We start from the raw sequence: 44,474 nt of genomic DNA, 5'->3' as shown, positions 1-44,474 counted from the left end.
CCGACCTTCAAGAGAGCAGTAAAAAAGCTTAAGGCTAATCAGAAAGAAGATCTCGACGGGGCCGTCAGAGATCTGATGGCCGACCCCGATTTGGGGGAGCAAAAAAAGGGGAGCCTCTCGTTCCTACGTGTATATAAATTCAAGATGAATAAGCAACTGACGTTACTGGGGTATAGCTTTGATGATGGTGCCCTCGTTTTAGAGCTGATGGCCTTGGGTTCACATGAAAACTTTTACCGCGATATCAAGCAGCGCTAGTAACACCGCACGGCGAACCGAAACGCGGTGAAGAGCGCCCCATCCCTCGTCATTCCCGCGAAGGCGGGAATCTATTTTGACTTTGAATTTACCAACACACATGGAACCTTATGTCTGAGATCACCTGTTTCAAAGCCTACGACATCCGTGGCCAGCTGGGTACGCAGTTGGATGAAGACATCGCTTACCGCATCGCTCGGGCGTTTGCCCAGTGGCTCAAACCGGACCGGATTGTGTTGGGTGGGGATGTGCGCGATACATCCGAAGCGCTGAAGGCGGCTCTGGCCAATGGTTTGCGTGACGAGGGTGTGAATGTGCTGGACTTGGGGCTGGTGGGCACTGAGGAAGTGTATTTTGCGACCTTTCACCTGGGTGTGGAGGGCGGTATTGAGGTGACGGCTTCGCATAATCCGATTGATTATAATGGCTTGAAGCTGGTGCGGGAGGGCTCGCGGCCGATTTCTGCGGATAGTGGACTGGTGGAGATTCGGGCACTGGCTGAGGCTCATGTGTATGAGCTGGTTGATGGGCGTGATCCATCTGTGCCAGCCGATCAGCGCGGCACCTATGAGCGGGTGAGTACCCGTGAGGCCTATATTCAGCATGTGCTGGGGTACATCGAGCCCGCTAATTTCACGCCGTTGAAGCTGTTGGTCAACGCGGGCAACGGCACGGCTGGTCCGGCGATTGATGCGTTGGAGGCGGCCTTCAAGCAGTTGAAGCTGCCGGTCGAGCTGATCAAGATTTGCCACGAGCCGAACGGCAGCTTTCCCAATGGCATTCCCAATCCGATTCTGGTCGAAAACCGCAGCCTGACCAGCAATGCGGTGCTGGAGCACAAGGCGGATATGGGGATTGCCTGGGATGGGGATTTTGATCGGTGTTTTCTGTTCGATGAGCGGGGGCGCTTTATTGAGGGTTATTACATTGTCGGTTTGCTCGCCGAGGCATTCCTGCAGAAAGAGCCCGGCGCGCGCATCGTGCATGACCCGCGGCTGGTGTGGAATACCGTGGAGCAAGTGGAAGAGAACGGTGGCGTGGCGGTACAAACTAAGGCCGGCCACGCGTTTATCAAGGATCGCATGCGTCAGGAAGATGCGGCCTATGGCGGCGAGATGAGTGCGCACCATTACTTTCGCAACTTCGCTTATTGCGACAGCGGCATGATCCCCTGGTTGCTGGTAGCCGAGCTGCTGTGCGTGAAGGGCAAGCCGATGTCTGAACTGGTGGATGAGCGTATAGCGCGCTTCCCGTCGTCTGGTGAGATCAATCTGACGGTGAGTGATGCGCCGGCGGTATTGGATGCGATTGAAGGCCGTTACGCGCCGGATGCCCTTGAGGTGGATCACACGGATGGGGTGAGTATCTGCTTTGCCGATTGGCGGTTTAATCTGCGGGCGTCGAATACCGAACCGGTTATTCGCTTGAATGTGGAGAGCCGGGGGGATCAGGCGTTGATGGAGCGCGAGACGGCGCGATTGGTTGAGGTGATTGGGGGATTGTGAGGTAACGAGTGTGAGCATTATGTTTTCAGGTGCGAGCTTCGCTATACTTCTCTTATCCCCAGACATAAAAGGTCGACTGTGTATAACACCATTCTCGTTACCGGTGGCGCCGGTTATATTGGCACCCATACTTGCATCAAGCTGCTTGATGCGGGCTACCAGATTGTGGTGCTGGATAATTTCAGCAACTCCTCGCCGGAAGCGTTGCGGCGGGCAGAGACTATTTCTGGGCAGGCGGTGGTGTGCGTTGAGGGTGATATCAACGATGCGTCTTTGCTGGATCGGGTGTTTGCCAGCCATACCATCGATGCGGTGATTCACTTTGCCGGGCTCAAGGCGGTGGGTGAGTCGGTGGCGCAGCCCATGCGGTACTACCGCAACAATGTCAGCGGTACGGTCGTGTTGTGCGAGGCGATGCAGCGCGCGGGGGTGAAGAATATTGTGTTCAGCTCCTCGGCGACGGTGTATGGCGATCCGGCGAGCCTGCCTATACGCGAAGATTTCCCCACCAGTGCGACTAATCCTTACGGCCGCTCCAAGTTGATGATCGAAGAAATGCTTGGCGATCTGCACGTGGCTGATCCAGATTGGAATATCGCCTTGCTACGTTACTTCAACCCGGTAGGTGCGCATCCCAGTGGCCTGATTGGTGAGGACCCCTCCGATATTCCTAACAACCTGATGCCTTATATTGCCCAGGTGGCAGTGGGACGGCGTGAGCAGTTGAGCGTTTTCGGTGGTGATTATTCGACGCCGGACGGTACGGGTGTGCGGGATTACATCCACGTGCAGGATCTGGCCGACGGCCACCTGCAGGCTCTGCGCTGGCTGGAGCCCAAGCCGGGGATCAAGGCCTTTAACCTGGGTACGGGGATCGGTTATTCGGTACTGGATATGCTCAAGGCGTTTGAGAAGGCCTGCGGCAAGTCGCTGGGTTACCAGATTGTAGATCGACGGCCGGGCGACGTGGCGAGCTGCTACGCTGATCCTGCACTGGCTGCGGACGAACTGGGTTGGTCCGCACGCCTTGATCTCGAGGCCATGTGCGCCGATGCCTGGCGTTGGCAGTCAAATAATCCAAATGGATATCAAGACGAATAGAATTATCTGTCCGTCGCATTGTCCTAATCTGCAGCAGTCAAGTTAGTGCTATTGCCAGCATCGCTTGGCTGTAGTTGAATTTTAATGGCATTGGTTTATTAGGAGAGCTATTTGTTCAAGGAAAGATTGATCGGCTTGAGTTACGGTCAGAAGAGAACAGTTCAGATAATCGCCGATGTGGTATTGCTGTCAGTGGCGATGTGGGCAGCCCTTTTCCTGCGGTTGAGCGGAGATGGTTGGGTAGTGCCGACGGGCGGTCAGATCTGGTTGTTCCTGATGGCGCCGGTGATTGCCATTCCGGTGTACATCAAGATGGGTATGTACCGGGCGGTGATGCGGCACTTTGGCAACGATGCCTTGCTCTGCATTCTCAAGGCAGTGACTGTCGGTTTTCTTGGCTTTACTCTGATATTACTGATCGCGCGCGATGCGGGGCTCGAGGCTGAGTTTCCACGGTCTGTGTTTTTCTCTTGCTGGTCGATGAATCTGCTGCTTGTTGGCGGTTTGCGGCTGTTGGCGCGTCAGTATTTTATGGGCGATTGGTGGATTAGCGGGATACCCAAGGCTGAGGCCGAAGAGCATCTGGGCGGTAAGCCGGTAGCGATTTATGGTGCAGGCGCGGCGGGCAATCAGTTGCTGGCTTCGTTGCGGGTAGGGCGCTTGTATCGGCCGATGGCTTTCGTGGATGATGATCCTACCCTGGTGGGTCGCAGCATTGCCGGCGTGCGCGTGTACTCCTCCGGTGAAGTCGGCAAGATGCTAGGCAATACGGGGGTGAAGGAGTTGTTCATGGCGATCCCGTCTGCTACTCGGGCGCGCCGTCAGGAAGTGCTCGCCAGTCTGCAGCGTTTTCCTCTGCACGTGCGAACCATCCCCGGGATGATGGACCTGGCCAGCGGCAAGGTGAAGGTCGACGATCTGCAGGAAGTGGATATTGCCGACCTGCTGGGTCGCGATTCGGTGCCGCCGGATCAGTCGCTATTTCAAGCCTGTATTCGTGACAAATCCGTGATGGTAACCGGTGCGGGTGGATCGATTGGAAGCGAGCTATGCCGTCAGATAGTTCTTTCCAATCCTAAAACTCTTGTTCTGTTCGAGCACAGCGAGTTTGCCCTATACGAGATTCATTCTGAGCTGATTGGCTACATTCGCTCACGCAAACTAGACGTTGTACTCATTCCGATACTCGGTTCAATTCGCAATTACCCGCGTCTGCAGGATGTCATGAGTGCCTGGAGTATTAATACGGTGTATCACGCTGCGGCCTATAAGCACGTGCCGATGGTTGAACACAATGTGGCTGAAGGCATCATGAATAATGTGTTTGGCACACTCAATACAGCCCAGGCTGCGATCAAGTGCCGGGTCGAGAACTTTGTGCTGGTCTCTACCGACAAGGCCGTACGCCCGACCAACGTGATGGGCTCGACTAAGCGCATGGCTGAACTGGTGCTGCAGGGGCTAAGTGCCGAGCAGGCGCCTCGCTTGTGGGGCGAGGACAGCCATGTCAGCCAGCTCAATCGCACGCGCTTTACCATGGTGCGTTTTGGAAATGTGTTGGGTTCGTCGGGTTCGGTGATTCCGCTGTTTCGCGAGCAGATTCGCCGCGGCGGTCCGATTACCGTCACGCATCCGGACATCACCCGCTATTTCATGACTATCCCTGAAGCTGCGCAGTTGGTGATACAGGCCGGCTCGATGGGGCGGGGTGGCGATGTGTTTGTCCTCGACATGGGCGAGCCGGTCACCATTGTCGATCTGGCGCGCAAGATGATTATGCTCTCGGGTCTGACGGTACGCGATGAAGTGACCATCAACGGCGACATAGGCATTACCTTCTCCGGCTTGCGACCCGGAGAGAAGCTCTACGAAGAGCTCCTGCTCGGCGACAACGCTGAGACCACCAGCCACGAAAAGATCCATCGCGCCAACGAAGACCTGGTGCCCTGGAACGAGCTGCTGCCCGTACTGGACGTCCTGCGCCAGGCCATCCGGGACGATGATTACGATACGGTCCGCAGGATTTTGCTGGAGGTTGTACAGGGTTATAAACCTGCGAATGGGATTGTTGATCTGCTGTATGAGCAGAATGAGTTGGCAAACAAGTAAATTGCTGTAGGAAGTCGAAAACCGGAGCCATGTGCTCCGGTTTTTTTATGGGCGTTTTTTGAGGTGGGGGCTCCCGCTACACAATATGCTGCAACCCACCGCACTCAACCATCGGGTCATCGCAGTTAACGACAATATTCGACCGGGCGATCACATAGCTTCTGCCCGTTATCGTATTCTCGACCATCTGATGCTCGCCAGAAGTATGCCTCCCAGAAGTATGCTTCCCAGTCATTTCACCAATGAATCCGGTATCGCGTAGAGACACGGTTTCCAGCTTGTCGCCGATGCCAATTTTGCCCTCATAATGCATTAACGCCAGGCGCGCAGAGGTGCCAGTGCCCGTAGGACTGCGGCAGATGACGCCGGGGTGTACGTAGGTAGTCGAACGTGATCGGTAGAAGCCCTCGGCTATCTGCTCAACCGGCCCCATAAAGTGCAAAAATGGTAAGGGACCCACATCTCCGAGGGTGTGGTGCGAGAATCCGCGTTCAGCCTGCAGTGCTTCGACGATAGCGAAGGCGCAGTCGTTCAGGGCCCGTTCCTCTTCGCGGGTCAAAGCAAACCCAAGTTCGGTGGCATCGACCAGCGCGTAAAATCCGCCGCTGTAGGCCACGCTGTAGTTCACCCGGCCGATCGACGGGACATCGATGCTGGCGTTATGGGTATGAATATAGCTGGGTAAGCCTTCGCAGGTGACAGCCTCGACAACGCCATCGGTAATCTGGGCGGTGATATTCACCAGCCCGGCCGGGGATTCGAGGATGAAGCGCTGCACCCCTTCCTGTTTGGGGATCAGGCCGCTTTCCAGCAGGGCGGTGGCGGTGCAGAGGGTGTTGGAGCCGGAGTAGATCGGGTAGCCCATGACCTCCATGATGATATAGCCCATCAGCGCGTCGGGATGGCTGGCTGGTACGATCAGGTCGACGGACATTTCCGGGATGCCATAGGGCTCAGTCAATAGCAGTGTGCGCAATCCATCGGCTTCATCCCGCAGGTAATGCATTTGCTCGCGCACATTGGCGCCGGGCAGGGCGCGGATGCCGCCGATGACAATCCGGCTGACATCGCCACCGGCGTGGGTATCGATCAGCTGGATGCTGAGTTCGCGTTTCATGTGAGTTCCTGCAGGGCATAGGGGGCGCCATGCTGCTGCCACTGGCTGTCCGGAACGATAACAATCTTGCCCAGGTAGTGGCTGTCGCGATTGATGAAGTACTCTTCAGCGCGATGCAGTTCCGAGAGTTTGAACGCGGCATGCAGCACGGGTTTGAGTTGGCCGCTGCGGATCCAAGCAATCAATTGATCCGCTTCTTTTCGGGTACCGTGGGAGACGCCAAAGATCTGCACCTGGTAGAGGTAAATGCGCGTCCACATGATCTCGCTGACATTGCCACCACTGGCACCGGCGATGCTGAGCCGGGGGTAAGTGGTGCGGCGCTTCATGTCGAAGATCATGCTGTCGATGAACTGATCGGTCATCCCGCCGCCAATCAAATCCATCACCGCATCGAAGGGCGCGCCGCCGGTCAGAGCGCGCACCTGGTCGGCGAAGCCATCCATGTCGTCGCGGTAGAGCACGGCTTCGGCGCCAAGCTCGAGCAGTGCCTTGGCTTTTTCCTGCCGACTGAGGGCGTAGGGAATTGCGCCGATAATCCGGCATAACTGAATCAGCGCCGTCCCCACGCCGCCGCTGGCACCGGTTACCAATACCCGCTCGCCAGCCTGAATGCGGGCAGTGGTGAGCATGTGCAGAGCGGTCTGGTAGGAGCACATGCCCATCGCCGCGAGCTCGGCATCGCCCAGGTCGGGATTGTCGATGTGATGAAACTGCTCGGACGGCAGCGCAACATACTCCGCGTAACCGCCGTCAGCGCCATGACCGTAATAGTCCGGCGTGAGGTTGATGTCGCGGCGGGTGTCTGCGTAGAGATTGAAATCGAGCAAGCCACGCTCACCGATACGGGCGGTATCCACGCCCGCCCCCACGGCGACGACATGGCCGGCAATGTCCGCACCCTGAATACGCGGGAAGGTCAGTGTGGCCTCGCCGCCAATCGCAAAGGAAGTGGTATCGGCCTTCCCCTTCGTAGGATACAGCCCCTCGCGTGCCTTGCGATCGGTGTTGTTCTTCGCCGTTGCAGTGATGCGCACCAGTACTTCGCCGTGAGCGGGCGACGGGGTAGGCACATCTTGCCGGTAAACCAACTTGTTGACGCCGCCATGGCCGGTCAACAACACCGCTGCCATGGTACTGGGGACACTGGCGGGTGTGTTGCCGGAGCTACTTTTCACAGATTCCTGCGCCATCGTAGGGCTCCTGACATTGGCTGAACGTATAGAGACCTTAACAAAGATCGAGCTTGGGATCAGGGCGGATCGTCATCCGCGCAAATGCGGGGATCCATTGCGGGCTTCAGAGAGCGGGGTTGAGCCTTTTTTTTGCGGGTGTGGGGCGAGCGCGGCAATCTGGTGCATGAAACCGCCCAATGCTCCGATGCTGTGCAGGGTATCACCGGACTGTATGGTCAATATACATGCTGAACAGCATGTAAAACAGCGACCTATGCAAGGTTGCATCCATATGGCATGCCGCTTGCTAGTACTTAATTAGTCAATTTACCGAGCTGGAGCACGTTGTATGCAACTGGATCTGTACAAGACATTGTGGGGCCATGAGGGCACGGTTGAGCAGGGCGCGCTGTTGGCAGTCGACGCTGGCTTTACCGGGATAGAGGCCCCGGCCCCGGCTGATGAGGCCGATCGGGAGCAGATGGCGGCAGTATTCGCCGACCATGGTCTGAGTTACATAGCCGAGATATGCACGACAGGCAGTTATGTGCCTGATCGTCATGCCACGCCCGATGAGCACCTGGCCTCGCTTGAGACAAAGATCAAACGCAGCCTGATGTTGAATCCGCGCTTTTGCAATGTGATGGGCGGCTGTGATGCGTGGCCTCTGGACGTGCAAGTCGACTTTTTCCGACGCGCGCAGGACATGGCTGACCGTTATGGCGTGCTGTGCAGCTTCGAGACGCATCGCAGTCGCTCCTTCTTCAACCCCTGGATTACGCGCGATGTTCTGCGCGCGTTGCCCGATCTGCTCATTACCTGTGATTTCAGCCACTGGGTGGTGGTCTGTGAGCGGCAGATGGACAGCGAGTGGGAAACCATTCTGGAGGTGGCGGAAAAAGCCCATCACGTGCACAGCCGAGTTGGCTACGACCAGGGCCCACAGGTGCCTCACCCTGCTGCGCCAGAATATGCGGAGGCCTTGGCCTCGCACGAGCGTAGCTGGCAAGCGATCTGGGCCAGCCAGATGCGTCGTGGTTATACCGCCAGCAGCATGACCCCGGAATTTGGCCCCGATGGCTATCTGCACACACAACCGTTCACCGGCATGCCCGTTGCTGATCTTTGGCAGATGAATCGCTGGGTTGGGTTGCGCGAGCGTGATCAGTTTGGGCTCTGGCAGGCCGCGCAACAAGAGCGGGTTACTGGTTAACAGCACCTGAGGGTGTGCAGGTCATTACAAGAGGCATGAGCAATGCAGATTTACAAAAACATCTGGCGCGACGAGGGCATGTTGCCCAATACCCTGGCGATCGGATACGTACTGCTAACTTACTTTGGCGGCTGGGCGCTGTTATGTGTGGGCGCCTGGTGGAGTCTGGCGCTGGGCGTGCTCGCCGTGGCCCATGGTATGACGATAGCGGCGTACCTGTTGCACGACTGTGGGCACAACGCGTTGTGCAAGAAGGTTGAACATAACACCCGGATTGGACGCTGGATGAATGTGATCACCGGCTCCCATTACGGCACCTACGAAGACATGCGCTACAAGCATATGCGCCATCACGTTGATAACTGCGAGCCGGTCGCCTTCGATTATCGCGCGTGGTTGGTTGAACGGCCGGTGCTGCACAAGGTCGTTCGCGGTCTGGAGTGGTGTTATATCCCTGCGGTGGAGCTGATCATGCACGGCATGTTGATCGCTGCGCCTTTTGTTTATGAAAGCAAAAAGGCCCAGCGTGGGCGGGTGATACGGGTGACCTTGCTGCGGTTCAGTGTCTTTGCGCTACTCATCTGGTTTGCGCCTTTGGCGGCGCTCGGTTATGCCGTGGCCTACTGCCTATTTCTGACGTTTCTGCGTTTTATGGATTCTTTTCAGCACAATTACGAGATTTTCTACACGCTGGACACCACCGATGCCAAGCCTCCGTACAAGGGTAACCGTGAGTACGAAGAGCACAATACCTACAGCAATCTGATCTCGGCGCGTTGGCCCTGGCTGAACCTGCTGGCGCTGAACTTCTCCTACCACAATGCCCACCACACCAAGCCCACCACGGCCTGGTATCGATTGCCAGCGTTTCATCACAGCCTGTATGGCGATAGCTGCCCGCAGCAGCTGAGCATGTGGGGGCAGGTGAAGAGCTTTCATCAACACCGGGTGGGTCGGGTGCTGGCTGAGGAGTACGGCACGGCGGATGTGCGCGAAACGGTACGAGACGGTAAGGCCGTGGGAGTTAATGCGTTGTCATTCCTCACTGCATTTTGATGCTTTTTTTACCTGCTGAGCAGGCTTTGGGTGGAGAGCATTGATGTCGGGATTCAGGGCAGCAGTCTGGGATAGTTTTGATTTCAAGCAGCCAGTGGCTCCGGGTATCAAACTGATGTTGGGCGTGACAGCGTGGTTGGCTTTTGTGCTGGCGTGGCACTTCGCCGCAACGGGAGAGGGTACGTCAAGCCCGCTTTTTCCAGGGCCGCTGCAGGTACTTGAGTCGCTGCGCGAGTTGTTTTTTGAGCGCGAATTCAGCGCTGACGTACTGGCAAGTCTCAAACGCATTGGTATCAGTTTTGCGCTGGCGGTGGCACTTGCTGTCCCGCTGGGTGTGCTGATGGGCGCGTTCCCGCTGGTGGCGGCGTTCTTCAATCCGTTGGTCTCGGCCTTTCGCTACCTGCCTGCGCCGGCCTTTATCCCGCTGCTGTTGATGTGGCTGGGTACAGGTGACGAGCAGAAGATCGCGCTGCTGGTCTTGGGGGTGGTGTGGTTCTTGATCACCCTGGTCAGTGACGTGGTGCGGCAGGTGCCGACGGATTTTATCGAGACATCCAAGACTCTGGGCGGCTCACGACGGGTGATTCTCTGGACGGTAGTAGTACCGGCGGCACTGCCGGGCATTGTTGATACCTGTCGGCAGATGCTGGCGGTGAGCTGGACCTATCTGGTGATTGCCGAGATCGTCGCGGCTACAGATGGCATCGGCGCCATGATGATGCGCGCCAGACGTTTTGTGTACGTGGACGACATCATGGCCGGAATTGTGGTGATCGGCGCGCTGGGATTGTTATGTGATTTGGCGTTTCGTGGGGTGCATTGGTTGGCGTTTCCGTATTTGCGGCAGCGGGGGAAATAAGCCCTTTGCGACGAGGCCGTCGCGAACAGATTTAAAGTTTCACTCATCTAGGAGATTCACTATGCGATCGAGCAACTGGAGCAAAACAGCCAAAGGCTGTGTACTGGGTGCAGCGCTGATGTGCGCTGCAGGGGTCGCTCAGGCGGCGGAGCAGGTCAATGTGTCGCTGTTCTCGTGGCCGGGTTATGGCTTCTGGTTTATCGCCAAGGAAAAGAATCTGGTCCCTGAGCTGGATCTCAATATCACTATTATCGAAGACCCCTATGAAAGCTTCGGCCTGATGACGGCCGGTCAACTGGATATCACCTCCAGCACGGTTGAATACGGCCCGATTGCGGTCGACAAGAATGTGCCAGTCAAGCTGGTGACCTATACCAACCCATCCTACGGCACGGACAAGATTATCCTGGCGCCGGGCATTGAGTCTGCCAAGGACCTGATCGGCAAGAAGATCGCGGTGATGGAAGGTGGTTTGACGCAGATTTTCATGGGTATCTGGCTGGAACAAAATGGCGTTGCTATCGATCAGGTCGAGTTCGTTAACGTGATTATGGACGAGGCCGTGGGCGCGATGCTGGGCGGCAGTGTCAGTGCGGTTGAACTCTGGGAACCCTTTGGTAGCCAGTTGCTGAAAAATATGCCCGGTGCTCGGGTAGTGGCGGATTCAAGCGAAGGCGACTGGATCAGCACCGCGTTGCTGGGTGACGGCATGTATATGAGCGAAGCCTTTCTGACCGAGCGTCCGGAAGCGGCCAACCTGGCGATGGAGGCCTATTTTAAAGCGGTCGATTACTGGAAGGCCAATCCGGAAGAGGGTAATCGTATTATTGCCGAAGCGATTCAGTTCAATGTCAGCGATGTGGAGATGGTCATCGGTACTGATGGCGAGATCTACAAGGGCGGCATTATGGTGTTTGACCTGGAAGAAGCTGGGCGCTTTATGGGTGTGGCCGAGGGCGAACTGCCGTTGGGTATGACCAATGGTCAGATTGTTCAGCACTGGAACACCACCAATACCTGGTGGCAGAAGTTCGGTATGGCCGACGCCATGCACGACTGGACTACTGGCGTGGAACTGAGCCCGCTAAAGGCGGCGCTGGAGGCTGAATGAGCGCGCAGGCAGTCAACCTGAGTGCCGACCTGCAGGGTTTGCAGGTCGAGCAGGTGGGTAAGGTGTTTGCTGACAATGGTCGACACGTTGTCGCCGTGGAGGGCGTCAGTTTTGACGTCGAGCCACGGCAAGTGTGCGTTCTGCTTGGTCCTTCAGGCTGTGGCAAGTCAACTGTATTGCGCATGATGGCTGGGCTTGAACGTCCGTCCAGCGGCAGCGTCAGTCTGAATGGCGAAGAGGTGCGTGGGCCGCATAGGGATAGGGGGATGGTGTTTCAGGGCTACACCTCATTCCCCTGGCTCAAGGTCCGCGACAATGTGGCTTATGGTCTGCGAATCAACGGGGATGTGATGGCGATGCAGGAGGGCACGGTCGATTATTTTCTCGAGCGTGTCGGCCTGAGCGCCTTTGCCGATGCCTATCCACACCAATTGTCCGGCGGCATGCGCCAACGGGTCGCCCTGGCCCGTGCTCTGGCCAACAGCCCCAAAGTATTGTTGATGGATGAGCCCTTTGGCGCATTGGATGCGGAGACGCGCTGGCAAATGCAGGAACTGCTGCTCGATGTTATCCGTAAGGAACGCATGACGGTCGTGATGGTCACCCATGATGTGGAAGAAGCCCTGTTGCTGGGCGATCAGATCGTGTTCCTGTCCCGCCATCCGGGGCGAGTGAAGACCCTATTGCACCCACCCTTCAAAGCCAGCAGCGACATTAAAACCCGTGAGGATATGCGCGCGCATCCAGCGTATGCGGGACTGGAAAAGCAGATTCTGGACATGATGCGTGAGGAGGGCGGGCATTAACACTGAAGATAAGGGGGGGAACCCGGTGTCCGTTCTAAAACACCGAGCTCCCGCAAAAGACACTGCAGCTAAACCGCAGATACATCACCACGCTTTCAGATAACGTCATCCCTAGCGCGGTAAAGCATCAGCCACGATTAGCACCAGTGGAATAATCCAAGCGTTTGGGCAGAGGCTCACTTACCGCTTCATGACTGGATGCCGGCGCAGTAAATCCTGCGCTGACGAGCAAAAGCGCGGCGATGGAGTAGCGAATAAGCCGACGCGGTTGGCGAGCGATCCGTTTCAAAACGCGTGGCCGCCTGCGCGGCATGGCCTTGCGAGAAGGGGCGTCGAAGGTGCTGTGAACCTGGTAGTTGGAATCAAGCGTACTGGCCGCTCGCCAGGTGACTGCAGCGCTACGCAGAGTAGAAACTGTAGCCGTCTCGCGCGCCACTGCGAAACCGTTGTGGGTGATGGTAACGTTCATGCTGGATCTACCCCGGAAAAACCAGACCGATATGGCCCTCGACGCACGCACTGTGACTGCAGGGCTGTTAAGGCGCGGTTAAGGGATTAGCGTTGCGCACGGATTATTTATTTTTTGTTTGATGTGGTGGTTAAGGCCTTTGGTGTGCACCCGAACATGGTGGGACAGGACATGGACGATAATCACCAGGAGTCATTCCCCGGTGATGCTGCGCTGAAGGCCTGCTACACCGCAGCAACTTTGATACAGTGGCCAACCTGTTTTCCACATAATCCGGTACGCCATGACCCCTGAAGACCTCGCATTCGACCAGCGCCATCTCTGGCATCCCTATACCTCGACTTTAAGACCCCTGCCTTGTGCGCCGGTCGTGGCCGCTGAAGGCTGTGAGTTGCAGCTTGCCGACGGCACGCGGTTGCTTGACGGTATGTCCTCGTGGTGGAGCGCGATCCACGGCTACAACGTACCCGAGCTGAACGCTGCTATCAGCGGACAGATGGCGAAGATGAGCCATGTCATGTTTGGCGGCATTACCCATCCTTCTGCCGTGGCGCTGGGTCGACGCCTGGTCGATATCACGGCGCCTGAGCTGGAAGCCGTGTTTCTTGCAGACTCTGGCTCGGTGTCGGTGGAAGTTGCGCTAAAGATGGCGCTGCAGTACTGGCAGGGCCGTGGGGTCGAGGGACGAAGCCGCTTTGCAGCGTTCAGCTTTGGCTATCATGGCGACACGTTTGGCGCGATGTCCGTGACCGATCCGGACAATGGCATGCACAGTCTGTTCAAAGGCTTTCTGGCGCAGAACATTTTTCTGGAAGCGCCGCCGATCGACCCGGCCTGCATGCCGCCTGTTGTTCCTGCGGCGGCAGATACCGCTGGGGCAATATCCAGCGAACAGCTCTTGGCCGCCAAGCATGCATGCTGTTGCAATGGAGGTACTGGCGGCTGCCCGGTGGCCGATCCAGAGATCATTGCACGCTGGCGCCACACCCTGACACAGCACGTCGACGAACTGGCAGCGGTGATCATCGAGCCTGTTGTACAGGGCGCTGGCGGCATGCGGATCTACCATCCCTGCTATCTGCGTCAGCTCAGAATGCTCTGCGACGAACTTGATCTGCTGCTTATCTTTGACGAAATTGCTGTTGGGTTTGGCCGCACTGGAAAAATGTTCGCCTATGAGCATGCCGGTATCATTCCTGACATCATGACTGTCGGCAAGGCGCTCACCGGCGGTTACATGACGTTGGCTGCCACGCTGGCGACTGCCGATGTCGCAGCCACCGTCTGTCGCAGCAAAGCGGGCGTTTTCATGCATGGCCCGACCTTCATGGCCAATCCGCTGGCATGCAGCGTTGCTGAAGCATCGATAGCATTACTGCTCGATTCGCCATGGCAGCAACGCCTACAGGATATCGAGTCGCACTTGAGAAGCGCGCTGTGGCCGCTGGCCGAGCTGCCGTCAGTGGCTGCCGTCCGTGTACTGGGCGGGATTGGCGTGGTCGAGATGACAGAGAGTATCGATGTTGCCGAGGCGCAGGCGCTGCTGACAACTCATGGCGTATGGCTCAGACCTTTCGGCAAGCTGCTCTACACCATGCCGCCCTACACTATGTCAGCAGGGCAGCTGGAACAACTGACAAGCGCAATGAAGACCTTCTGCGAGTCGAAAGTCTGATTGCGTCTGGCTTGCAGTCACTGACAACACGGACTGGGCTGGAATAACGGTGATATTGGCTTTATTCCACGGTGACGGACTTGGCCAGGTTTCTGGGTTTGTCCACATCGGTGCCTTTGACCAGTGCTACGTGATAGCTGAGCAGTTGTAGCGGGATGGTGTAGAGAATGGGGGAGATAGTGTCTTCTACCCAGGGCAGGCTAATGATTTCGTGGTTGCTCTGGTCGCTTTCTTCGACGGTTTCGCAGGCGAAGGTGATCAGTTGGCCGCCGCGGGCGCGGACTTCTTCTAAGTTCGACTTGAGTTTTTCCAGCAGGCTGTCGCTGGGTGCGACGCTGACGACGGGCATATCTTCGTCCACCAGGGCCAACGGGCCGTGTTTGAGTTCGCCGGCGGCGTAGGCTTCAGCGTGGATGTAGGATATTTCCTTGAGCTTGAGCGCGCCTTCCATGGCGATTGGGTAGTGCGTGCCGCGGCCTAGAAAGAGCGCGTGGTGCTTGCTGGCGAAGCGTTCTGCCAGGGTGGTAATGCGCGGTTCGAGTGTGAGGGCCTGCTCGATGATGGCAGGCAGTTTCTTCAATGCTTTGACGTTTGCGGCGATTTTCTCGGGACTTTTGCCGCCAACCTGGGCCAGGGCGGTGGTGAGCCACAGGAGGGCTACCAGCTGGGTGGTGAAGGCTTTGGTTGAGGCGACGCCGATTTCGGGGCCGGCGTGGGTCAGCAAGCGCCAGTCGGCTTCGCGCACTAGGGAACTGCCGGCGACATTGCAGATGGCGAGCGTGGCGAGGTAGCCCTGGTCCTTGGCAAACCGCAGCGCAGCCAGGGTGTCGGCGGTTTCGCCGGATTGGGAGATGGTGATGAGCAGTGTATTGGCTGGCACGACGACGGTGCGGTAGCGGTATTCGCTGGCGACTTCGACGGTGCAGGGTAGGCCAGCCTGATCTTCTATCCAGTAGCGTGCTACGAGGCCGGCGTGGTAGCTGGTGCCGCAGGCGACAATATGAATATTCTTGATGTCGGGCAGGCGTGTTTCGGCGTCTGGTCCGAGTATCGCGGTGAGCACGTGATCGTCCGCGAGAGTGCCGGCCAAGGTATCGCTGATGGCCTGGGGCTGCTCGAATATTTCTTTTAGCATGTAATGACGGTATTCGCCTTTGTCCATACTGAAAGCGGCATGTTCATAGCGTTTTACCGGGCGATCGACCGTGCTGTTGTCGCGACCCCAGATCTCGCAGCTATTATTTTTCAGGCGAGCGAGGTCGCCTTCTTCCAGATAGCGGAAACGATCAGTGACCTGCAGTAGCGCCAGGGGGTCAGAAGCGATGTAGTGCTCGTCGCTGCCTTCACCGATCACCAAGGGGCTGCCCATGCGCGCGCAATACAGCGTATCCGGTTCGTCTTCGTGGATCAGGGCCAGCGCGTAGGCGCCGTGCAGTTCGTTCAATGTGGTGCGGAACGCGTTGAGCAGGTCATTGCTTTCGCTGTAGTAATGGGCAATCAGGTGAGCGACGACTTCGGTATCGGTTTCCGAGACGAATTCATAACCCAAGGCGATGAGGCGTTTGCGCAGAGGGCTGTGGTTTTCGATGATGCCGTTATGCACAACGGCCAGGCGACCGGAAATATGCGGGTGGGCATTGCGCTCGGCGGGCTTGCCGTGGGTTGCCCAGCGAGTATGGGCGATGCCTAGATGGCCGGCGGCGGGCGTCGCTGTAAGGGCGTTTTCCAGCTCTATGACTTTGCCTACCGCACGTACGCGCAGGATGCCTTTGGGCTTGTTGTGCTTGTCGTCAGTGAGGACGGCCACGCCGGCGGAATCATAACCGCGATACTCAAGCCGACGCAGACCCTCCATCAGGATTGGAGTGATGTTGCGCTGGGCGATGGCGCCGACGATTCCGCACATGGTGTGTTCCCTTGATTTGAATGCAAAGCGGGGAGTTTATCACCGCCTCACACTTATGGAAGCACCATTACCGCCGGCTGAAACGCTCCACGAGAGCTGTTTGAAGCTCCGCGGTATGAGTCAGCTCATTGCTGAGGCTGGCACTGCGCTGGGCCTCGATCGCATTAACATCCGACAGGCTGGCGATATTGGTGACGTTGCGGTTGAGCTCTTCTGCTACGGCGCTCTGCTCCTCCGCTGCGCTGGCAATTTGATCGGTCATTTCATTGATGCGTTCAATGGCTTCCCTAATACCGTCAAGCGCTTCGTCGGCCTCAATCACCTGAGCGACACCGTGATCCGCCTGCTCGTGGCCGGCGCGCATGGCATCGACGGCGCGTTTGGCTGCGGTTTGCAGGTTGCCGATGAGGCCGTGGATCTGTTCGGTGGACTGGGCGGTGCGGCTCGCCAGGGCGCGTACTTCGTCTGCAACCACGGCGAAACCGCGGCCTTGCTCGCCAGCACGGGCGGCTTCGATAGCGGCGTTCAGAGCCAGCAGGTTGGTCTGGTCGGCGATGCCTTTGATTACGTCAACGACCTTGCCGATCTCCTGGGTATCGCTGGCCAGTTGTGAGGAGACGGTTGCGGCGGAACTGACCGATTCCGAGAGTATTTCGATCGCATCGCGGGTCTTGGCTGCAACCGATTTGCCGAGCACCGCCAAGCGGTTGGCTTCGCGGGTAGCGTCGGCCGTGCGGTGCGCGTTGGCAGATACTTCCTGCGTTGCAGAGGCCATCTCATTGACTGCAGTGGCGATCATGTCGGTTTCAGAGCGCTGCTTGTTGATACCGTCATGGCTTTTATGGGCGAGCTGGCTGGCTTCACGCGCCTGTAGACTCAGGTTTGTAGCGTTGTCCAGCATTCGGGTCAGGCAGGTTTGCATGCGTGCCTGTTGGCTGTGCAGCGCCATTTCCAACTGGCCAAGTACCCCTTTATGAGCGGTATACATGGTGGCCAGCAGAGGATCGGTAATGCTGTTATCGACTACCTTTATAATGCTTTGCAAGCGCTGCTCGTGCCAGCTGCGCAGGAGGAAACCAACTGGAATAGCGAACCCCGCTGCAGCCAGAACACCCCAGCTGCCAAACATCAATCCGGCACCACCGGATGTGGCCGCGAGTACCACTACAGGGGCTATTTCGCCGATGATCGCACCCCATGCTGTGCCCGTTGCGGTTTTACCGCTGTTCAACCGGCGATAGAGCGTTTCAGCCCGTTGCACTTGGGAGGCTGTAGTCTTGACCCGCACGGACTCATATCCGACTGCTTTGTTGTTTTCCCAGATGGGGGTGATAAAGGCGTTTACCCAGTAATGATCGCCATTTTTGCATCGGTTCTTGACGATTCCCATCCAGCTCCTGCCAGCGCTCAGGTCACCCCACATGTGGCCAAAAACAGCCGCGGGGGTGTCGGGGTGGCGGATAATGTTCTGTGGGCTGCCGATCAGTTCTTTATGTTCAAAACCGCTTATGGCAACAAATGCATCGTTGCAATAGGTGATGTTGCCCTTGAGGTCCGTAGTCGATATCAGTTTCTGGTTGGCGCTGAGTGTGCGTTCACGCTGGGTCACCGGCTGATTGTTGCGCATGTGCTGGGTATTTCCTGATTTTGGAGTTCAAACAACTGACTTCTGAGCCCCGGGCGGATTCATTTTGACTATGCTGTTAATTATCGACTCGCGCCGAATTTTCTTGAGGGGTGTTTGCGTCCTCGCCGCCGGCGCTTTAGGGTAAGAGTATATCAAGATTGCCGTTGGTTACTTGCCAGCGGGCTTAATGGAGGTCATGCAATGTCTGAAGCTAAAAGCCTGGGTAACAGTTTGGGAACCAAGACTACCCTGCAGGTAGGCGATACCACCTATCACTACCATTCGCTCCCCAAGGCCGCAGAACATTTGGGTGATCTGACCCGGCTGCCGGTGTCATTGAAGGTGTTGCTGGAAAACTTGCTGCGCCACGAGGATGGTGTGACCGTGACCGGTGAGGACATTCAGGCAATGGCCGACTGGCTGAAAACCCGCAGCTCGGATCGTGAGATTCAATATCGCCCGGCTCGTGTGCTGATGCAGGACTTTACCGGTGTGCCCGCGGTGGTGGATCTGGCCGCGATGCGGGATGCGGTTGCGCGCGCGGGTGGTGATCCGCAGCGGATTAATCCCCTGTCGCCGGTGGATCTGGTGATTGATCACTCGGTGATGGTGGATCATTTTGCCGATGCGGACGCCTTTGAAGAGAACGTCGAGATCGAAATGCAACGCAACGGGGAGCGTTACGAGTTCCTGCGTTGGGGGCAGAAGGCTTTTGATAACTTCCGTGTTGTGCCGCCGGGTACCGGCATTTGCCACCAGGTAAACCTCGAATACCTTGGCCAGAGTGTCTGGTCGAGCAAGGTAGACGGCGAGCTGTGGGCTTACCCAGACACACTGGTGGGTACCGACTCGCACACCACCATGATCAATGGTCTTGGGGTGCTGGGCTGGGGTGTTGGCGGTATTGAAGCCGAGGCTGCGATGCTGGGTCAGCCGGTATCGATGCTGATTCCAGAGGTGGTTGGCTTCAAGCTGACAGGTAAGATGCCCGAGGGCATGACTGCGACCGATCTGGTGTTGACCGTGACCCAGATGCTGCGGGCCAAGGGCGTGGTCGGCAAGTTTGTCGAGTTTTATGGCGACGGACTGGCGGATCTGCCGTTGGCTGACCGCGCGACCATAGCCAACATGGCGCCTGAATACGGCGCTACCTGTGGCTTCTTCCCGATTGATGACGAAACCATGCGCTATCTGCGCCTGACGGGTCGTCCGGATGACGTCGTTGCCCGCGTCGAAGCCTATGCCAAGGCCCAAGGCATGTGGCGTGAGCCCGGTGCCGAACCGGAATTTACCGACAGTCTCGAACTGGATATGAGCACCGTCGAAGCCAGCCTGGCAGGACCGCGTCGGCCACAGGATCGGGTTGCGCTGGGGGATGTGCATGCCGCATTCGATGAGCTGCTGGATCTGGTGTTGCGTCCCGCTAACGAGGCTGAGTCGCGCCTGGAAACCGAAGGCGGCGGCGGGGTTGCTGTAGGCGGTCCGAGTAATGGTGCGACGGTGGTGATCGATGGTGAGGAGCATGAGATCAGTCATGGTGCTGTAGTGATTGCGGCTATCACTTCCTGTACCAACACCTCCAATCCGAGCGTCATGATGGCGGCCGGTCTACTGGCCAAAAAAGCGGTTGAGCTCGGCATGGTGCGCAAGCCGTGGGTCAAGACATCGCTGGCGCCGGGCTCCAAGGTGGTGACCGATTATCTGCTCCGGGCGGGTCTGACTGATTCGCTCAACACACTGGGGTTCAATCTGGTGGGTTATGGCTGCACAACCTGTATCGGTAACTCGGGCCCGTTGCCGGAGCCAGTTGCACTGGCGGTAACCGAGCATGATCTGGTGGTGTCTGCAGTGCTCTCGGGCAATCGTAACTTTGAAGGGCGGGTGCATCCGCAGGTGAAAGCCAATTGGCTGGCATCGCCGCCGCTGGTGGTGGCCTATGCGCTGGCGGGTAATACGCGCATGAACTTGCTGGAAGACCCACTGGGGCTCGACAAGAATAACAAGCCGGTGTTCCTCAAGGATCTCTGGCCCAGTAACGCCGAGATCGCCGATGCGGTGGGTATGGTCGAGGATTCGATGTACCGCGAACGCTACGCTGATGTGTTCAGCGGTGATGAGCACTGGCAGTCAATCCGGGTGGCCGAAGGCGCAACTTATGATTGGATGAACGATTCGACCTATGTCAAGAATCCCCCGTACTTTGATCACATCGACCAGCCGCTGGAGCCGCTGAAACCTGTGGACCAGGCGCGGGTGCTGGCGGTATTTGGCGACTCGATCACCACTGACCACATCTCGCCTGCGGGTAACATCAAGGGCAGCTCCCCGGCTGGCCGCTACTTGCAGGAGCAGGGTGTCGATCCAAAAGATTTCAATTCCTACGGCTCGCGTCGGGGTAACCACGAAGTCATGATGCGCGGCACCTTTGCCAATATCCGTATTCGTAATCGGATGCTCGGCGGCGAAGAGGGTGGTGAAACCATTCACGTGCCCAGCGGCGAGCGTATGGCGATATACGATGCGGCGATGCGCTATCAGCAGGACAGCACACCATTGGTGGTGTTTGCCGGCAAGGAATACGGCACCGGCTCCAGCCGCGACTGGGCGGCGAAGGGCACTAATCTCCTGGGCGTGAAGGCGGTGATTGCCGAGAGCTTTGAGCGCATTCACCGTTCCAACCTGGTGGGTATGGGTGTGTTGCCGCTGCAGTTCAAGGATGGCCAGAGTGTTGGCTCGCTGGGTCTTGACGGTCAGGAAGTGGTCGATATCAAGGGTGTCACCGATGATCTGAAGCCAGGTCAGACGCTGAAGATGGTCGCTACGAAGGATAACGGCGAAAAGGTTGAATTCGACGTCCTTTGCCGCATCGATACGGGTAATGAGGTTGATTACTTCAAGGCAGGCGGGATCCTGCACTTTGTCCTGCGGGAGTTGATCGCGGAGGGTTAAAGCCGACAATGGGTCCCCGCGGATGCTGTTGTAGAGTGCGGCTCGCGGGTTACATTTTCCATTTGGCGCTGATCGGGTGAATTAGTGTACTGTATGTACGTACAGTATTTTACAAGGTCACCGACATGAGCGCTATTACCATTCTAGGTCCCGTGGGCAGCTCCCTCATTGAGCTGCCCTTTTTTTCCTCCCGTGTTTCTGCCGGCTTCCCCAGCCCGGCGCAGGATCATATGGAGCAGACCCTGTCACTGGATGAACTGTTGGATATCGATGCGCCGCATACCTACCTGGTGCGCGCTGACGGCGACAGTATGATCGGAGCGGGGATTCTGCACGGTGATGTGCTGGTGGTCAGTCGAGCGCTGACCGGCCGGCATGGCGACGTGGTCATCGCGGCAATTAATGGCGAGACTTTCGTCAAACGGTTGTCGATCCGGGGTGAGGAGGTGGTGCTGTGCTCTGAAAATCCAAAGTATTCGCCCCGGTATATTCTTGAAGGGGACGACCTGGTGATATGGGGCGTGGTGACGGACAGCATTCGCAGGCACCGCAGCCATGGTTGACCAGGTGTTTGCGCTGATCGATTGCAATTCCTTTTATGCCTCCTGTGAGCGCGTGTTCCGCCCGGACCTGCAGCGGGTACCTATTGTGGTACTAAGCAACAATGATGGTTGCGTGATTGCCCGGTCGGCAGACGCCAAGCCTTTTGTGAAAATGGGTGAACCTTTTCACCAGATTCGCGGCACTTTGCAGCGTCATGGTGTACTGGCGTTCAGCTCCAATTACGCCCTGTACGGCGACATCAGTGAGCGGGTGATGACTGTCATCGAAGGCCTGGTGCCGGCGCTGGAAGTCTATTCGATTGACGAAGCCTTCACCGACATGACGGGCATCGTCGAACGCGAGAAGCTTGGCCGACAGATACGCGCTCAGGTATTGAAGCTGACGGGCATACCCACAGGCGTTGGCATCGCCAGCAGTAAGACACTTGCCAAACTGGCCAATGCGGCGGCAAAGCGCTGGCAGAATCAGACCGGTGGGGTAGTGGACATTTGTGATCCACAACGTCGCGACAAGTTGCTGAAGGTCATGCCGGTGTCTGAGGTGTGGGGCGTGGGCCGGCGGATGACCGCACATCTGACCTCTATGGGCATCAAGACAGCCTGGGATCTGGCCCAGGCCGATGCCTGGAGCCTGCGTAAGCAGTTCAGCGTGGTGATCGAGAAGACCGCGCGGGAGCTACGAGGTGTCTCGTGTCTTGGCCTGGAGGAGTCACCATCAGCAAAACAGGAGATATGCAGCAGCCGCGCCTTTGGCCAGCGGCTACATGAGGTGGAGCCGATCCGTGAAGCCGTCGCAACTTACACTGCGCGCGCCTGTGAGAAGCTCAGAGCTCAGGGTTCCCTGTGTAAACGTATTCGCGTGGCGATCCGCACCGGCATGTTCAATCCGGAGGAAGTTAAGTTTGCCAAGGGGATCGTTTGCGAACTGCCCTATCCCTCGGATGATACGCGATTGATTGTGCGCGCCGCCCAGCAGGGGCTGGATGCCATCTTCAAGCCGGGTCACGCCTACGCTAAGGCGGAGATCATGCTTCTGGATCTGCGACAGCGGGGCGAGTTCACTGATGACCTGTTCGCCGAGGTGCAGCCTGCCGCAGCGGAAAAGGTGATGAGCGTACTGGATGAAATAAACGGGCGTTGGGGCCGGGGCACCCTGCGCCCCGCACGGGTGCCGCTAACGCCGGGCTGGGGAATGAAGCGGGAGTTGAAGAGTCCAGCCTATACTACCTGCTGGGCAGATTTATGGGACGTGGGTTGCAAATAGGAATGCATGATGGTGAGGCGCTAATGTGTTCCTTAGTAAGCTCGGGAATAACTTTTGTTCCAGTTCAAACAATTAAATTACGGTTCGGGCTTCTGTTTTTTTGTTATTTTTAGTTCAGCTTGACTGATTTTCAGTCGCTGTATGCGGTACAGCAAGGTGCGGCGGGATAAGCCTAACTCGCCGGCGGCGCGGGTCTGGTTACCACTGTTTTTATGCAGACAATCGATGAGCAGGTTGCGTTCGAATCTGTCCATACGTTCGCGCAAGCTCAGTCTGAGGTTTCTGGTGGTGTAGACATCCAGGTTAAAGTGCTCGGCAAGTAGCTCGTCCCCTTCACAGCGCAGAATAGCCCGCTCGACTAGCCCTTTTAACTCACGCACGTTGTCAGGAAACCTATAGTTAGCCAGATACTCGAGTGCAGAATCGGTCCAGCGGCAGGCGGGACGATCTAAGAAGGCGCAAGCCTTGGAAGCAAAATGGCGTGCCAGAATGAGAACGTCATCGCCGCGATCGCGCAGTGGCGAGAGCGTGATAGAAAAGCTGGCCAGACGATAGAACAGGTCCGTGCGAAATAGTCCACGCTCTGCCTGCGCCCTCAGATCGCAATGGGTAGAAGCGACAACGCGTACGTCAACCTTGTGAGTCTTGTTACCACCCAGCGGGCGTATTTCGCCTTCCTGCAGCACACGCAGCAGTCTTGCCTGCATCGACGGCGATATGACGTCTATGTCTTCCAGAAAAAGCGTACCACCGTTTGCTGCATCGAAAATGCCGGTGTGGTCGCTTTCAACGCTTTCGAAAGAGCTTTTGCGATAGCCGAATAGTTCTGATTCGAGCAGGGTGTCCGGCATAGAGGCGCAATTATGGACCACGAAGCGCTTGCTGCGTCGGGTTCCGTTGTTGTGAATGATACGGGCGACCAGCTCCTTACCCGTGCCAGTCTCGCCGGTCAGCAGCACACAGTCGGGTGTATGCAGCACTTCACTGACCATTTGATGCAGCGCGCGCATTGGTGGGCACTCACCGATCAGGCCGTAGTCGCGGGGCCTAGCCTGAGTGGAAAGGTGGGTCGTCGGATCGTCGGTTGAAGGTGCGCGCAAGTTTCCCTGCAAGCGCGGCTGCGCGATATCGTTCATCGGGGCAAGTGTCGGGGGAATATCAGGCAAATTCACGGGTCGCTGTTCCTTCAGCGCAGAAGATGTCACGTCAGGTTCATGTATTTATAAAGTATTTTTAAAATACAGAGCAACGAGTTAACGCAACTTCAAAATATTTAAGTTCATACAGGGTAAAATTTTATAGTTTCGATAAGCACGCTATGAGAGCTATTCTTTGCGTAATAATTCAGCAATTATTTTCACTCGCCCTCATGCTATACGATCATATCCTAATCTCGGAAAATAAGAGTTGCAAGCCGGCACGCTGTGGGCTGGTCGTCTCCGAGAGGGTCTGTATTTTATCCAACACATTGAAATTAAAACATAAATATATGTTTTTATGTTGTGGTTGCGAGGTTTCAAGGAAATACATAAATGTTTTTTTGAGACCCATTTCACAATTAATGAGAAGCAAGTTTGAATTTGTAAAATATTAGAAGTTAAACAGTTCCTATATAGGCTCGTTGGAAAATTAAAAAATACAGTCTGTCTAAGTAAGTAGGGTTGTGAAAAATGAAGCGGCTCGCTGTAAAGGATGTGTGCGCTAAGGGCAGGCAGGAACCTGGCACACTAGAGTACGGGCGGTTGCACTAGAAGAGTTATTTTGCGTGGCAGCCGCACAGGCCCTCGCCTTTTCTGCAGCAACCGGGCAACCCGTTGTCTCAAGGCCATAGGCAAGATTGTTCCAGCCCGCCTGCAGTTCGGGGAACTCAGAAGTGAGTGTGCGAAAGTGCTCTACCGCTTCACCACGTCGCCCTTGGGCCCAGGCAACATTACCCATGCCGAAACGCGCTGCGGCCTGCTCGGGCCAGTGCTGCATTGCGCTTTGGTAGGCCAGGGCGGCGCTGTCTAGTCTGCCGGTCTGCTCGAGATCACTGGCTGCTCGTAGATAGGGCAGGGGCTCTGCAGTGGCGGGTAGTCGATCGGGTGGCAGCATAACGACTGCCCAGCGGTCAGCGCGCTGCCAGGTACGGAGGAATACTTTGAAGGGCTCGCGCTGCGCTTCGTTCAGGCCGCTGTGCACAATCATTTCTTTGGTTGCGAGGTCGTAGCCGATCACGACGGCGTAGTGCCATTGCGGGAGCCAGTTGAATGCGAGATTCTGCATAACGAGCACCGGGTTACCGGCATCCACTTCGGCCATCACACTTTCAAGTTTGCCTGCCACAGGGTAGACCAATAGGTCACGTTCCCGGCCGGCTGATACCAGCTCTACCTGCAGGGTGCCTTTACGCTCGGGTATGTATACGCGGTCTTTGAGGGCTTCGGGTGTGGCGGGTTTACCGCGATGATTAAGGACCATCGCCAGTGCCGCAGGGCCGCATTGGTAGGCGTCCTGCGCATAAAAAGGGACCTGTTCAAGCTGGCGCTTCGCGGATAGATCGGCGAAGGCTTCAGGTGGGGGTATGTCTATGGGTCGCCCTGCACAGGCTGACAGCAATGCTGCCAGCCCGAGCAGTACGATCAGGTGCGTGAATCGGGGCACAGGATCAGCGATTGATGCAGTTGACGAACTTGTAGACGTTGGTAGCGCAGAGCAGGTCGGTAATGATGAAGATCACCAGGAACAGCACGATCACTCCAAGAATACCACCGGCGCCGGCTGGCGCTTCGTCGAGCTGGGCGTTGAAGTAGGCGAGCTCATCAGCGGTCAGACTGTTGATGCGTTGCTCGACCTGATCAGCGGAGACGCCCATAGATGCAATTTTTTCCTGAACAGCCTGGTCAGACAACATGCTCTTGAGCGCGTCGCGATCAACACTTGCCTGTTCCTGATTGATTACATCGCTGGTACCGATCATTGAAGCTTGAGCATGCACACTGGTCACGGTGGTGAGCAGGAACAGGGCTGTCAGCATAATCGAAAGAAAACGTCTGGTCGTTGCGGTAAAAGTCATAGCCTACTCCTCATTATTATCGTGGGGCTTCCGTATGCGGGTTGCCCTAAGGTGCCGAATATTCGTCACCGATCCTAAGCATACTCCCTAAAAAGAGACGCTAGTGCTTGATAGAACACATACAACGACACAAGTTCCTGCGCACGTCACAATGTGTGACGTGCTTCATTGGTTTACCAGCCCAGTTGGTCACGCATCTTATAGTAGAGCGCTCCCATTGCCGTGAATGGCACTCGGAACAACCTGCCGCCGGGGAAAGGATAGTGGGGTAGATCAGCGAAGGCGTCGAAACGTTTGGCCTGGCCACTGATGGCTTCGGCGAGGATCTTGCCGGCCAGGTGGGTATAGGTCACGCCGTGGCCACTGCAGCCCTGCGAGTAGTACACATTACTGCCCAGACGACCGACCTGGGGCAGACGTGACAGCGTCAGCAGGAAGTTGCCGGTCCAGGCGTAGTCGATCTTGACGTCTTTGAGCTGAGGGAAGGCTTTGAGCATGTTCGGGCGCACCAGTGCCTCCACGTTAGCTGGGTCACGGGCGCCGTAGACTACGCCGCCGCCGAAGATCAGTCGGTTGTCTCCGGAGAGTCGGTAGTAGTCGAGCAAGTAGTTACAGTCTTCTACGCAGTAATCCTGCGGCAACAGTGAGCGGGCCATTGACTCGCTCAGGGGCTCGGTAGTGATCACCTGAGTGCCACAGGGCATGGATTTGGCTTCCAATTGTGGAATCAGACCGCCCAGGTAGGCATTGCCGGCTACGACGACGAAGTCTGCGGTCACCTGGCCCTGTTCAGTATGTACTACGGCTTTGACACCTTGTTCGACACGGATGACGCGGGACTGCTCATGAATGATGCCCCCCAGAGATTCGACCGCGTCAGCCTCGCCGAGTACCAGATTCAACGGATGAATATGACCGCCGCTCATGTCGAGCATGCCGCCAACATAGGCCTCTGTGTTGACCACTTCGCGTATGCGTTTGCTGTCCATCAGTTCAAGCTGGTTGTGGCCGTAGCGCTCCCACAGCACTTTCTGGGCTTCGAGGTGGCGCATCTGTTTTTCGGTCACCGCGGCGAACACGCCGCCGTCCTTCAGGTCACACTGGATATTATATTTGGCGACCCGCTCACGAATGATCCGGCCGCCCTCGAAGGCCATCTCGCCTAGCAGTCTGGCCTGTTCAGGCCCTACATTGCGCTCGATAACATCAATGTCGCGGCTGTAACTGTTGACGATCTGGCCACCATTGCGTCCCGAAGCACCAAAGCCGACCCGTGCGGCTTCAAGAATCGTAACCTTGAAACCCTGCTCAAGCAGGAAGAGTGCTGTGGACACACCGGTGTATCCAGCCCCGATGACGCACACATCGGTTTCATGGTTACCCTGCAGGGCGGGGCGATCCGGTGAGGCGTTCGCGGATGCGGCGTAATAGGATGAAGTATGGTCCGTCTGAGCCATGGGATACCCTTGTGCTAGGTGTGTTGCATATTTTTTACATCAATAGGCGGATGCTAGCGTTTGGCGGGGGTTTATACCAGTAGGCGGTCAAAAAAAGTGACGAATATCAGGTTTTGTTGACGGGCTCACCGGGGATGGGTTTAACCATCAGGACAAAGACCATGGAGCAGGCAAGCATGATGCCGATCAGGTGGAAGGCGTCGTTGTACGCCATGATTTGCGCCTGTTGGTGGACCTGGTTGTTGAGCACCATGAACGCCGTCTGTGGGTCGCCCAGCTGATCGGTCAGCACCTTCAGTCGCTCCTCTACCGCCGGGTTGCCGGGGACTATGGATTCGCGCAGGAAGTCAAAATAGTGTTTGGCCCGGCTGTCGAGGATGGTTGCCAGCGCAGCGATACCGATAGCGCCCCCGAGATTGCGCAGGATGTTGTACAGGCTCGATGCCGACCCGGCCTGGGAGGGCGGGATCATTGCGGTGGCCAGGATCGACATGGGTACCAGCACCATTGGCTGACCAATCGCCCTGAATATCTGAATGCCGATGAATTGCTCTCCAGCAAAATCCAAGCTCAGGGAGCCGCTGGAAAAGCTGGCGAAGGCGAATAGCGAAAATCCCGTGGCGCAAATAAGGCGTGCATCTACATGACGCATCAGGATGGGCACCAAGGGAATGATCAGCAACTGTGGTAAGCCCATCCACATCAGTACCTGGCCAATTTGTAATGCGTTGTAATCCTGAATCTGGGCCAGATAGACCGGCAGCACAAACACTGTGCCGTATAAACCGACACCCAGGCCGATATTGGCCAGGCTACCGAAGAGGAAATTGCGGTCCTTGAACAGGCGCAGGTTGACCAGTGGGTTGGGGCGTGACAGCTGCAAAATGATAAAGGTGACCAGACTCATGAATGCAATGACCGCCAGTGCGAGCATCAGGTTGGATTCAAGCCAGTCTTCGCGATGCCCTTCCTCGAGAAATACCTGCAGACAGCCCAGACCCAGCGCCATGGTCAAGATACCGAGATAGTCACCTTGCTTGAGCAGTTCCCAGCGTGGGGGTGACTTTTCAAGACCGTACAGCAGACCGGAGATCATCAGCAGGCCCGGGACAATGTTGATATAGAAAATATATTCCCAGCCATAATTCTGCGTTAGCCAGCCGCCGATCGTTGGGCCAATTGAGGGTGCAAATGTCGCGGTGACTGCAAACATAGCCATGCCTTTGGGTCGGTCCGGCGGCGGTAGTTTGGTCAATACCAGCATGAAGGCGAAGGGGATCAGTGCGCCGCCAGCCAGGCCCTGCAATACTCGAAAAACGATCATGCTCTCCAGGCTCCAGGCCAGGGAACACAGCAGCGATGCCAGCACGAAACAGGAAGAGACAACGACCGCAAAACGTCGCGCGGACATGACCATGGTGAGCCATGCGGCCAGCGGAATAATGATGATCTCTGCGACCAGGTAAGAAGTTGAAATCCATGAGCCCTCCTCGATTGTCGCCGAGAGGGCGCCCTGAATATCGCGCAGGGAGGAATTGATGATCTGGATATCCAGAATGGCCATGAAGGCGCCCAGTATGGCGCTGAGGATGGCGATCCAATCACGCCTGCCGGGTGGCGGTATAACCTGTTCGGCAACGGCCTCAGTCACGCAGCGACACCTTTACCTCGGCCGACATACCCGGCCGTAAATCGGGGCTGAGCGGATGATCGTTGTCGATCAGGATTTTGACCGGGATCCGCTGAACCACCTTGGTGAAGTTGCCCGTGGCATTGTCCGGCGGTAACAGGCTGAACTGAGCGCCCGAGGCAGGAAACAGGCTGTCGATACGCCCGAGTACTTCCTGACCAGGAAAGGCATCGAAGGTCAGCATTGCCTCCTGGCCAGGGTGAATGCCCTCAATCTGAGTTTCCTTGAAGTTGGCTTGTACCCACAGCTGCTGCTGCGGCACCAGAGCCAACAAATGCGCACCGCGCTGGGCGTTGAGGCCCGTACGCACACTGCGCTGGCCGACACGGCCGGCAATAGGGGCGCGGATCTCTGTGCGTTGCAGATCCAGTTCTGCGCGTCCGATATCCGCTTGCGCTGCGGCAACCACGGCTTCCAGGCGCCCAACGTCGGCATTCAAACTGTCCTTGACCAGTACCTGGGTGCGGGCGTCCGCAGCCGCGCGGCGAACCTGAGCCTTGGCCACGGCCAGTTGCGCGCGAAAGTTACTCAACTGTTCTTCGGAAGCAAAGCCGGACTTCAGCAGCGGTGTGATGCGATCTATATCAAGCTGAATGCGCTTCTGCTCCGCCTGACGGGCTTCGACGTCCGCCTGCGCCGAATCGATCAGGCTGTCCTGCTGGGCTAGCCGGGACTGGGCTTCTAGCTGCTCGGCTTGACGGGTGGCCAGGCTAGCGCGGCTATGGGCGAGGGCGATATCGAAGTCCCGAGGATCGAGGCGCACGAGTAAATCGCCGACGTCGACTAATTGGTTATCGCTGACCAGTACCTCGACCACCTGAGCGTCGAGCTGGCTGCTAACGCGAGCAATCTCGGCATGCACATAGGCGTTATCGGTGCTTTGGTAGTACTGACCGACAAACCACCAATTAGCAAAAAAAACGCCACCAATCAGGCCCGCAACCAGGAAGAAGAGTAACAGACGCGTGCGGACCCGGGCTGACATGTAATTTCCTTGTTTTTATTCTTGGTCAGCACTCTAGCACTGTTGCACCTCACTAGAGAGGGGGTAGAATCTGGACACTTTGTTGCATCAAAGGAACAGTTGAAGATGGGATTAGACGACGCACTGATTTTTACCCGGGTGGTTGAGTGCCATAGCTTTACCAGCGCGGCGCTGACGTTGAATATGCAGAAATCGACAGTCAGTCGGCGTATTGCTCAGCTCGAAGAGCGCCTGGGCGTGCGCTTGCTCAATCGCACCACGCGCAAGCTCCGTTTGACTGAGGTCGGTCAGGCTTATTATGAGCGTTGCCGGCAGATCATGCAGGAGTTCGCCGAAGCCGAGCAGGCAATCATGCAACTGCAGAGCGAGCCTACCGGTTTGTTGCGGGTCAGCTCGCCCATCGAGTTCGGTCAATTGTTTCTGGGTCGTGTAGTGGGCGAGTTTATGCGCAGGTATCCAGCGATTCAGGTCGAGGTCGAGCTCACCACGCGCACCATTGATCCAGTCGAAGAGGGGATCGATGTCGTGATTCACCGTGGGCGTCTGCAGGACTCAAGTCTGGTCGCCCGTCCTATGATGACCAGCCCACGACAGCTTTTCGCCAGCCCTGATTACATCGCCCAGTACGGTATGCCCAAGAGGCCGGAAGAGCTGAGCCAGCATCGCTGTATCAATACGCTGATGGATGGCGGTCGCAAGTGGCATTTTAATGAGCCAAATGTCAGCGTGCAGGTCACGCCGGTACTGGTCGCGAACAATATTACCTTCGCCCGGGAAGTGGCGATTGCCGGAGCGGGCATCATCAACGTGCCTGCCTTTATCGCCGAGCCCTACGTTGAACAGGGCCTGCTTTGTCGGGTGCTGGAACACGTTGTACTGCCTTCGACCGAACTATACGCGCTGTATCCGTCGCGGCGCTTCCAGGCCATGAAGGTCAAGGCCTTCATCGACTTCATGATTGAAAGCCTCGAGAAGTATCTGAGCTCCGAGGTGGAGGCAGGGGCCAAGCCACTGATATTATCTGCAGCCGAGGAGGCTGACCTGCCTGGCTAGTACTTGCTGGCATGGCCCCCGCGAATCAACATGACGAGAGATTTCATGACTGTCCGTACCCGTATTGCGCCTTCCCCTACCGGTGATCCCCATGTGGGCACAGCCTATATTGCATTGTTCAATCAATGCTTTGCCCGCCAGCACGGCGGCCAGTTTATTCTGCGGATCGAAGATACCGATCAGGTGCGCTCCAGCGCCGAGTCGGAGAAACAGATTCTCGATTCGCTTCGTTGGCTCGGGCTGGTATGGGATGAAGGTCCTGATGTTGGCGGGCCGCATGGCCCGTACCGTCAGAGCGAGCGCAGTGCTATTTATTTTGAGCACAGTGAGAAACTGATCAGCGGGGGTCATGCTTTTCGGTGCTTCTGTAGTAGCGAGCGTCTTGATGCGTTGCGTGCCGAGCAAACAGCCAACAAGCAAACCCCCGGTTATGATGGACATTGTCTGCATCTGACGCAGACCGAGGCCAACACACGTGTCGCCAATGGCGAGTCGCATGTGGTGCGGATGAAGGTACCTGATAGCGGTATTTGCAGCGTGCAGGACATGTTGCGCGGTGAAGTCGAGATCCCCTGGGAACAGGTTGATATGCAGGTCCTGATGAAAGCGGATGGCCTGCCGACCTATCACCTGGCCAACGTGGTGGATGATCATTTGATGGGCATCACCCACGTGTTGCGTGGCGAAGAGTGGATCAATTCAGCGCCCAAGCATTTGCTGTTGTATCAGTATTTCGGTTGGAATATGCCGCAGTTGTGCCATATGCCGCTACTGCGTAATCCCGACAAGAGCAAGCTGTCCAAGCGCAAGAATCCGACCAGCATCACTTTTTATGAGCGCATGGGCTATATGCCCCAGGCAGTTCTTAATTACCTGGGCCGCATGGGCTGGTCGATGCCCGATGAGAGCGAAAAGTTTTCGCTCGACGAAATGGTTGCGCACTTTGATATCCAGCGCGTATCCCTGGGCGGCCCGATCTTTGATGTCGAGAAGCTGGCCTGGCTCAATGGTCAATGGATACGGGAGCTGTCAGTAGATGCCTTTGCTTCGGCGGTACAGACCTGGGCGCTGAATCCAGAGTATCTCAGGCCGATGATCCCATTGGTGCAGAGCCGGGTCGAAACCTTCAGCGACCTGGTACCCCTGGCCGGTTTTTTCCTGGCGGGCCAAGTCCATCCCGATCCGGCGCTGTTCGAGCACAAGAAACTCTCTGCGGAGGAAGTACGCCAAGCCTTACAATTGCTGTTGTGGAAGCTCGAAGCGACTCGGCAGTGGGACAAGGTGAGTATTACGGCGAGTATTCAGCAGATTGCCGAGGTATTGCAGCTCAAATTGCGGGATCTGATGCCGCTGTTGTTTCCGGCCATTACCGGCCAGGCTGCCTCGGTTTCGGTGCTTGATGCGATGGCGCACCTGGGGCCTGATCTGACTCGCTTCCGGCTGCGCCAGGCTCTTGAATTGCTCGGTGGTACATCGAAGAAAGAAGCCAAGGCATGGGAGAAGTTGCTGCCCTGAGAAGGGCTTAAGTCGCTGTTTTGCGTAAAATTCTGTTGACAGGCCGGGGCTCGAATCATAATATGCGCCCCGTCCTAGAGATGGGGCTATAGCTCAGCTGGGAGAGCGCCTGCATGGCATGCAGGAGGTCTGCGGTTCGATCCCGCATAGCTCCACCATTTTTTTGGTCAACGTTCTGCGTTGGCCTGTTTTATCACTGCACCGGGGTTACGGCCTCAGTGAGAAGGGTTTGCGTCCCCTTCGTCTAGTGGCCTAGGACACCGCCCTTTCACGGCGGTAACAGGGGTTCGAGTCCCCTAGGGGACGCCATTGTTTGACCGTCACGCCTTGCGTGTCGGGGTCGCAAGACCACGGGGCTATAGCTCAGCTGGGAGAGCGCCTGCATGGCATGCAGGAGGTCTGCGGTTCGATCCCGCATAGCTCCACCATTACCAAGGCCGACATGCGTGTCGGCCTTTTTTTGTCTGCAATTTGTTCAGAGTGTCTATTCCAGGCTCGCCGCCGTGCCTCAATCAGCCTTAAGGCAGTCGACATAGAACACACTTTCACTATCATGCCGCTCGCCGCTTCGCAGCCCGTGAATGTCGCTCTCAAAACCGGGAAAGCGCTGGTCCTGGCGTTGAGCAATCTGCAGGAAGTCGGTGATGGCAGTACTGTCGAATGGAAAACGCTCGCCTGGCATAATCACTGGTATGCCCGGCGGGTACGGCACCAGCATGACGGCACTGATGCGTCCGGCCAGCTGGTTCAGCGGGACCATCTCGACCTGACCGCGGACCATCTGTTGGTAGGCATCGGCTGGTCGCACGACCATTTCCGGCAGCTCGGTATAAATATGCCGCAGGGTGCGCACCATGCGTTGTTCCATGTAGAACCCATGCAGCTGTTCGCACAGCTCGCGCAGGCCAAGCCCGCGATAATGCCCGGTAGCCGCCACGCTGGGCAACGTGGCGGTCAGGGGCGTATTGCCATCATAGTGGCGTTTGAACTCCTGCAGCTCCGATACCAGTGTGCTCCATTTGCCTTTGGTAATGCCCAGCGAAAACAGAATCAGGAATGAGTATAAACCGGTCTTTTCAACTACCAGACCGCGTTCGGCGAGAAACCGCGTAACGACCGCCGCCGGTATGCCGCTTTTAGCCAGGCGTCCATGTTCTTCGACTCCGGGGGTGAGCAGCGTGACCTTGATTGGGTCGAGCAGGGCATAGTCGTGGGCCATATCACCAAAGCCATGCCAGGCTTCCCCGGCATCAAGTGTCCAGTCGTGCGGCAGCAGTGCGTCGGATTCGAGCGCGTCATCGGGCTCCCAGACATCGAACCACCACTCATCTTCGTCCAGGCGCTCAGCGGTCTGCTGCATGGCGCGGCGAAAGGACAGCGCCTCGTCCAGGGTTTCCTGCACCAGAGAGCGTCCCGGTTCATCGGCCATCATGCCGGTCGATACGTCGATCGAAGCGATGATCCCGTAATGCGGCGAAGTAGATGTATGCATCATGAAAGCTTCATTGAAGCGGTCCAGATCGAGCTGCTGATCTACGCTGTTCTCGGCCAGAATGATTGAGGCCTGAGACATGGCTGCCAAGACTTTATGCGGCGACTGAGTGGCGAATACGAGGGGATGTTTGGCGCGCTCGAAGCCGCGCTGGCTGCCCATGCCATGACGACCTGCGTAAAATTCGTGGAAAGCCGCGTAGCCGTACCAGGCTTCGTCGAAGTGCAATACGTCAACCGCATCCTCCAGCTCATCCTTGATCAATTCGGCGTTGTAGCAGAGGCCGTCATAGGTAGAGTTGGTCAGCACGGCCAGACGGATTTTCGCCTCGCGACCCTGCAGTAGGGGGTGTTCTGCCAGGCGCTGACGCAGATTGTCCGGTGCGAAGGAGTCAAGGCTAATCGGCCCGATGATGCCGTAATCATTGCGTGAGCCGGTGAGATAGATCGGAATGGCACCGGTCATGATAATCGCGTGGAGAATCGATTTATGGCAGTTGCGGTCCACCAGCACAACGTCATCACGGCTGACAAAGGCGTGCCAGATAATTTTATTCGACGTTGATGTACCGTTGACCACGTAAAAGCTGTGATCGGCACCAAAGACCCGGGCGGTATTAGCTTCAGCCTCTGCAATGGGCCCGTTGTGATCGAGTAGCGAGCCGAGACTGGGTACCGATACCGAGAGATCCGAACGCAGGGTGTTCTCGCCAAAGAAGTCATGGAAGGCGCGCCCTACTGGGCTCTTGCGAAACGCCACGCCGCCGCCATGACCGGGCGAATGCCAGGAGTAGCTGGCACGGCCGGTGTAGTCTAGTAACGCCTTGAAAAACGGGGGCAGCAGATTGCCCAGATAGGCTTGTGCAGTCCGCGCGATCTGGCCAGCGATGAAGGGCAGGGTGTCTTCGAACAGATAAATGATACCGCGTAGCTGGTGCAGGTCGCGCAGCTCGGTCAACTTGTCGTTATCCAGATTCTGGCGTGTGCTCAGCGCCATGATGGGCAGTTCTGGCGAGCGCGAGTGGGCTGCCTGGAACAGTGCGCGCACTTGATCCAGATCGCCCTCCTGGTCAGCTGTGAACAGGATGCAGGAGAGACCCCTGTGAGCCTCGGCAATTAGCCGTCCCTCATCAACCGAAGCCGTCGCCAGTACTTTGAAGCCCTCGCTCTCCAATGCCTTGAACAGGTCGGCTAGTTGGCTGCCGGCCACATCCTTGAGACCTATATGGGGATTGATGACCAGTATCGGGAAGTGCAGGTGCTTGAACATGAAATCTGACTCCTTGCAAAGTCTCAGCAAAGATTACACCAGGCTGGCCCTGCCTGCTCTGCGGTTCTCCCCGGTGTCATCGGTCACGGGCTTGAGCAATGATATGCTGTGTGCGATTGCAATCGGATAGAGGAAGCATCTAATGCTGCAATGGGATTTGGATAATCCGTATACGCTGGATATCACGGTGCAGCCCGAGGATATCGATGGTCTGGGTCACGCCAACAATACGGTGTATGTCAGTTGGCTGGAGCGCTGCGCCTGGCAGCATTCCAGCTCCCTGGGGCTGGGCGTGGAGGACTATCGTACGCTGGATCGTGCCATGGCGGTATTTCGCCACGAGATTGACTATCTGCGGGCGGCCTACGAAGGGGATGATCTGGTTATGGCAACCTGGATTGTCCACTGGGACAAGAAGCTGCGCATGACGCGTCACTTTCAGCTGTGTCGGGTGTCTGATGGGGCGACATTGCTGCGTGCACGGACCACCTTTGTCTGCATAGAGGTGAGTACGGGTAAACCCAAACGCATGCCGCCGGTGTTTATCGAGGTTTACGCCAAGGGTATGACGGAAGACAAACCGGATGGGAATGGCGGGGCGCTGAACCGAGAGTAGTCAGCTTCACGAACAGGTGGCAACAACGCCACCTGTCTAGCGGTTAGGCTATCAGCGGTACTCGCACAGATAGGCTGTGTCCTGTTCAACCTTGAGGCTGAATTTACTGTTGGCTTGAACGGTAAACTGGCTGCCAGAGGCGAAGGTGTCCCACTGTTCGCTACCCGGCAGTTTTACCGTAAGCTGGCCGGTAATCACATGCATGATTTCCAGTTGGCTGGTGCCAAATTCATAGTCCCCGGGCGCCATTACGCCGACGGTAGCCTGGCCTTCGGGTTGCTGGAAAGCGATGGAAGCGACTTTACCTTCAAAGTACTGATTGACGCTGAACATCTTCGGAGTCCTCCGGAGCATGGATAGGGCGCGTAGTATGCCGATGCCGGTGTGGTTGCGGCAATGGATTTGCTATGATCGGGCCTGACAAAATTCTTTTCGCTTTTTGTGCCGCGTGTTCTCGCTGGCATACATCGCAGCTTACTCTGGAGGCGTGATGGCTAACATTGCATTCATCGGTATGGGCGTAATGGGTTATCCCATGGCGGGACATCTCAAGCGGGCGGGCCATGATGTCTGTGTCTATAACCGCACGGCGGCCAAGGCAGATGCATGGGTCGCTGAATACGGTGGCAGGGCTTGCAAGACACCAGCAGAGGCGGCTAGAGAGCAGGACTTCGTCATTGTCTGCGTGGGTAACGATAATGACCTGCGTGAGGTGGTGGCCGGGGACCATGGCGTACTTCAGGGCGCTCGCAGTGGTACGATTATTATCGATCACACTACGGCCTCTGCCGATGTTGCGCGGGAAATGGCAGCTCTCGCCCAGAAGAATGGCATGGGCTTTCTTGACGCACCTGTTTCCGGGGGTCAGGCCGGCGCTGAAAATGGCAAATTGACAATCATGGTGGGCGGTGATGAGTCGGTATACGACTTTGCCCGGCCGGTGATGAACAGTTATGCCAAGATGCTCAAGCGCATGGGCCCTACCGGCTCGGGCCAGTTGACCAAGATGGTCAATCAGATATGTATCGCCGGCCTCGTACAGGGGTTGTCCGAGGCTCTACATTTCGCCCAGTGTGCAGGTCTTGATGGCGAGGCCGCGATGGACGTTATCAGCAAGGGCGCGGCGCAGTCATGGCAGATGGATAACCGGCACAAGAGCATGCTGGCCGGCGAGTTCGATTACGGTTTCGCGGTGGACTGGATGCGCAAGGATCTGTCGATCGTGCTGGATGAGTCTCGCCACAACGGCGCGCGCCTGCCGGTGACTGCCCTTGTCGACCAGTTTTATGCGGATGTGCAGGCGATGGGTGGCGGCCGCTGGGATACCTCCAGTCTGCTCGCCCGGCTGAATCGAGACGAGTGATTTAATTGCTATGATTTGCCGCCCTGATTGCGGCGCTTGTTGTATTGCGCCGTCGATTACTTCACCGATACCGGGTATGCCCAATGGCAAGCCCGCTGGCGTGGCCTGCATTCATCTCGATGCGCAATATCGATGTGGTATTTTTGGCCAGTCGGATCGTCCGGCAGTATGTTCAAGTTTTCAGCCTAACGCCGATGTGTGCGGTCAGACCCAGGCCCAGGCGTTGCGGATAATAGGCTGGTGGGAAGCGCAAACGGCATAACCGGTCCGCTGCAATAGTCATCAGTACAAAAAAACCCGCCGAGGCGGGTTTTTTATGGATAGCGCTTTACCTTGCGGGATTACTTTTTCGGGTAATCGCGCTTGGTGGCGCCGGTGTACAGCTGGCGTGGACGACCAATCTTGTAGGGGCTGCTGATCATCTCGTTCCAGTGCGCGATCCAGCCAGGCGTGCGCCCTGTGGCAAAAATCACGGTGAACATGGAGGCTGGAATGCCGATAGCCTTGAGAATGATGCCGGAGTAGAAATCCACGTTCGGGTACAGATTGCGCTCAACAAAGTAAGGATCGTTGCGCGCGATCTCTTCCAGCTTCATTGCTAGCTCCAGCTGCGGATCATTGATGCCCAGCTCGGCCAGCACTTCATCGCAGGTTTCTTTCATTACCTTGGCGCGCGGGTCGAAGTTCTTATACACGCGGTGACCGAAGCCCATCAGCTTGAATGGGTCGTCCTTGTCCTTGGCCTTGGCAATGAAGGTTTCGATATTGGATACGTCGCCAATCTCGTCCAGCATGCGCAAAACAGCTTCGTTGGCGCCGCCATGGGCGGGACCCCAGAGAGCAGCAATGCCGGCCGCGATACAGGCAAAGGGGTTGGCTCCGGAGGAACCGGCCAGGCGCACGGTCGACGTCGAGGCATTTTGCTCGTGGTCTGCATGCAGTACGAAAATGCGATCCATGGCCTTAGCTAGAATCGGGTTGACCTTCTTCTCATCACAAGGCGTATTGAACATCATGTGCAGGAAGTTTTCGGAGTACGACAGGTCGTTGCGCGGGTACATCATGGGCTGACCCATGGAGTACTTGTAAACCATCGCTGCCAGTGTCGGCATCTTGGCAATCAGACGGATCGCCGAAATCTCACGGTGATGCGCATCATTGATGTCCAGCGAGTCGTGATAAAAGGCGGACAGGGCGCCCACTACGCCACACATGATGGCCATGGGGTGGGCGTCGCGGCGAAAGCCATTGAAGAATGTCTTGAGTTGCTCGTGCACCATGGTGTGATTCTTGATGGTGCTGACAAATACGTCTTTCTCTGCGTCATTAGGCAGTTCGCCCTTGAGCAGCAGAAAGCAGGTCTCCAGGAAATCGGCGTTTTCTGCAAGCTGCTCGATGGGATAGCCACGGTGCAGTAGCACTCCATTCTCGCCATCGATAAAGGTGATCTTGGATTCGCAGGACGAAGTTGCCATAAAACCGGGATCAAAAGTGAAGAACCCTTCGGCGGTCAGGCCGCGCACATCCACTACATCGGGGCCGAGAGTGCCTGAATATACTGGCAGGTCGATAGGGGCATTGCCCTCGATTATCAACTGCGCCTTTTTGTCAGCCATTGTCGGCCTCCTGTTTGCTGGTATCGGAAGGATGCGCCCCAGCTATGCAGGGCCCGCATCACTATAAGGTGATAAATCGGTTTGTCAATTCTACAGATAGTGAATGGTTATCAGGCAGATAAAAAGGTTTTATTTGCATTGCTGTTATGGGTGGTTAAGGTCTTGGAGGGTTGTAACAAGGGCCTTCCAAAGGCGTAGTTGCATTGTAATCAGGGGGTCAACTCTCTATACTCCACCACCGGCAAAGTGGCTTTTTGCTCCCCTCGGGAGTCATGTTTTAAGCCACTGGGGTACCCATAGTAGTCACCTTCCTATAATCCAGCCCTGAGTTACAAAAGGGCCATGAGTGTGAAAAAAGCCGTGAATAGCAAAAGACCTGTCAACCTGGATCTCAGGACAATCAAACTGCCTCTCACCGCATGGACGTCCATTGCTCATCGTGTGTCGGGAATCATCATGTTTATAGCCGTTGCAGGATTGCTCTGGCTATTGAGCGTGTCACTGGATTCCGAGCGTGGGTTTGAGCAAGCCCAATCCGTCCTGCAAAATCCACTCGCCAAGCTGGTGCTGTGGGGTGTTTTATCTGCCCTGCTTTACCATCTTATTGCTGGTGTGCGTCACCTAGTGATGGACGCAGGCGTGGGTGAAGGATTGGAAAGCGGCAAGCGCGGCTCTCAAGTGGTGATCGTGCTTTCAGTCATTGTGATTGTTCTTTTGGGGGTTTGGATATGGTAACCAACGTCACTAACCTGTCGCGTAGTGGTCTGTACGACTGGATGGCGCAACGTGTCTCTGCGGTAGTGCTCGCGCTCTACACGCTGTTTCTGCTTGGTTATATTGTATTTAATCCGGGTCTTGGCTATGAAGAATGGAGCGCACTGTTCAGTCAGAACTGGATGCGCATCTTCAGTTTGCTCACACTAGTGGCTCTAAGCGCTCATGCTTGGGTCGGAATGTGGACCATTTCAACTGACTACCTGACTCCCATGTCATTAGGCAAATGGGCAACCACCGGACGTCTTCTGTTCTTGGCGTTATGTGTGCTTGCAATATTTGTCTATTTTGTCTGGGGCGTACAGATCCTTTGGGGTATCTAAATGGCTAACATTCGTACACTGTCTTTTGACGCCATCATCATTGGTGGCGGTGGCGCTGGTATGCGCGCTGCACTGCAACTGGCTCAGGGTGGTCATAAGACTGCCGTGGTTACCAAGGTATTCCCGACTCGTTCGCACACGGTTTCCGCCCAAGGCGGCATCACCTGTGCTATTGCCTCTGCCGATCCGAATGATGATTGGCGCTGGCACATGTACGACACCGTCAAGGGCTCCGACTATATCGGTGACCAAGATGCTATCGAGTACATGTGTTCGGTAGGGCCGGAAGCGGTTTTCGAGCTCGAGCATATGGGTCTGCCTTTCTCTCGCACCGAGCAAGGTCGTATTTATCAGCGTCCTTTCGGTGGTCAGTCCAAGGGTCCAAACGACTCTACTCAGGCAGCGCGTACCTGCGCCGCGGCGGATCGTACAGGTCACGCTCTGTTGCACACGCTCTATCAGAACAATATCAAGCACGATACGACATTCCTGAATGAGTGGTATGCAGTTGATCTGGTGAAGAATCAGGACGGCGTCATTGTCGGCGTGGTTGCGATTTGCATCGAAACGGGTGAAACCGCTTACATTCGCGCCAAAGCTACCGTGCTGGCTACGGGTGGTGCAGGTCGTATCTATGCCTCCACGACCAACGCCCTGATCAATACCGGTGACGGTATTGGTATGGCTCTGCGTGCTGGTGTGCCGGTCCAAGATATCGAGATGTGGCAGTTTCACCCCACCGGTATTGCTGGCGCCGGTACACTAGTTACCGAAGGTTGCCGTGGTGAAGGTGGCTACCTGATCAACAAGCATGGTGAGCGTTTCATGGAGCGCTATGCGCCCAACTCCAAGGACTTGGCTGGTCGTGACGTTGTGGCCCGTTCCATGGTCAAGGAAATTATCGCCGGTAACGGCTGTGGACCGGACGGTGATCACGTGTTGCTCAAACTCGACCACCTGGGTGAAGAAGTACTGCACAGCCGCCTGCCGGGTATTTGCGAATTGTCCAAGACATTTGCACACGTCGATCCGGTTACTGATCCGATTCCGGTTGTGCCGACCTGCCATTACATGATGGGTGGAGTTCCCACCAATATTCATGGCCAGGCCATGACTCAAGATGAACATGGCAAGGACAAGATTATTGAAGGTTTGTTCGCCGTAGGTGAAGTCGCTTGTGTATCGGTTCACGGTGCCAACCGTCTGGGCGGCAACTCGTTGCTTGACCTGGTTGTGTTTGGTCGTGCGGCGGGTATGCACTTGGAAAGCGCTCTCAAAGAGGGTATCGAGCACCGCTCGGCTTCCGAGTCGGATATCGAAGCTTCCCTGTCGCGCCTTGACGCGCTCAACAACCGCACGACCGGTGAGCAGGTAGCGCCGCTGCGTAAAGAGTTGCAGAACTGCATGCAGAACTATTTCGGTGTGTTCCGCACCGGCGAGTTCATGGAGAAGGGCATTAAACAGCTGGCCGATTTGCGGGAGCGAATTGCTACCGTCAAGATCGATGATAAGAGCCAGGCGTTCAATACTGCGCGTATCGAAGCATTGGAATTGCAAAATCTTCTGGAAGTGGCCGAAGCAACAGCTGTAGCTGCTAACCTGCGTACAGAAAGTCGTGGTGCGCATGCTCGTGAAGATTACGAGGATCGTGACGACGTGAATTGGCTTTGCCACAGCCTGTACATGCCTGAGACAAAAGAGCTGAAAAAGCGTGCGGTCAATTTCACGCCGAAGACAGTTCCTACATTTGAACCGAAAATCCGGACTTATTAAGGGTGACCAATATGCTGCAAGTAAGCGTCTACCGTTATAACCCCGAGAGCGACAACGCTCCCTACATGGAAGATTTTCAGATTGACACCGGTGGCAAGGACCTCATGGTTCTTGACGTACTGGCGCTGGTCAAGGAGAACGACGTAGGTATGTCCTATCGCCGCTCTTGTCGTGAAGGCGTCTGCGGCTCCGATGGCATGAACATCAACGGCAAGAATGGTCTTGCCTGCATCACGCCGTTGTCTGATGTTGTGAAAAACAACAAGCTGGTGTTGCGTCCATTGCCTGGTTTGCCGGTCATACGTGACTTGGTAGTGGATATGAGCATCTTCTATAAGCAATACGTAAAGATTCAACCGTTTTTGCAGAATGACACGCCGGCGCCCGCAATTGAGCGCCTGCAGTCACCCGAAGAGCGCGAGAAGTTGGACGGCCTGTACGAGTGCATACTCTGTGCATGCTGTTCCACTTCCTGCCCTTCATTCTGGTGGAATCCGGACAAGTTCATCGGTCCTGCTGGTTTGTTGCAAGCCTACCGCTTTTTGGCGGACAGCCGTGACACCCACACCGAGGAACGTCTGGCCGCCATGAATGACCCCTTCAGCGTGTTTCGCTGCCGTGGCATCATGAATTGCGTTAGTGTGTGCCCCAAGGGTCTCAACCCCACCCGGGCTATCGGACACATCCGCACCATGTTGCTGCAGAGCGGTACCTGAAGATTCGGAGTCTGCACTACGTTGGACCTCGGCCGGCTTCTGCTACAAGAGGCCGGCCAGAATTTAATCGAATCGCAGCCCACAAAGCCGCGGTTTGTGTACCTAAACCAACAGGGGCAATCGGGTAAAACCCGAACTATCTGTCGGGGCCGGCAATATTCCGGTTTCGCAGAACATGGCACTACGAGCCGGCTGGCAGAGATTACGCCAAGGGTTTTTCGCATGTTTTGCACGGATGGCAGAGTTTTTGCCAGTTAATGGTCTTTGCGCCAGATGGTATCCCCTTACAGAGGGTGACCAAGCATGCCAGACAGCGAAATGCAGCAGCTGTGGAGCACCTCTCATCTATCCGGTGGGAATGCGTCCTATGTTGAGGAGCTTTATGAGCTCTATCTGCACGATCCGAACAGCATCGCCGATGAGTGGCGTAGCTATTTCCAGAAATTGCCCCAGTCCAACGGTAATACTGGATCGGATGTTCCTCATTCCACGATTCGCGAACACTTCCAGCTACTAGCCAAGAACCAGCGGCGTTCTGTTTCGGCGACCGGCGGTCAGACCAGCAGTGCTCACGAAAAGAAGCAGGTTGATGTTCTGCGCCTGATCCAGGCCTTCCGAACGCGCGGCCACCAGGGGTCTGATCTTGATCCGCTGGGTTTGTGGAAGCGAGAAGAAATCGTTGATCTGACATTGGCCGACTACGGTCTTACCGACGCTGATCTGGACACATCCTTTCGCACGGGTGAGTTGCATATAGGCAAGGAAGAAGCGCCTCTTCGCGAAATTCTCGACACGTTGAAAGCGATTTACTGCTCGACCTTCGGCGCAGAATACATGCACATCGTCGACTCGACCCAGCGCCGTTGGTTTCAGCAACGGTTGGAGAGCGTGCGCGGCAAGCCCCAGCATTCGGTTACGACCAAGCGTCATTTGCTCGAACGGCTAACGGCGGCGGAAGGTTTGGAAAAGTATCTGGGTACCAAGTTTCCGGGTACCAAGCGCTTTGGCGTCGAGGGTGGTGAGAGTCTGATTCCGATGCTTGATGAAATTATTCAGCGCTCGGGATCATACGGAACACAAGAACTGGTACTGGGTATGGCTCACCGTGGTCGTCTCAACGTGCTGATCAATATTCTTGGCAAGAACCCGCGCGAGTTGTTTGACGAGTTTGAAGGCAAGAAGAAGATCGATCTCAGCTCGGGTGACGTCAAGTACCACCAGGGTTTCTCTTCTAACGTGATGACGTCCGGTGGCGAGACGCATCTAGCACTGGCTTTCAACCCCTCTCACCTGGAGATCGTGTCGCCTGTTGTCGAAGGCTCTGTTCGTGCCCGCCAAGACCGCCGAAACGACAGCTCAGGCGATCGTGTTTTGCCCGTCAGCATTCATGGCGACGCGGCTTTTGCCGGTCAGGGCGTGGTCATGGAGACATTCCAGATGTCTCAGACCCGCGCGTTCAAGACTGGCGGTACTATCCACATCATTATTAATAATCAGGTTGGCTTTACTACCAGCCGGCAGGATGATGCGCGTTCGACCGAATACTGTACCGACATTGCCAAGATGATTCAGGCGCCGATCTTCCACGTTAACGGCGACGACCCCGAAGCGGTATTGTTCGTGACTCAGCTGGCGGTTGATTACCGCATGCAGTTCAAGCGTGACATCGTGATCGACCTGGTGTGCTACCGCCGGCGCGGCCACAACGAAGCAGACGAGCCATCAGGCACGCAGCCGTTGATGTATGACAAGATCAGTAAGCATCCGACCACACGCGAAATCTATGCCGAGCGTCTGGTTAACGAAGGCACGCTTAATGCTGACGATGTGCAAGCGAAGATAGAGGAATACCGCACTGCGCTTGATAATGGCGACCATGTGGTCAAAAGTCTGGTCAAGGAGCCGGATACCAGCTCCTTTGTTAACTGGGCACCCTATCTTGGCCACACCTGGACGGCGCGACACGATACCCGTACCGATCTCAAAACTCTCCAGGATCTGGCTAACCGCTTGA

The 44,474-nt window shown here is 56.4% G+C and carries 36 protein-coding genes, 3 tRNA genes and 1 pseudogene (1 of these 40 cut by a window edge); 26 read left to right on the top strand and 14 right to left on the bottom strand.

The features are described 5' to 3' along the window. The 4 genes from ACJAXR_RS11685 to ACJAXR_RS11670 all read left to right on the top strand — a co-directional run. Positions 1–258: type II toxin-antitoxin system RelE/ParE family toxin (locus tag ACJAXR_RS11685; RefSeq protein WP_415058446.1), on the top strand; the 258-nt coding region annotated here is incomplete at its 5' end. A gap of 110 nt (positions 259–368) precedes the next feature. Then, positions 369–1,763 carry a phosphomannomutase CpsG gene (locus ACJAXR_RS11680; RefSeq protein WP_415058445.1) on the top strand — a complete coding sequence of 465 codons (1,395 nt, stop codon included), beginning with the start codon at positions 369–371 and terminating at the stop codon, positions 1,761–1,763. 78 nt (positions 1,764–1,841) lie between these two features. Further along, positions 1,842–2,864: a UDP-glucose 4-epimerase GalE gene (gene galE, locus ACJAXR_RS11675; RefSeq protein WP_415058444.1), complete on the top strand. Its 1,023-nt coding sequence runs from the start codon at positions 1,842–1,844 to the stop codon at positions 2,862–2,864. Positions 2,865–2,975: 111 nt separating this feature from the next. Then, positions 2,976–4,973 carry a polysaccharide biosynthesis protein gene (locus tag ACJAXR_RS11670; protein ID WP_415058443.1) on the top strand — a complete coding sequence of 666 codons (1,998 nt, stop codon included), beginning with the start codon at positions 2,976–2,978 and terminating at the stop codon, positions 4,971–4,973. 76 nt (positions 4,974–5,049) lie between these two features. Here ACJAXR_RS11670 and ACJAXR_RS11665 read toward each other — a convergent pair whose 3' ends face one another. Beyond that, positions 5,050–6,090: a proline racemase family protein gene (locus ACJAXR_RS11665; RefSeq protein WP_415058442.1), complete on the bottom strand. Its 1,041-nt coding sequence runs from the start codon at positions 6,088–6,090 to the stop codon at positions 5,050–5,052. Beyond that, positions 6,087–7,283, bottom strand: coding sequence for a zinc-binding dehydrogenase (locus ACJAXR_RS11660; protein WP_415058441.1), 1,197 nt, complete (start codon positions 7,281–7,283; stop codon positions 6,087–6,089). The genes ACJAXR_RS11665 and ACJAXR_RS11660 overlap by 4 nt, the downstream gene beginning before the upstream one ends. A gap of 331 nt (positions 7,284–7,614) precedes the next feature. Here ACJAXR_RS11660 and ACJAXR_RS11655 point away from each other — a divergent pair, with 331 nt between their 5' ends. From ACJAXR_RS11655 to ACJAXR_RS11635, 5 genes are all read left to right on the top strand, one after another. After that, positions 7,615–8,478, top strand: coding sequence for a sugar phosphate isomerase/epimerase family protein (locus ACJAXR_RS11655; RefSeq protein WP_415058440.1), 864 nt, complete (start codon positions 7,615–7,617; stop codon positions 8,476–8,478). A gap of 42 nt (positions 8,479–8,520) precedes the next feature. Next, entirely contained in the window at positions 8,521–9,534 is a 1,014-nt protein-coding gene (locus ACJAXR_RS11650; protein ID WP_415058439.1) for a fatty acid desaturase, read from the top strand. A 43-nt stretch (positions 9,535–9,577) separates the two neighbouring features. After that, positions 9,578–10,393 (top strand): ABC transporter permease, encoded by an 816-nt coding sequence (locus tag ACJAXR_RS11645; protein WP_415058438.1) that lies wholly within the window; start codon positions 9,578–9,580, stop codon positions 10,391–10,393. Positions 10,394–10,454: 61 nt separating this feature from the next. Then, on the top strand, positions 10,455–11,504 hold the full coding sequence (locus ACJAXR_RS11640) for an ABC transporter substrate-binding protein (RefSeq protein ID WP_415058437.1): 1,050 nt from the start codon (positions 10,455–10,457) through the stop codon (positions 11,502–11,504). Then, positions 11,501–12,310, top strand: a complete 810-nt coding sequence (locus tag ACJAXR_RS11635) for an ABC transporter ATP-binding protein (protein WP_415058436.1) — start codon at positions 11,501–11,503, stop codon at positions 12,308–12,310. Before ACJAXR_RS11640 ends, ACJAXR_RS11635 begins: the two co-directional genes overlap by 4 nt. A gap of 127 nt (positions 12,311–12,437) precedes the next feature. Here ACJAXR_RS11635 and ACJAXR_RS11630 read toward each other — a convergent pair whose 3' ends face one another. Beyond that, positions 12,438–12,779: a hypothetical protein gene (locus ACJAXR_RS11630; protein WP_415058435.1), complete on the bottom strand. Its 342-nt coding sequence runs from the start codon at positions 12,777–12,779 to the stop codon at positions 12,438–12,440. 283 nt (positions 12,780–13,062) lie between these two features. Here ACJAXR_RS11630 and ACJAXR_RS11625 point away from each other — a divergent pair, with 283 nt between their 5' ends. Next, on the top strand, positions 13,063–14,454 hold the full coding sequence (locus ACJAXR_RS11625; protein ID WP_415058434.1) for an aminotransferase class III-fold pyridoxal phosphate-dependent enzyme: 1,392 nt from the start codon (positions 13,063–13,065) through the stop codon (positions 14,452–14,454). 61 nt (positions 14,455–14,515) lie between these two features. Here the strand turns inward: ACJAXR_RS11625 and glmS are convergent, their stop codons facing one another. Next, positions 14,516–16,360, bottom strand: a complete 1,845-nt coding sequence (gene glmS / locus ACJAXR_RS11620) for a glutamine--fructose-6-phosphate transaminase (isomerizing) (RefSeq protein ID WP_415058433.1) — start codon at positions 16,358–16,360, stop codon at positions 14,516–14,518. 67 nt (positions 16,361–16,427) lie between these two features. Next, the gene (locus ACJAXR_RS11615) at positions 16,428–17,987 is read right to left on the bottom strand and encodes a methyl-accepting chemotaxis protein (protein ID WP_415058432.1); all 1,560 of its coding nucleotides are present in this window, start codon (positions 17,985–17,987) and stop codon (positions 16,428–16,430) included. 201 nt (positions 17,988–18,188) lie between these two features. On the opposite strand from ACJAXR_RS11615, the gene acnA reads away from it, so the two are divergent. The 3 genes from acnA to umuC all read left to right on the top strand — a co-directional run bounded on the left by acnA (position 18,189) and on the right by umuC (position 22,763). Next, complete coding sequence (gene acnA / locus ACJAXR_RS11610; protein WP_415058431.1) at positions 18,189–20,936, top strand: aconitate hydratase AcnA; 2,748 nt, start codon at positions 18,189–18,191, stop codon at positions 20,934–20,936. A 125-nt stretch (positions 20,937–21,061) separates the two neighbouring features. Next, on the top strand, positions 21,062–21,499 hold the full coding sequence (locus tag ACJAXR_RS11605; protein WP_415058430.1) for a LexA family protein: 438 nt from the start codon (positions 21,062–21,064) through the stop codon (positions 21,497–21,499). Further along, positions 21,492–22,763 carry a translesion error-prone DNA polymerase V subunit UmuC gene (gene umuC, locus ACJAXR_RS11600; RefSeq protein WP_415058429.1) on the top strand — a complete coding sequence of 424 codons (1,272 nt, stop codon included), beginning with the start codon at positions 21,492–21,494 and terminating at the stop codon, positions 22,761–22,763. Before ACJAXR_RS11605 ends, umuC begins: the two co-directional genes overlap by 8 nt. Before the next feature lie 77 nt (positions 22,764–22,840). Here umuC and ACJAXR_RS11595 read toward each other — a convergent pair. The 6 genes and pseudogenes from ACJAXR_RS11595 to ACJAXR_RS11570 all read right to left on the bottom strand — a co-directional run. Then, positions 22,841–23,890, bottom strand: a pseudogene (locus ACJAXR_RS11595) (sigma 54-interacting transcriptional regulator); the annotation flags it as partial. Between the two features lie 574 nt (positions 23,891–24,464). After that, positions 24,465–25,406, bottom strand: coding sequence for a PA2778 family cysteine peptidase (locus ACJAXR_RS11590; protein ID WP_415058428.1), 942 nt, complete (start codon positions 25,404–25,406; stop codon positions 24,465–24,467). Positions 25,407–25,410: 4 nt separating this feature from the next. After that, on the bottom strand, positions 25,411–25,818 hold the full coding sequence (locus tag ACJAXR_RS11585; RefSeq protein WP_415058427.1) for a PA2779 family protein: 408 nt from the start codon (positions 25,816–25,818) through the stop codon (positions 25,411–25,413). A 173-nt stretch (positions 25,819–25,991) separates the two neighbouring features. Beyond that, positions 25,992–27,275, bottom strand: coding sequence for an NAD(P)/FAD-dependent oxidoreductase (locus ACJAXR_RS11580; protein WP_415058426.1), 1,284 nt, complete (start codon positions 27,273–27,275; stop codon positions 25,992–25,994). A gap of 106 nt (positions 27,276–27,381) precedes the next feature. Further along, the gene (locus ACJAXR_RS11575; RefSeq protein ID WP_415058425.1) at positions 27,382–28,926 is read right to left on the bottom strand and encodes a DHA2 family efflux MFS transporter permease subunit; all 1,545 of its coding nucleotides are present in this window, start codon (positions 28,924–28,926) and stop codon (positions 27,382–27,384) included. Continuing rightward, positions 28,919–29,950, bottom strand: a complete 1,032-nt coding sequence (locus ACJAXR_RS11570; RefSeq protein WP_415058424.1) for an HlyD family efflux transporter periplasmic adaptor subunit — start codon at positions 29,948–29,950, stop codon at positions 28,919–28,921. The genes ACJAXR_RS11575 and ACJAXR_RS11570 overlap by 8 nt, the downstream gene beginning before the upstream one ends. 105 nt (positions 29,951–30,055) lie before the next feature. Here ACJAXR_RS11570 and ACJAXR_RS11565 point away from each other — a divergent pair, with 105 nt between their 5' ends. The 5 genes from ACJAXR_RS11565 to ACJAXR_RS11545 all read left to right on the top strand — a co-directional run bounded on the left by ACJAXR_RS11565 (position 30,056) and on the right by ACJAXR_RS11545 (position 32,946). Next, on the top strand, positions 30,056–31,003 hold the full coding sequence (locus ACJAXR_RS11565; protein ID WP_415058423.1) for a LysR family transcriptional regulator: 948 nt from the start codon (positions 30,056–30,058) through the stop codon (positions 31,001–31,003). 45 nt (positions 31,004–31,048) lie between these two features. Next, positions 31,049–32,518, top strand: coding sequence for a glutamate--tRNA ligase (gltX, locus tag ACJAXR_RS11560; protein WP_415058422.1), 1,470 nt, complete (start codon positions 31,049–31,051; stop codon positions 32,516–32,518). 82 nt (positions 32,519–32,600) lie between these two features. Continuing rightward, positions 32,601–32,676 (top strand) — tRNA-Ala (locus tag ACJAXR_RS11555). A gap of 75 nt (positions 32,677–32,751) precedes the next feature. Beyond that, a tRNA-Glu gene (locus tag ACJAXR_RS11550) sits at positions 32,752–32,827 on the top strand. A 43-nt stretch (positions 32,828–32,870) separates the two neighbouring features. After that, positions 32,871–32,946: transfer RNA gene (locus ACJAXR_RS11545), tRNA-Ala, on the top strand. Positions 32,947–33,026: 80 nt separating this feature from the next. On the opposite strand, the gene ACJAXR_RS11540 is transcribed toward ACJAXR_RS11545, so the two are convergent. After that, positions 33,027–35,279: an Orn/Lys/Arg decarboxylase N-terminal domain-containing protein gene (locus ACJAXR_RS11540; protein WP_415058421.1), complete on the bottom strand. Its 2,253-nt coding sequence runs from the start codon at positions 35,277–35,279 to the stop codon at positions 33,027–33,029. 142 nt (positions 35,280–35,421) lie between these two features. Here ACJAXR_RS11540 and ACJAXR_RS11535 point away from each other — a divergent pair, with 142 nt between their 5' ends. Then, complete coding sequence (locus tag ACJAXR_RS11535) at positions 35,422–35,895, top strand: acyl-CoA thioesterase (RefSeq protein WP_415058420.1); 474 nt, start codon at positions 35,422–35,424, stop codon at positions 35,893–35,895. Positions 35,896–35,946: 51 nt separating this feature from the next. Here the strand turns inward: ACJAXR_RS11535 and ACJAXR_RS11530 are convergent, their stop codons facing one another. Next, positions 35,947–36,228 (bottom strand): pyrimidine/purine nucleoside phosphorylase, encoded by a 282-nt coding sequence (locus ACJAXR_RS11530; protein ID WP_415058419.1) that lies wholly within the window; start codon positions 36,226–36,228, stop codon positions 35,947–35,949. 157 nt (positions 36,229–36,385) lie between these two features. Here ACJAXR_RS11530 and ACJAXR_RS11525 point away from each other — a divergent pair, with 157 nt between their 5' ends. Further along, positions 36,386–37,258 carry an NAD(P)-dependent oxidoreductase gene (locus ACJAXR_RS11525; RefSeq protein WP_415058418.1) on the top strand — a complete coding sequence of 291 codons (873 nt, stop codon included), beginning with the start codon at positions 36,386–36,388 and terminating at the stop codon, positions 37,256–37,258. A gap of 10 nt (positions 37,259–37,268) precedes the next feature. After that, the gene (locus ACJAXR_RS11520) at positions 37,269–37,520 is read left to right on the top strand and encodes a YkgJ family cysteine cluster protein (protein ID WP_415058417.1); all 252 of its coding nucleotides are present in this window, start codon (positions 37,269–37,271) and stop codon (positions 37,518–37,520) included. A gap of 79 nt (positions 37,521–37,599) precedes the next feature. On the opposite strand, the gene gltA is transcribed toward ACJAXR_RS11520, so the two are convergent. Beyond that, on the bottom strand, positions 37,600–38,874 hold the full coding sequence (gene gltA, locus ACJAXR_RS11515; RefSeq protein ID WP_415058416.1) for a citrate synthase: 1,275 nt from the start codon (positions 38,872–38,874) through the stop codon (positions 37,600–37,602). A 360-nt stretch (positions 38,875–39,234) separates the two neighbouring features. Here gltA and sdhC point away from each other — a divergent pair, with 360 nt between their 5' ends. The 5 genes from sdhC to ACJAXR_RS11490 all read left to right on the top strand — a co-directional run. Then, entirely contained in the window at positions 39,235–39,609 is a 375-nt protein-coding gene (gene sdhC, locus ACJAXR_RS11510) for a succinate dehydrogenase, cytochrome b556 subunit (protein ID WP_415058451.1), read from the top strand. Beyond that, a complete protein-coding gene (gene sdhD / locus ACJAXR_RS11505; protein ID WP_415058415.1) occupies positions 39,603–39,971 on the top strand; it encodes a succinate dehydrogenase, hydrophobic membrane anchor protein in 369 nt (122 codons plus the stop codon). Before sdhC ends, sdhD begins: the two co-directional genes overlap by 7 nt. Then, positions 39,972–41,744 (top strand): succinate dehydrogenase flavoprotein subunit, encoded by a 1,773-nt coding sequence (sdhA, locus tag ACJAXR_RS11500; protein ID WP_415058414.1) that lies wholly within the window; start codon positions 39,972–39,974, stop codon positions 41,742–41,744. Positions 41,745–41,755: 11 nt separating this feature from the next. Next, positions 41,756–42,460, top strand: coding sequence for a succinate dehydrogenase iron-sulfur subunit (locus ACJAXR_RS11495; protein ID WP_415058413.1), 705 nt, complete (start codon positions 41,756–41,758; stop codon positions 42,458–42,460). Positions 42,461–42,763: 303 nt separating this feature from the next. Then, positions 42,764–44,474, top strand: partial view of a 2-oxoglutarate dehydrogenase E1 component gene (locus tag ACJAXR_RS11490; protein ID WP_415058412.1) — the 5' portion only. The gene runs 1,127 nt beyond the window's last position; the window shows 1,711 of its 2,838 coding nt (coding positions 1–1,711); the start codon lies at positions 42,764–42,766; its stop codon lies off the right edge, out of view.

The organism is Halopseudomonas sp., assembly GCF_047631575.1.
Classification (GTDB): Bacteria; Pseudomonadota; Gammaproteobacteria; order Pseudomonadales; family Pseudomonadaceae; genus Halopseudomonas.
Note: the sequence above shows the minus strand (reverse complement) of the source record. Positions and strands in the feature narration are given on the sequence as shown.

Excerpts from the sequence above, each read along its gene's own strand:
- ACJAXR_RS11680 (WP_415058445.1), top strand. The coding sequence starts at position 369 with ATGTCTGAGATCACCTGTTTCAAAGCCTACGACATCCGTGGCCAGCTG.
- ACJAXR_RS11665 (WP_415058442.1), bottom strand. The coding sequence starts at position 6,090 with ATGAAACGCGAACTCAGCATCCAGCTGATCGATACCCACGCCGGTGGC.
- ACJAXR_RS11660 (WP_415058441.1), bottom strand. The coding sequence starts at position 7,283 with ATGGCGCAGGAATCTGTGAAAAGTAGCTCCGGCAACACACCCGCCAGT.
- ACJAXR_RS11655 (WP_415058440.1), top strand. The coding sequence starts at position 7,615 with ATGCAACTGGATCTGTACAAGACATTGTGGGGCCATGAGGGCACGGTT.
- ACJAXR_RS11650 (WP_415058439.1), top strand. The coding sequence starts at position 8,521 with ATGCAGATTTACAAAAACATCTGGCGCGACGAGGGCATGTTGCCCAAT.
- ACJAXR_RS11645 (WP_415058438.1), top strand. The coding sequence starts at position 9,578 with ATGTCGGGATTCAGGGCAGCAGTCTGGGATAGTTTTGATTTCAAGCAG.
- ACJAXR_RS11640 (WP_415058437.1), top strand. The coding sequence starts at position 10,455 with ATGCGATCGAGCAACTGGAGCAAAACAGCCAAAGGCTGTGTACTGGGT.
- ACJAXR_RS11635 (WP_415058436.1), top strand. The coding sequence starts at position 11,501 with ATGAGCGCGCAGGCAGTCAACCTGAGTGCCGACCTGCAGGGTTTGCAG.
- ACJAXR_RS11630 (WP_415058435.1), bottom strand. The coding sequence starts at position 12,779 with ATGAACGTTACCATCACCCACAACGGTTTCGCAGTGGCGCGCGAGACG.
- ACJAXR_RS11625 (WP_415058434.1), top strand. The coding sequence starts at position 13,063 with ATGACCCCTGAAGACCTCGCATTCGACCAGCGCCATCTCTGGCATCCC.
- glmS (WP_415058433.1), bottom strand. The coding sequence starts at position 16,360 with ATGTGCGGAATCGTCGGCGCCATCGCCCAGCGCAACATCACTCCAATC.
- ACJAXR_RS11615 (WP_415058432.1), bottom strand. The coding sequence starts at position 17,987 with ATGCGCAACAATCAGCCGGTGACCCAGCGTGAACGCACACTCAGCGCC.
- acnA (WP_415058431.1), top strand. The coding sequence starts at position 18,189 with ATGTCTGAAGCTAAAAGCCTGGGTAACAGTTTGGGAACCAAGACTACC.
- ACJAXR_RS11605 (WP_415058430.1), top strand. The coding sequence starts at position 21,062 with ATGAGCGCTATTACCATTCTAGGTCCCGTGGGCAGCTCCCTCATTGAG.
- umuC (WP_415058429.1), top strand. The coding sequence starts at position 21,492 with ATGGTTGACCAGGTGTTTGCGCTGATCGATTGCAATTCCTTTTATGCC.
- ACJAXR_RS11585 (WP_415058427.1), bottom strand. The coding sequence starts at position 25,818 with ATGACTTTTACCGCAACGACCAGACGTTTTCTTTCGATTATGCTGACA.
- ACJAXR_RS11580 (WP_415058426.1), bottom strand. The coding sequence starts at position 27,275 with ATGGCTCAGACGGACCATACTTCATCCTATTACGCCGCATCCGCGAAC.
- ACJAXR_RS11570 (WP_415058424.1), bottom strand. The coding sequence starts at position 29,950 with ATGTCAGCCCGGGTCCGCACGCGTCTGTTACTCTTCTTCCTGGTTGCG.
- ACJAXR_RS11565 (WP_415058423.1), top strand. The coding sequence starts at position 30,056 with ATGGGATTAGACGACGCACTGATTTTTACCCGGGTGGTTGAGTGCCAT.
- gltX (WP_415058422.1), top strand. The coding sequence starts at position 31,049 with ATGACTGTCCGTACCCGTATTGCGCCTTCCCCTACCGGTGATCCCCAT.
- ACJAXR_RS11540 (WP_415058421.1), bottom strand. The coding sequence starts at position 35,279 with ATGTTCAAGCACCTGCACTTCCCGATACTGGTCATCAATCCCCATATA.
- ACJAXR_RS11535 (WP_415058420.1), top strand. The coding sequence starts at position 35,422 with ATGCTGCAATGGGATTTGGATAATCCGTATACGCTGGATATCACGGTG.
- ACJAXR_RS11530 (WP_415058419.1), bottom strand. The coding sequence starts at position 36,228 with ATGTTCAGCGTCAATCAGTACTTTGAAGGTAAAGTCGCTTCCATCGCT.
- ACJAXR_RS11525 (WP_415058418.1), top strand. The coding sequence starts at position 36,386 with ATGGCTAACATTGCATTCATCGGTATGGGCGTAATGGGTTATCCCATG.
- ACJAXR_RS11520 (WP_415058417.1), top strand. The coding sequence starts at position 37,269 with ATGATTTGCCGCCCTGATTGCGGCGCTTGTTGTATTGCGCCGTCGATT.
- gltA (WP_415058416.1), bottom strand. The coding sequence starts at position 38,874 with ATGGCTGACAAAAAGGCGCAGTTGATAATCGAGGGCAATGCCCCTATC.
- sdhD (WP_415058415.1), top strand. The coding sequence starts at position 39,603 with ATGGTAACCAACGTCACTAACCTGTCGCGTAGTGGTCTGTACGACTGG.
- sdhA (WP_415058414.1), top strand. The coding sequence starts at position 39,972 with ATGGCTAACATTCGTACACTGTCTTTTGACGCCATCATCATTGGTGGC.
- ACJAXR_RS11495 (WP_415058413.1), top strand. The coding sequence starts at position 41,756 with ATGCTGCAAGTAAGCGTCTACCGTTATAACCCCGAGAGCGACAACGCT.